General features: G+C 31.7%; 49 protein-coding genes and 2 pseudogenes (2 of these 51 cut by a window edge). 16 read left to right on the top strand and 35 right to left on the bottom strand.

Annotation, left to right across the window (positions count from 1 at the left end; genetic code table 11):
- Positions 1-328, bottom strand: the 5' end (the start) of a protein-coding gene (locus tag LQ688_RS08230) for an ABC transporter permease (RefSeq protein WP_239704014.1). Its footprint begins 836 nt before the window's first position; 328 of the gene's 1,164 nt are visible here — the first part of the coding sequence; the start codon lies at positions 326-328; its stop codon lies beyond the left edge, outside the window.
- Positions 315-1,007 carry an ABC transporter ATP-binding protein gene (locus LQ688_RS08225; protein WP_239704015.1) on the bottom strand — a complete coding sequence of 231 codons (693 nt, stop codon included), beginning with the start codon at positions 1,005-1,007 and terminating at the stop codon, positions 315-317. Before LQ688_RS08225 ends, LQ688_RS08230 begins: the two co-directional genes overlap by 14 nt.
- A 379-nt stretch (positions 1,008-1,386) precedes the next feature.
- On the opposite strand from LQ688_RS08225, the pseudogene LQ688_RS14130 reads away from it, so the two are divergent.
- Positions 1,387-1,662, top strand: a pseudogene (locus LQ688_RS14130) (transposase); the annotation flags it as partial.
- A 420-nt stretch (positions 1,663-2,082) separates the two neighbouring features.
- Here the strand turns inward: LQ688_RS14130 and LQ688_RS08220 are convergent.
- The 9 genes from LQ688_RS08220 to LQ688_RS08180 form a co-directional block, all read right to left on the bottom strand.
- Positions 2,083-2,484, bottom strand: coding sequence for a PTS sugar transporter subunit IIA (locus tag LQ688_RS08220; protein WP_182093701.1), 402 nt, complete (start codon positions 2,482-2,484; stop codon positions 2,083-2,085).
- Positions 2,485-2,510: 26 nt separating this feature from the next.
- Complete coding sequence (locus LQ688_RS08215; protein WP_017001103.1) at positions 2,511-3,368, bottom strand: PTS system mannose/fructose/sorbose family transporter subunit IID; 858 nt, start codon at positions 3,366-3,368, stop codon at positions 2,511-2,513.
- The gene (locus tag LQ688_RS08210) at positions 3,355-4,242 is read right to left on the bottom strand and encodes a PTS mannose/fructose/sorbose/N-acetylgalactosamine transporter subunit IIC (protein ID WP_017001104.1); all 888 of its coding nucleotides are present in this window, start codon (positions 4,240-4,242) and stop codon (positions 3,355-3,357) included. Before LQ688_RS08210 ends, LQ688_RS08215 begins: the two co-directional genes overlap by 14 nt.
- Positions 4,243-4,259: 17 nt before the next feature.
- Positions 4,260-4,739: a PTS sugar transporter subunit IIB gene (locus tag LQ688_RS08205; protein WP_064204948.1), complete on the bottom strand. Its 480-nt coding sequence runs from the start codon at positions 4,737-4,739 to the stop codon at positions 4,260-4,262.
- Positions 4,740-4,767: 28 nt separating this feature from the next.
- Positions 4,768-6,552, bottom strand: coding sequence for a glycoside hydrolase family 35 protein (locus LQ688_RS08200; RefSeq protein WP_239704016.1), 1,785 nt, complete (start codon positions 6,550-6,552; stop codon positions 4,768-4,770).
- Positions 6,553-6,574: 22 nt separating this feature from the next.
- Entirely contained in the window at positions 6,575-7,519 is a 945-nt protein-coding gene (locus LQ688_RS08195; protein WP_216683635.1) for a tagatose 1,6-diphosphate aldolase, read from the bottom strand.
- On the bottom strand, positions 7,520-8,455 hold the full coding sequence (locus LQ688_RS08190; RefSeq protein ID WP_239704017.1) for a 1-phosphofructokinase family hexose kinase: 936 nt from the start codon (positions 8,453-8,455) through the stop codon (positions 7,520-7,522).
- Positions 8,456-8,467: 12 nt separating this feature from the next.
- On the bottom strand, positions 8,468-9,577 hold the full coding sequence (locus tag LQ688_RS08185) for an SIS domain-containing protein (protein WP_239704018.1): 1,110 nt from the start codon (positions 9,575-9,577) through the stop codon (positions 8,468-8,470).
- Between the two features lie 62 nt (positions 9,578-9,639).
- The gene (locus LQ688_RS08180) at positions 9,640-10,356 is read right to left on the bottom strand and encodes a GntR family transcriptional regulator (protein WP_182093697.1); all 717 of its coding nucleotides are present in this window, start codon (positions 10,354-10,356) and stop codon (positions 9,640-9,642) included.
- Positions 10,357-10,760: 404 nt separating this feature from the next.
- On the opposite strand from LQ688_RS08180, the gene LQ688_RS08175 reads away from it, so the two are divergent.
- Positions 10,761-12,380 (top strand): peptide ABC transporter substrate-binding protein, encoded by a 1,620-nt coding sequence (locus LQ688_RS08175; protein ID WP_064211216.1) that lies wholly within the window; start codon positions 10,761-10,763, stop codon positions 12,378-12,380.
- Between the two features lie 93 nt (positions 12,381-12,473).
- A complete protein-coding gene (locus LQ688_RS08170; protein ID WP_017001111.1) occupies positions 12,474-13,736 on the top strand; it encodes a Gfo/Idh/MocA family oxidoreductase in 1,263 nt (420 codons plus the stop codon).
- A gap of 258 nt (positions 13,737-13,994) precedes the next feature.
- Here LQ688_RS08170 and LQ688_RS08165 read toward each other — a convergent pair whose 3' ends face one another.
- The 3 genes from LQ688_RS08165 to LQ688_RS08155 form a co-directional block, all read right to left on the bottom strand.
- Positions 13,995-14,786: a class I SAM-dependent methyltransferase gene (locus LQ688_RS08165; protein ID WP_239723407.1), complete on the bottom strand. Its 792-nt coding sequence runs from the start codon at positions 14,784-14,786 to the stop codon at positions 13,995-13,997.
- A 314-nt stretch (positions 14,787-15,100) separates the two neighbouring features.
- Positions 15,101-15,532, bottom strand: coding sequence for a universal stress protein (locus tag LQ688_RS08160; RefSeq protein WP_016999364.1), 432 nt, complete (start codon positions 15,530-15,532; stop codon positions 15,101-15,103).
- A 176-nt stretch (positions 15,533-15,708) separates the two neighbouring features.
- Positions 15,709-16,851: a polysaccharide deacetylase family protein gene (locus tag LQ688_RS08155; protein ID WP_064204942.1), complete on the bottom strand. Its 1,143-nt coding sequence runs from the start codon at positions 16,849-16,851 to the stop codon at positions 15,709-15,711.
- 308 nt (positions 16,852-17,159) lie between these two features.
- On the opposite strand from LQ688_RS08155, the gene LQ688_RS08150 reads away from it, so the two are divergent.
- From LQ688_RS08150 to LQ688_RS08130, 5 genes are all read left to right on the top strand, one after another.
- On the top strand, positions 17,160-18,530 hold the full coding sequence (locus tag LQ688_RS08150) for an MFS transporter (protein WP_239704020.1): 1,371 nt from the start codon (positions 17,160-17,162) through the stop codon (positions 18,528-18,530).
- Between the two features lie 623 nt (positions 18,531-19,153).
- Positions 19,154-20,137: a LacI family DNA-binding transcriptional regulator gene (locus LQ688_RS08145; RefSeq protein WP_016999362.1), complete on the top strand. Its 984-nt coding sequence runs from the start codon at positions 19,154-19,156 to the stop codon at positions 20,135-20,137.
- 134 nt (positions 20,138-20,271) lie between these two features.
- Positions 20,272-21,867 (top strand): alpha-glucoside-specific PTS transporter subunit IIBC, encoded by a 1,596-nt coding sequence (locus LQ688_RS08140; protein ID WP_182093695.1) that lies wholly within the window; start codon positions 20,272-20,274, stop codon positions 21,865-21,867.
- 436 nt (positions 21,868-22,303) lie between these two features.
- On the top strand, positions 22,304-22,411 hold the full coding sequence (locus LQ688_RS08135; RefSeq protein ID WP_016999361.1) for a putative holin-like toxin: 108 nt from the start codon (positions 22,304-22,306) through the stop codon (positions 22,409-22,411).
- Positions 22,412-22,736: 325 nt separating this feature from the next.
- On the top strand, positions 22,737-22,844 hold the full coding sequence (locus tag LQ688_RS08130) for a putative holin-like toxin (protein WP_016999360.1): 108 nt from the start codon (positions 22,737-22,739) through the stop codon (positions 22,842-22,844).
- Between the two features lie 205 nt (positions 22,845-23,049).
- On the opposite strand, the pseudogene LQ688_RS14125 reads toward LQ688_RS08130, so the two are convergent.
- From LQ688_RS14125 to LQ688_RS08105, 4 genes and pseudogenes are all read right to left on the bottom strand, one after another.
- Positions 23,050-24,019: pseudogene (locus LQ688_RS14125) on the bottom strand (quercetin 2,3-dioxygenase).
- A 231-nt stretch (positions 24,020-24,250) separates the two neighbouring features.
- Complete coding sequence (locus LQ688_RS08115; protein WP_239752706.1) at positions 24,251-24,571, bottom strand: MazG-like family protein; 321 nt, start codon at positions 24,569-24,571, stop codon at positions 24,251-24,253.
- 472 nt (positions 24,572-25,043) lie between these two features.
- Positions 25,044-26,369 carry a 6-phospho-alpha-glucosidase gene (locus tag LQ688_RS08110; RefSeq protein WP_239704023.1) on the bottom strand — a complete coding sequence of 442 codons (1,326 nt, stop codon included), beginning with the start codon at positions 26,367-26,369 and terminating at the stop codon, positions 25,044-25,046.
- A 21-nt stretch (positions 26,370-26,390) separates the two neighbouring features.
- A complete protein-coding gene (locus LQ688_RS08105) occupies positions 26,391-27,965 on the bottom strand; it encodes an alpha-glucoside-specific PTS transporter subunit IIBC (protein WP_016999356.1) in 1,575 nt (524 codons plus the stop codon).
- A gap of 151 nt (positions 27,966-28,116) precedes the next feature.
- On the opposite strand from LQ688_RS08105, the gene LQ688_RS08100 reads away from it, so the two are divergent.
- Entirely contained in the window at positions 28,117-28,878 is a 762-nt protein-coding gene (locus tag LQ688_RS08100; protein ID WP_016999355.1) for a MurR/RpiR family transcriptional regulator, read from the top strand.
- 46 nt (positions 28,879-28,924) lie between these two features.
- The gene (locus tag LQ688_RS08095; protein WP_016999354.1) at positions 28,925-29,878 is read left to right on the top strand and encodes a 2-hydroxyacid dehydrogenase family protein; all 954 of its coding nucleotides are present in this window, start codon (positions 28,925-28,927) and stop codon (positions 29,876-29,878) included.
- A gap of 51 nt (positions 29,879-29,929) precedes the next feature.
- Here LQ688_RS08095 and nagE read toward each other — a convergent pair whose 3' ends face one another.
- The 12 genes from nagE to LQ688_RS08035 form a co-directional block, all read right to left on the bottom strand.
- Entirely contained in the window at positions 29,930-31,417 is a 1,488-nt protein-coding gene (nagE, locus tag LQ688_RS08090; RefSeq protein ID WP_016999353.1) for an N-acetylglucosamine-specific PTS transporter subunit IIBC, read from the bottom strand.
- Between the two features lie 298 nt (positions 31,418-31,715).
- Positions 31,716-33,098 carry an MDR family MFS transporter gene (locus LQ688_RS08085; protein WP_016999352.1) on the bottom strand — a complete coding sequence of 461 codons (1,383 nt, stop codon included), beginning with the start codon at positions 33,096-33,098 and terminating at the stop codon, positions 31,716-31,718.
- A gap of 206 nt (positions 33,099-33,304) precedes the next feature.
- On the bottom strand, positions 33,305-33,658 hold the full coding sequence (locus LQ688_RS08080; protein ID WP_016999351.1) for a zinc ribbon domain-containing protein YjdM: 354 nt from the start codon (positions 33,656-33,658) through the stop codon (positions 33,305-33,307).
- Positions 33,659-33,727: 69 nt separating this feature from the next.
- Entirely contained in the window at positions 33,728-34,315 is a 588-nt protein-coding gene (locus LQ688_RS08075) for a hypothetical protein (RefSeq protein WP_016999350.1), read from the bottom strand.
- A 14-nt stretch (positions 34,316-34,329) separates the two neighbouring features.
- Positions 34,330-35,922, bottom strand: coding sequence for an ABC transporter permease (locus LQ688_RS08070; protein WP_239706280.1), 1,593 nt, complete (start codon positions 35,920-35,922; stop codon positions 34,330-34,332).
- 2 nt (positions 35,923-35,924) lie between these two features.
- Positions 35,925-36,821, bottom strand: a complete 897-nt coding sequence (locus LQ688_RS08065; RefSeq protein ID WP_064204199.1) for an ABC transporter ATP-binding protein — start codon at positions 36,819-36,821, stop codon at positions 35,925-35,927.
- A gap of 6 nt (positions 36,822-36,827) precedes the next feature.
- Positions 36,828-37,463, bottom strand: coding sequence for a TetR/AcrR family transcriptional regulator (locus LQ688_RS08060; RefSeq protein WP_016999347.1), 636 nt, complete (start codon positions 37,461-37,463; stop codon positions 36,828-36,830).
- 172 nt (positions 37,464-37,635) lie between these two features.
- Entirely contained in the window at positions 37,636-39,513 is a 1,878-nt protein-coding gene (locus LQ688_RS08055) for a BglG family transcription antiterminator (protein ID WP_239706281.1), read from the bottom strand.
- 37 nt (positions 39,514-39,550) lie between these two features.
- Entirely contained in the window at positions 39,551-40,933 is a 1,383-nt protein-coding gene (locus LQ688_RS08050) for a glycoside hydrolase family 1 protein (RefSeq protein WP_016999345.1), read from the bottom strand.
- Positions 40,930-41,244, bottom strand: a complete 315-nt coding sequence (locus tag LQ688_RS08045; RefSeq protein ID WP_016999344.1) for a PTS sugar transporter subunit IIA — start codon at positions 41,242-41,244, stop codon at positions 40,930-40,932. The genes LQ688_RS08050 and LQ688_RS08045 overlap by 4 nt, the downstream gene beginning before the upstream one ends.
- A 17-nt stretch (positions 41,245-41,261) precedes the next feature.
- The gene (gene celB / locus LQ688_RS08040; protein ID WP_064211230.1) at positions 41,262-42,542 is read right to left on the bottom strand and encodes a PTS cellobiose transporter subunit IIC; all 1,281 of its coding nucleotides are present in this window, start codon (positions 42,540-42,542) and stop codon (positions 41,262-41,264) included.
- Between the two features lie 9 nt (positions 42,543-42,551).
- A complete protein-coding gene (locus LQ688_RS08035) occupies positions 42,552-42,866 on the bottom strand; it encodes a PTS sugar transporter subunit IIB (protein WP_016999342.1) in 315 nt (104 codons plus the stop codon).
- Positions 42,867-43,054: 188 nt separating this feature from the next.
- On the opposite strand from LQ688_RS08035, the gene LQ688_RS08030 reads away from it, so the two are divergent.
- The 4 genes from LQ688_RS08030 (at position 43,055) to LQ688_RS08015 (ending at position 49,631) form a co-directional block, all read left to right on the top strand.
- Positions 43,055-45,049 carry a catalase gene (locus LQ688_RS08030; RefSeq protein WP_239706282.1) on the top strand — a complete coding sequence of 665 codons (1,995 nt, stop codon included), beginning with the start codon at positions 43,055-43,057 and terminating at the stop codon, positions 45,047-45,049.
- A 460-nt stretch (positions 45,050-45,509) separates the two neighbouring features.
- Positions 45,510-46,871: an amino acid permease gene (locus LQ688_RS08025; protein ID WP_016999340.1), complete on the top strand. Its 1,362-nt coding sequence runs from the start codon at positions 45,510-45,512 to the stop codon at positions 46,869-46,871.
- A gap of 353 nt (positions 46,872-47,224) precedes the next feature.
- Positions 47,225-48,391, top strand: a complete 1,167-nt coding sequence (locus LQ688_RS08020) for a hypothetical protein (protein WP_103268716.1) — start codon at positions 47,225-47,227, stop codon at positions 48,389-48,391.
- A 19-nt stretch (positions 48,392-48,410) separates the two neighbouring features.
- The gene (locus LQ688_RS08015; RefSeq protein WP_016999338.1) at positions 48,411-49,631 is read left to right on the top strand and encodes a metal-dependent hydrolase family protein; all 1,221 of its coding nucleotides are present in this window, start codon (positions 48,411-48,413) and stop codon (positions 49,629-49,631) included.
- A 74-nt stretch (positions 49,632-49,705) separates the two neighbouring features.
- Here the strand turns inward: LQ688_RS08015 and LQ688_RS08010 are convergent, their stop codons facing one another.
- Complete coding sequence (locus LQ688_RS08010) at positions 49,706-50,716, bottom strand: aldose epimerase family protein (RefSeq protein WP_218729811.1); 1,011 nt, start codon at positions 50,714-50,716, stop codon at positions 49,706-49,708.
- A gap of 156 nt (positions 50,717-50,872) precedes the next feature.
- Between LQ688_RS08010 and LQ688_RS08005 the strand changes: the two genes are divergently transcribed.
- Entirely contained in the window at positions 50,873-51,721 is an 849-nt protein-coding gene (locus LQ688_RS08005) for a CPBP family intramembrane glutamic endopeptidase (protein WP_103268714.1), read from the top strand.
- Positions 51,722-51,809: 88 nt separating this feature from the next.
- Here LQ688_RS08005 and aldA read toward each other — a convergent pair whose 3' ends face one another.
- Together aldA and LQ688_RS07995 are read right to left on the bottom strand one after the other, a co-directional pair.
- On the bottom strand, positions 51,810-53,234 hold the full coding sequence (gene aldA, locus LQ688_RS08000) for an aldehyde dehydrogenase (protein WP_103268713.1): 1,425 nt from the start codon (positions 53,232-53,234) through the stop codon (positions 51,810-51,812).
- 162 nt (positions 53,235-53,396) lie between these two features.
- Positions 53,397-54,272: a helix-turn-helix transcriptional regulator gene (locus LQ688_RS07995; protein ID WP_103268712.1), complete on the bottom strand. Its 876-nt coding sequence runs from the start codon at positions 54,270-54,272 to the stop codon at positions 53,397-53,399.
- Positions 54,273-54,404: 132 nt separating this feature from the next.
- On the opposite strand from LQ688_RS07995, the gene LQ688_RS07990 reads away from it, so the two are divergent.
- Entirely contained in the window at positions 54,405-54,638 is a 234-nt protein-coding gene (locus LQ688_RS07990; protein ID WP_064211238.1) for a DUF3923 family protein, read from the top strand.
- A gap of 242 nt (positions 54,639-54,880) precedes the next feature.
- On the opposite strand, the gene LQ688_RS07985 is transcribed toward LQ688_RS07990, so the two are convergent.
- Together LQ688_RS07985 and araA are read right to left on the bottom strand one after the other, a co-directional pair.
- Positions 54,881-56,251, bottom strand: coding sequence for a sugar porter family MFS transporter (locus LQ688_RS07985; RefSeq protein WP_239705309.1), 1,371 nt, complete (start codon positions 56,249-56,251; stop codon positions 54,881-54,883).
- A 48-nt stretch (positions 56,252-56,299) separates the two neighbouring features.
- On the bottom strand, positions 56,300-57,671 hold the 3' portion of the coding sequence (gene araA, locus LQ688_RS07980; RefSeq protein WP_275582779.1) for an L-arabinose isomerase. It continues 50 nt past the right edge of the window; the window shows 1,372 of its 1,422 coding nt (coding positions 51-1,422); its start codon lies off the right edge, out of view — the gene reads right to left on this strand; it ends in the stop codon at positions 56,300-56,302.

The raw sequence follows: 57,671 nt of genomic DNA, 5'->3' as shown, positions 1-57,671 counted from the left end.
TAGAGGTACCTAAGAATACATTCACCTTTGTTCCGTAAGAACTGGATACTAATTGAGCTTTAGTTTTAATTAACTTTTCTATTGAGTTTTTATCTTCTTCTGTAAATCCTGTAGGTTCTATAACATTTTCTCCTACATAATTGAGTGTAGTTTGTTCTTTCTCTAATTGAAGATTATCTGATAAAGACTCATTGGTAAATTCACTACTTGCTTGTACAATTAGAACAACAAAACTAGCAATCGCTAAAGCTATAGCTGTTAAAATACTTTGTCTTTTATTTCTTAATAGTAATTTGAATACATCTTTAAATACGTTAATAATTTTCATCGCACACCCCTAGCTCTGAATAAAGTAACCCATCTTTCATAATGTATTTTTTATTTGATAATTGAGCTACTGTCGGATCATGTGTCACTAATATTATTGTCATACCTTCTTCATGAATACCTCTAAATGTATTTAATATTAAATTACGATTCTTTTCGTCTAGAGATCCCGTAGGCTCATCTGCGATAATGAGGCTAGGTTTATTTGCTAAAGCTCTAATTATCGCAACTCTTTGCTTTTGCCCACCAGATAAGTTACAAGCATACTCGTTTACTTGTTGCTCTAAATTTAATTTCTTTATCAAATATTGAATGTACTCTGTATTAATTTTTGTTTCAGAATATAAAGATGGTAAATAAATGTTTTCTAACACTGTGTACTCATCAATTAAATTAAAATTTTGAAAGATAAAACCAATTTTCTGGTTTCTAAATTTTGACAGTTTTAAATCACTTGTTCTATTGATTTCTTTTTCTTCAAATAAGTATTCTCCAGAAAAATCTACATCTAATAACCCTATAATATTTAATAATGTAGACTTACCTGACCCTGACTTTCCTACTATTGAAACAAAGTCACCTGCATTTATATCTAAAGAAATTCCTTTTAAAACGTTTAAGCTTTGCTTACCATTTCGGTATTCTTTTGTTATATGATTTAATTTTATTAATCTCTTCAAATTATATCCTCACTATAAATTAATAATATCCAAGCTCTAATAAAAATATTTTTTCTCACAACAATATTTTATTTAAAAAATAATATTGCGTGAATCTCTTTTCATAATAAATTAACATATTTAACCAATTATTATTAATTGTAATGTTAGTTTGTGCTACTGTTAATAACTTTGACAGGATAATTCTTAAATGAATGATGGTATCTATATGCTAGCACCTTAATCGTGATTATTTTTAAACTTTGGATTTCAACAAAAAATTGAATAAAAAGAGATTTTTACTGTTCACTCAGGATGATTTCTAGGCAAGTTAGTAGAAATATTATAGGAAGGATTATTTTTTAAATACTAGTGGAATATAGCTTTGTCTATAGATTGTTTCTGTTGCAAAGTCAAAAATTATCCTAAGTATTCAGAAACTTTAAATATATTAGATCAGAGCTTCGAAGACGTCATACAGTTTTATAGATTTCCAGCACAACACCCTAAGAATATACGAACTACTAATTCTATTAAAAATATAAATATGCAACTTAAAAAAGGGAAAGTCATTAAGACTTTCCCTATCCTATACTCAGCTTTTAGATTAATTATTGCATTATTCATGGTTATTCAAGAAAATCTAGATAATACTAAAAGAGCCTTAACGGGCTAGATATTTTACTCTTGCACGTTACATTTTCTAACAGGCTTGTGAGTTTAAACAAGCATGTTAGCACGATATAATTCATGATTTCAATGTAATTTTACCCTAAAACAAATATAAAAAGTGCTCTAACGTGCAAGAAACTATAGACAAGCTCGTTACATTTTCTAACGGGCTAGTGAATCAAAACAAGCACGTTAGCGCAAAATAATTCATGATTTCAATGTAATTTTACCCTAAACAAATATGAAAAAGTACTCTAACGGGCTAGACTTTTTCAACAAACGCGTTAGTGCGATCTTTATATCACTTATATTTAATACATCTTAATACACGTTTCTACTAAATCGAAAAGTTTGCCAGCTTTATCTTTAATTTTGAGCAAAAAAGAGCTTGGGACCTCTATCCCTAGCTCTAAAATTATTACTTTTATTCATCTTCTTCACTTTCAGATTCGTTTATTATATCGTTTACTTTTACGATTCCTTTTCTTCCTTTATAGATATAATCTACTTCTTCATTAATCATTTGGCCATTTAGATAACTTATTATCATAGGTAAGTTCATTCCTGTATATAGCTCTAGTTCTTCACCTTGCATAATAAGTTTACTTATTATATTTGCTGGTGTGCCTCCAAGTATATCTACAAAAACTACAACATCATCATCTTTATCAATATGTTGCGTAAATTTGCTCTCTAAGTCTTGTGGTCCGTCTTCTTCTAATAATGATACTGTGAAAATATGTTCTTGAGGACCTAATATCATTTCAACACTGTCTTTAATACCTTCACAAAATTTTCCGTGACTTACTAAAATTAATTTCTCCATAATTATTTATCTCCTTTAAATATTTATTAACTTGGAGTAATAATACCTAATGCTGATAGAATGATTGATACAATTAGCACAATAAATATAGCTCTTGTAGCATTCATATGTTTGCGTCCAAGTAACCAATAAATACTTAATGCAATAATTAACGGTAATAATTTAGGTAAAATCATATCAACGTTTTCTTGAATATCAATAGTTACATCACCAATGGTTGGTTTCCAAGCAAATTCAACTTTTACTATGGATGCTACTAGTGCGCCAACCATAAAGACCCCAAGTAATGTCGCTGCGTTTGTTAATGTTTCTAATCGATGTTGCATTGTCGTAACAAGTGATACCCCTTCTTTATATGCATATCCTAGCTGTTTCCATCTGAAGATCACAATAGCTACCGTTGCAAATATCCATATTAGTGCTCCGACTGGATTACCTTGTTGTGCCATGTTACCTGCTAAAGCCCCAAAAATAGTAGGTATTAAAGAAGCAAATAGAGAGTCACCTACAGCAGCAAAAGATCCCATCAATCCTACTTTCATCCCTTTTACTGTGTCTTTAGCTTTATATTGTTCTTCTTCTTCCATTGCAAGGTCAATACCTGTAATAATAGTATTGAAGAAATTACTCGTATTGAAAAACTGAGAATGTATTTTCATCATTTCTTTTAATTCAGGCGAATCGTCTCCGTAAATTTTTCTTAATTGAGGTAAAATGATGAATAAATAACCGCTACCTTGCATACGTTCATAGTTCCAACCTAATTGGTAAAACAGTAAACTGCGTCGGTTAATTTGGTTAAAGTCTTTTTGAGTTAATTGATACCCTGTAGAAGATGGCTGTATTTGTTCATTATTTTCTGGTGTATTATCAAAGCTCGTCATCGTCTATCTCCCCTTCCTCGTCATCTGCAGAAGCACTATTTTGAGTAGGCGATGGCTTTTCAGTATTGCGTTTATAATCTATAGCTGCTAATGAAAAACCAATAAGTGCTACAGCTAACATTGGTAAACTAGATTCTGTAAAATCGAATTTTTTAGACATACCTGACACTGCGTTACCAACACTATTAACACTAGTAAATACTGTGGAGAATATTGCGGTAATAATAAAACCTAAAATGAAATAAGGAAAATGTTTTTTGACTGGTAAATATCTTAATAATATTGCAAAACCTACAGCCGGCAACACTGCCCCAGCTGTCGTTAATCCATCCCCTAACCACTTAAGATCTGTGTTTAAATAATTTACTACTGGTCGTACTACATGGGCGCCAAAAGCTAATGCTAGAGCTACTGGAATCATTCTAGATAACGACCACGGAATTATTCCGAATAGAAAATTCCTCTCTATCGCTTTGTAATTCATATTCTCAATGTGTGTATCAATGCGATGTGCAAAAAATGTATTAGTCATACGTGCTAAAACATCCATTTGAATCATTAAACTGGCAACTGGTATTGCTAAAGTTGATAAAGCTTGTTGTGTATTCATATCTAGTGCAACTGAAAATGCTACAGCTATTATAGTACCTGAGTTCGCATCAATTTTAGAAGCGCCCCCGAATGTACCAACTCCTAAAACAACTAATTGCATACCACCACCGATTATTAATCCCGTCTTCATATCTCCCATTATCAAACCGGCAATTAACCCCGCAAATACGGGTTGGTTCAGTGTATTGAACTGTAATTCATCTAATATTTGGTAACCTGCATAAATCGATAAGAAAATCACTTGCCACCATAAGATATCCATGATTCATCTCCCCTTTATTATTTATTGAGTAGAGACATAAAGTTAACTGCCTCATCGTTAGGCACCATCTGTGAAACAATTTTTAACCCTTTATCATTCAACTTTTTGAAAACATCAATATCTGTATCAGTGACATTAATAGATTTTGTTAATGATTGAGTCTCTTCTGTTTGAGACATGTTACCAACATTTAGCTCATCTAATTTCACGCCATGTTCAAGCAATTGTAAGAATCTGTCTGGTTTCCTAGCAATAACCATTAAACGTTGAGAATCGTATTTACCATTATTTATATTATGAGCGGCTTTTTCTATCGGTAAGACACTTAATCTAATTCCCGATGGTGTCGCAAGTTTTAAGCTTTGTTTATCAATATCACTTTGTGCTACTTCATCGTCAATGACTAAAAAGCGCGTAATATTTAATTTTGTAGCCCATAAATTAGCTACTTGTCCGTGGATTAATCTTCCGTCAACTCTATTTGCAATGATTGTCATAATTAATTACCCCTTTGTTTTGAATAAGTTAGTTATCTATTTTATTATCAATTGTTATAGGTGATTTCTTTAAATTAATAGTTGAATTCGCTTTATTTTCTGTCTCAAAAATAACGATTTCATTTTCTCCAACATTTAAGAATGATTTGGAAATATAAAGTGATAAAGTAGGACCAATTTCCCAGTATCTACCTATATTAATTCCATTAACTAGAACTACACCTTTACCAAACTGTTGCATATCTAAATATGTGTCATAAGTTTCTTCAAGATTAAATTTATAACGATGAAATGAAGGTATACCTTTTATATAATTTTTTTGAAAATGTTCTGACCTTAATTTATTGAATTGAATATCGAACTGTTCATAATTCTGAACAAAATGTAAATCTTGCATTAATCCTTGTCCAAGCCCTTTACGTTGAGTGCTAGAAAGTAACTTATGACCATAATTTACACGCCCCATATTTTCAACTAAAACATCAATTTGAGGTTGATCATTTTGTAATTGAACTTCAATTTGTGCTCCTATTTCATCTTGATACGCTACATGTTCTAATTTATTATCGATAAATAAATGTATTCTATCTCGAGCATCGATTATTCTTAAATTCTCTTTGTGACTTTCACGTTTGATATGAGTACGATAAACAAAGTATCCATAACCATCTCCTGCTTCCTCCATAGTTTGAGGGTATTTAGAAGTTGTTTTGATTGATATATCATCTAAAATTTCAAATAGACTTACTTGATCTGTTACTTCTATATTATTGATTTCCATAAATTCTCGATATTTAGGAGGGCGTTGTTGGATATCGTTCTTTTCGTTTTTTACTAAATTTTGTAATGCAAAATATTTATCAGTAGGATTACCTGATTCATCAAGTGGTGCATCATAATCATATGATGTGATTTGTGGTAAATCTGTGTTGCCACGTGCCGAACTGCCATTCCAAAATCCAAAATTGGTTCCACCATGGAACATATATAAGTTAATATGACCATCTCTAATTGCTATTTTTACATCATTGATTAAATCATCCGTATCACGTTTAATGATTTCATCGCCCCAGCGGTTAAACCAGCCATCCCAAAACTCCATACACATTAATGGCCATTTCTTCGAATATTCCTCTTGAAAATTTTTAAGATTATTAAAGTTTTCATGCGTTCGAGAACCAAAATTCCCAGTCACTAAAATATTTTGATCAATCATGCTTCCAGCACTTAAGCACTGGTTCCAAGCTCCATCTGATGTAAATAATGGAACTGTAGTACCTCGCTCTAACATTAAATCTTTTAAGCGCGATAAATATTCTTTATCTTGACCGTAAGAACCATATTCATTTTCAACTTGCATCATAATAATCGGTCCATTTTCGTCAATTTGTAGAGGCGTTAAAATTTTAAATAATTCATCATAATACTTAGCAACTTTTTCGATGAAACTTTCATCTGAAGAACGTATACGCATATATCGATAATTTAATAACCATGCTGGTAATCCACCAAATTCCCACTCTGCACAAATATACGGTGAAGGGCGAATTATAACGTATAACCCCAATTCCTCAGCTATCTTAATAAACCGCTTTATATCTTTGTTTCCTGTAAAATCATATTCATCCTCAATTACTTCATGAAAATTCCAAGGTACATACGTTTCTACTGTATTAAACCCTAAAGATTTTAAATTATATAAACTTTGATACCAATCCCCGCTTGGGATTCTAAAGTAATGTATTGCACCAGATAATATTTGTAAAGGACGTCCATCTAAATAAAATGTTTCTGAAATTTCGAATCTACTCATTAATTGCACTCCCGTTTTAAAGTTATTTGATTGGTGTAGCGTTAATTTGGTTAACTTGATTTAATGCTTTCAAGTTTTGTAAACCTATATCATTTAACCATTTTTCTGAAGCATCCCATCCATCAGTAACTAAAGTTTCAGTAGCACCTTTCCATGTAGCTCGACCACATAAGACACCATTAAATTTCGAACCAGAATCTTTAGCAAATTTTAAACTTTTGTTAAATAAGTCAGCCGAAATACCACCACTTAAGAAAATATAAGGAAGGTTTGTGCTATTGTTTTGTTCTTCAAAGTATTGCGCCGCCTCTTTCTGTGTGTATACAACTTCTTTATCTCCTAATCCTTCTACATAGTTCATGTTTACAGGTGTTTCTACTTTTAATACATCAGCTTTATAACGTGGTTCGCTAAATGAATTCATTGCACGAATAACTTTGTTCGGTCTTAATTTAGCAAATTCAGGTCCTTTTTCATCAGTAATATGACTATCATAAGTCAATATTTCTAGTAAGAACGGCACATCTTCTGTCTCGCATTCGCTACCGATACGCTCCACAAACGCCTTTTTCTTATCGTTAATCTCATCAGACTCATCAGCATCGTAATAAATCAAAATTTTTATAGCATCTGCACCTTTTTCTTTTAATTTTTGCACTGATTGATTTTCAATAAGTCTTGGTAAACGTCCTGGCACACTTTTTTCATATCCTGTTTGTTCATATGCAAGAATTAACCCTGCATCTTTATCTTTTTTTCGCGCCGCTTCCATCCCATATTCTGGATCCAATAATATACTAGAACCATAAGGCGTTAATATTTCTGAAACTAGGCTTTTAAATGATGAAATGTTTTCTTCATTTGCATAATCTTTCAATAACCTTTCCAAAGCGCCTCTTTGGTCAATCGCAATAGCTGAAAATACACCATTTTCATCTAATAATTTACTCAAATCTTTTTTTGTCATTTATAACAACTCCACTTTAATTTTGTTAGCAAACTCTTGAGCTTGTTCTGGATTGATATGACCTGTTTCTTTTTGTGTTGCGTTAGACATACCACATGATAGTGCTAAACGTATTATTTTTTCATTTTCGTTATAAAATTTTTCCATACCAAATGCAATACCAGCAACTGTGGCGTCACCTGAACCTACAGAGTTCTCAGCTGTAATTTCAGGTATTTCTGCTTTGTATATTTTATCTTTTAATTTAACTATTGCTCCCTTATCTCCAAGAGTGACAAACACATCTAAATCATTAAATAATGTATGCGCTTTCAATAAGTTGTAAATTTTTTTGTCACTCAGACTTGATTCTTTTACTAACGTTTTAAATTCTTCTTCATTTGGTTTTATACAGTGTACCGGTGCTTTCGTTTCTAATATATCTATTAATTCTGACGCCCTTATATCTAAAATATTATAACTATCGCTCGAATTTTCTAAAATGCTTTTAACATGATTCTTTGGTGTATTGCCTTGTAATGCAGGTGTACTTCCGCTAATAGCCATAACATCTATATGATTATGATTCTTTTGAAAATTATCTAGATAATCATGTTGTTCATCTTGTGAAATTTCAGGGCCTTGCTCAAGTATTTCTGTTTGTTTCGAGCCATCGTTAATAGCTATACACTGGCGGGTACTGCCTTTGATATGAGTAGCAATTGTCGGTATACCTATTTCATTCAGTTGTCTTTCTATCCATTGGCCATTTTCTCCACCCAAATAAGTATGAGCTTTTAAATCTGCTCCGAGCTGCAATAACACTTTGGAAACATTTAACCCTTTTCCGCCCGCATTTTTAATTGTTTGAACAGGTCTGTGTACGTTCCCTAACTGTAATTGCTCAACATTGTAAGTGATATCTATGGATGGATTAAAAGTATGTGTGATAATCATGAAATACCTCCATTATTCCTCAAAGTCATAAATTGTAACGCCTTTAACAACGCGGTTAATAAAACCTGTAGGACTCGGATTGTCAGGATTCAAACCAAATTTAATAGACTGCTTGCTTGCTAACAATTGACCAAATATGAGATAAGTTAAAGCTAATTCGAAGTCATTGAAATCTTCAGCATTATTTAAAGCAACCGCTTGATTGGAATCATCATTATTAGGCCCTAAAATAAGTATTTGATAATCTGGATTACCACTTTCTATTTCTTTAATTAAGTCCTTTTCGTATTGACGACGGTATGAGTGATTACTACGCAATAGTATAAATATTGATTCTTTACTCAGCCCTGCTTTTGGACCATGCCTAAATCCAAGTGTTGTTTCACGTGATATACCAATCTGACCACTAGTTAATTCATTTAACTTCAAAGCAACTTCACGTGTAAGCTCACCTATAATCCCAGTACCAACATAAAATACTTTTTTGTAATCATATCCAGAAATTTTGTCAGCTAATTCATCGATACTATCAAATGATTTTTCAGCTTTATCATAAAAGTCGTTGGACACTTCGCCGCCAAATAACAAATATGCTGATAAAAGCATAGAAGAAAAACTTGAAGTCATAGCAAGTGATTTATCATTTGTTTCCTCAGGTAATATAATTTTAAAAATATTGTCGTTTTCATATGTACCTAAAAAACCATCTTTATTATTCGTAATAAAGATATGAAACGCTTTATCTGCTAATTGATCAGCTATTTCAATTGTCCCTTTTGTTTCTGGACTATTTCCTGAACGAGCAAATGATACAAATACATAAACAGTTCCCTCTTCAATAAATGAAAGTGGATTAGTTACGAAATGAGTTGTAGAGACATTCTCAAAATCCCAACCTTCACTAAATTTATTTGATTTAGCTAAGCGTAATATATCGCCTACATATGCTGAAGAACCTGCACCAGTAAAATAAACTTTCACAGGTTTACCATCCGCATGTTCATTAACTTTATTTACAAAATCAACGAACTCCTGTTTAGATGAGGCTACAATACCTTCTGTTTCTTTCCATATTTTTGGCTGTTGCCTGATTTCTTTATAAGTATTTGTTTCATTCAACATATAAATCCTCCTAATTGGTCATGTTGTCATAACCAGTATTGTTAAATTATATACCGTTAAATCTAGCCAATTAATTTAACGGTATATTTGTAATCTTTTGCTTTGGCAACCGTTTCAGTATATTCAATAATGCCTTCTTCAATATAACTAAAGCGCTCTATAAACATGCAAGTATCGTTTATATCTGTTTCTAAATATTTAGCTTGTGATTCGGATAATTTTCTTGCAGTTAAATTTTCATACGCGCGAATAATTTGGATATCATAGTATTTATCTAATGTGTTATATAAAGAATGGCTATTAAAATCGAATTTTTCTAAACCCTCGCAAAACTTAACTGGTAAATAACTCGTTTCATAAATCAATGGTTTGTCGTTGGCTAACCTTAAACGACGTAATTCATAAACTTCTTGATGTGGCAGTATCCCCATTTTCTTTTGTAAATGTTCTGTAGAAGCAATTTTTTTAAGGCTTAACATTATCGTGCTTGGTTGGTCTCCATTCTTTTCTATCTCATCTTTAAAACTATAAAGACTATCTAGCATTTGATTGTACTGACTGCCTAGTACGATAGATCCACGTCCATGTTCTCGTCTAATATAGCCTTCTTCTTCTAGAAGTTTTAGAGCTTCTCTTATAGTTATACGGCTAACATCATATTGCGAATATAAATTTCGTTCAGAAGGTAATTTTTCTCCTTCTTTGTATTGACCATTTTGAATCTTATACTTTATGTCTTTATAGACTTGAAAATATAAAGGTGTATTTAAGTTTTTCATTTTTTCTCCTTGCTGGTTATGACCACTTTTAGTTTAATACTTTTAAAATTAAATGTAAAGTCACATTATTTTTCTCATATTTCACCAAGCTTTTGAATTTTAGCTTAAAATAATATTGTTGTTTTTTGATTGATTATGTTTATTTATAATAACAAATTTTTTTGAAATGAGTAACTTTTTCATAAAACACATTATAATAATATTTTTTCACACCAAAACATAAAGAATCAATACTTATAGAAACACCGTTATAAAGCCTCTCAATCGTATAAAATTATATATTAAAAATCGCTCGTCATTGTTTCAATAAAAATATTTATTGCATAAAATTAATTGAAAATTCAAATTTCTATGATAGTATAAACATGATTTAACACTATCAAACAAATAAGGGGATTGATTTGATGAATAATTTTTATAAAATGGGCATTTATGTATTAGGTTTGGTAATATTTTTAGCTGGATGTAGTGGAACAGATGCGGGGAAGAAAGAGCCTAAGGACACACTGAGATTAATAGCACCTTCCGATTTAACGACCTTGGATTCTAGTTTGGCAGTAGAAGCTGGAGCATTTGAAGTCATGAACGCAACCCAAGAAGGTTTATATCGTTTAGATAAAGATGATAAAGCAGAACCTGCAATTGCAAAAGGTGATCCTAAAAAATCAAATAACGGTAGGACATGGACATTCGATTTACGAAAAGATGCTAAATGGTCAAATGGAGAACCAGTCACAGCACATGATTTTGTTTACGCGTGGAGAAGAGCTGTAGATCCTGAAACAGCTGCTGAATATGCATATATCATGTATGACATTAAAAATGCTGAAGCTATTAATAAAAGTGAGAAAAAGGTTGAAGAATTAGGTGTTAAAGCGATTGATGATCATACTTTAGAACTGACTTTAAACGAAGAATTACCGTATTACAAAGAATTGTTAACATTTGGTACATTCATGCCACTAAATGAAAAATTTGTTAAGAAACAAGGCAGTAAATATGGTACATCAGTAGATAAAACATTGTACAGCGGACCGTTTGTTATGAAGAGTTGGAAAGTTGAAGATAACTATAAACTTAAGAAAAACAAAGAGTATTGGGATAAAGATAATGTTGCACTTAAAGGTATTGATTACAGCGTTATTAAAGATGAGCAAACAGCACTCAATTTATATAATAATGACAAAGTTGATACGACAGAGTTAAGTTCACAAAATGTAAATTCAAATAAAGATAAAGAAGGTTTCGACACAAAACTAGAATCTGCAACTTACTATATACAAATAAACACACAGACAAATAAAGACCTTCAAAATAAAGATTTAAGAGCTGCAATTGCACAAGCGATTGATAAAAAAGCATATGTTAACAATAATTTAAACGATGGTTCAGCACCAATTGATACTTTTACACCTAAAGAAGTTTTTACAAATGACGAGAAACAAGATTATAACAAATTAGTTAACCCACCTTATTCTTACGATGTTAAAAAAGCACAAGCATCGTTAGAAAAAGCTAAAAAAGATTTAGGAAAAGATAAAATCAATATTGAATTTTTAACATTTGATCAAGACAATGCTAAAAGAGACGCAGAATATTTTAAAGAACAAGTTGAAAAACATCTACCTGGTGTTACGATGTCAATTAAGCAACAACCTAACAAACAAAAAATCGCTTTAACTAAAAAAGGTGACTATGATGTAGCTCTAACAGGATGGGGCCCAGACTATCCAGACCCTATGACATTTTTAGATTTATTCCTGAGCGAAACTACTAAAGGAGAAACGGGATACAATAATCCTAAGTACGATAAAATAATAAACGACGGTAAAACAACATTGCTTAAAGACCCAGATAAAAGATGGGATGAATTAGCAAATGCAGAAGAAATGTTGCTAGAAGATGCGATGGTCATACCACTTTATCAAAAAGGTAAAGCGAGATTAACAAAGAAAGAAGTAAATGGGCGTATTATTCATTACGTAGGGACAAAAGAATATAAACATGTAAAATTAGACCGATAGGACAATCAACTATGAACAATATTAAAAAATCATATTTAACAAGCAATCTATTATATTAATATAAAACTTTTAAAGCATAAAGGGGACTTTTCAATGACAATTAAAAAAGCAATTTTGTTAGGTGCAGGTGATAGAGGGGGTCGAGTTTATGCGAATTTAATAAAGTCACTGCCTCACAAAATACAACTAGTAGGTGTAGCAGAACCTGTACTTGAACGAAGAGAAAGAATAAAGAGAAATCATGAACTTGATGATAACTTAGTACAGCAATCATGGAAAAGCTTACTCGATTTGAAACCAGATGCAGAAATTGCAATTATTTGCACACAAGATAAAGCACACTTTGAACCAACTATGAAGGCGTTGGAGTTAGGCTATCATGTATTACTTGAGAAGCCGATGTCTCCTAGTCCAGAAGAATGTATTAAAATGGTGGAAAAAGCTGATGAAATGAATAGAACATTAACGATATGTCACGTTTTAAGATATACTCCGTTTTGGGACAGAATTAAAAAAATTGTACAAAATGGTGATATCGGTGAGATTGCTTCCATTCAATTAAATGAAAATGTTGAATATATGCACATGTCTCATAGTTTTGTACGAGGTAATTGGAAGAATAAAGAAACATCAAGTCCAATGATATTGGCAAAATCATGTCATGATATGGATATTATCAGCTATATTATGGATAAAGACTGTAAAAGGATTAATTCTTTCGGATCACTCATGTACTTTAATGAAAATAACAAACCTGAAGGAGCACCGTTACGCTGTTTAGATGGTTGCCCAGTAGAGAATGAATGCCCATTCCATGCAGGACGTTATTATTTAGGTATCGGACGAGGTTGGGCGATGAAATTTACAGAAGAGAATTCTAATGAAGCAATTGTAGAAAGATTAAATCATACTGACTACGGTAAATGTGTGTTTCAATCAGATAATGACGTGGTTGACCACCAAGTCGTTAATATGGAATTCGAAAATGGTGCAACAGCAACGTTTAGCATGAGCGCATTTACAAGAGAGCAAACAAGAATTGTTCAAATAATGGGTACTAAAGGAGAAATTAGAGGGAATATGCAAACAAATGAAATAAGCATTTTCGACTTTTTAACAAGAGAAGAAAAAGTTGTTAAATTCCCTGAAGTGAGCAGTGGTCATGGTGGTGGCGACGAAGGAATTATAAGAGACTTTATTGACGCAATTAATGAGTCTGATGAAAAAGCTTCTAGATCAGTAGCTAGTAAGTCTTTAATTAGCCATTTAATGGCTTTTGCTGCAGAAGAATCAAGATTAAATCAAGGTCAGTCAATCAATATAGACGAATATTATGAAAAACTATCTTCATTCTAAAACAAAAGGAGTGGGACAGAAATCTCATTTTATTAAAAAGATTTCGTAGTCCCACCCCGGCAAGGATGACTAGGTATGAAAAAAGCTTGTTATAAGCGCATTTTCATAACAGTCAGCTACTGCCAATACAAAAAGAGAGTCTGGGACAATTATTTATGTCCCAGACTCTTTAAGATTTAAATTAATTATATCTAGTTCAAACTTTATTGAAAGACTCATTTTAACAACCAATATATTATTTTAATATAGCAAGTAGATTTATTTTACTCCAACAACACGTATTCTTTTATAGTCAGCTATCCACGTTTCTCCATCATGTAAGACAGACTTTAAATTGTTTTCAGTATTTTTAATAATATTTTGTTTCGTATTTTCGTTCAAACCTTCAAATATTTCATTACTGAACATTTGAATCCAATTGTTTAACCCTTCTTCTCCTATTAAAGGTGTTGGTCTATCAAAATATTCGGCAAAAGTAACCGTGAATCCCATTCTTTCCATTAAAGTCGTGTATTCTCCAATACTAGGAAAATACCAAGGAAAGTGTTTACTATCATAATTTATGTTTTCTTCTTGAATTTGATGGATCACTTCATCAGTGATGGTTTGAACGTTATGTTTACCCCCAAACTCTGCAACAAATCGTCCGCCTGGTTTTAAAGATTTATAAATATTTTCCAAAGCTTCTTCAGGTTGTTTAATCCAGTGCATTGTAGCATTAGAGAATATCGCATCGAACGATTCTGAATAACTAAAATCAATTATATCTTGTGTTGAAAAAGAAATATAAGGGTACTTTTCATTAGCTTGATTAACCATCTGATTTGATTTATCAATGCCGACAACGTTAGGACATTGTTGATAGATTTGATGAGCTAAATCCCCTGTCCCACAACCAAGATCTAGTATATTTTCATCATTTTGAGGTTTTAATAATTCAATTAAATTGTTACCATATTCAGAAACGAAAGAATGTTTTTTATCATACAAATCAGGGTTCCAATAGTCTTTATGTCCTTCATAATTATTTAGATTTTCCAAACTATACATCCTTTCTATAAAATTAAATTAGGAGTTTTTATGAGATATTTACTAAAATTTTTATTATATTATTTATTTTTATTCATGACATTTAACTCAATAGAGATTATTTTAGGTAGAGAATTAGAAGTGGCAAAAAGTTTAATAGTTCCTTTAATTATCTTAATTGTAATATTCGCCTTCAACACAAATACTAAAGATAATTCACACTAATATCGTATTACAATGAATGAAAGAGTCTGAGACAATTATTTATGTCTCAAACTCTTATAATAATCATTATATTTCTTGAAATAATTTTAAAAGACTACCTGAAACAACCCTTATTTAACAATTAATACTGGAACTGGGCTTCTTTTAGCAATTTTATGTGTAACGTCTCCTAAAACATGTTTAATATTCAAGCTAACTCTGTGGTTACTCATTATTACTAAATCGAAATCCCCACTTTCTATATCTCCCTTATTAATTTTTTCTAAAATTGTATCTTTAATAGGTCCAAATTCTATTTCTACTTTGTAACGAATACCTCTTTCATCTAACTCTTGTAAAAATGGCGCGAGTTGTTCTTCTTTTTCTTTAGCAATATCATTTGAGTGCTTATTATAATATTTAACGCTAGTTGCAAGATCATTTTCAGTTACAACATGATAAATGATGACTGTGGAGTCTTTATCTACTACTTTTTCTAATTGCGCTGGAATAGAACTAAAATCATTCCCGAAATCATAAGGTAATAAAACATTATTAAACATATTTACCAACCTCCATGTTTTTAGTACTAAAGTACCTCTTACTTATATAGTACCCTAAATATACTTTTGTAAAAGAAAAATAAGCCTGTTTGGGAATTTAGTATAAAGTAATTTTCTATTACTAAACTCTCAAACAGGTTTATGGTTAAAATTGTTATAAGGAAATTATAACTGTATTATTCTATTTCATAATCCTTATTACCTTTATAGTATTGTCTATCTTCTTTATTATAAACTTCTTCAGGTTTGAAAAACGGTTTAAGTTTATATTTGAATTGATGTAAGTTTAGGCCATCTATAGCAACACGATCTTGATATATATCTTTGTTTGAAAGGCTTGTAAAATTATCTGGACCAACACCTGCCATGTATTTGAATCCAGCCTCGTCTATCATATAATTATAGGAAGTAGAATTTCGATCTTGAGCTCCATGTGGGAAGATGAATAAGTCAGTTTTACCTACAATAGGTTCCACTTCTTTTTTCCATCTTTTTGTATCTTCAATAATTTGCTCATCTGAACTATCTTCAAAATTAATATGACCATAAGAATGACTTGCGAATGTCCATCCATCTCTTTTCATTGAGTCAGCTACTTTTTTAGCTTGTTTTTTTCGTTTTTCATAATTAGGATGTTCCAAATCATTTGTTCGATAACCAAGTACTCCCTCATAACCTGTCAGACCAACAACTGCTTTTTGTCCTTTATATGAAAAATCAGGATGTTTTTTTACATAATCATTTAATAGTGGTACTGCATCGTTTGTTTTTGATTGTTCCATTTTCCCTTGGTCATTTTTCTTTTCAGCAACTGTTTCGTTGTCTTTATTTAAAGTTAAACGTTCTGTGTAACCATTTCCTTGCATATATTCATAATAATTCATATCATCCATGGACATTATTAATGGTTTTTTCCCTTTAGGTAATTTAAGTTTTTTTCGTTTAACAGGCGTTGACTCTAAATCATAAGCATCATGTGGATCTATTAATATGTAGTTATTTTCATGAAGTTTTTCAATAGCTTTATTAAATTCATTTACTGTAACCATCCAATCATAATTCCCTTTTGCTTGTTGTTGATTATCTGTATAAGCTTTCTGTGGATCCGAGATGATAGGATGAAAAAAGACATGACTTACTTTACCATCATATTCTACTAAGTTTTTTTCATCCTTATGATGTCTTTTATCATATTTATTTTCTATTTTATTCTGGTGTTTATGCTCTTTTTTTCTTTTCTTTACATGTTGCTTCCCACTTTGGCACCCGCTAAGTATTAAAACGAGTGCGATTAAAAAAACAATACTTTTTCGCTTCATTTCTCTTCCCCCTTCTTTTGTAAAACCAACTTACTCTTTAAGTCAACGACCTTAAAAGTTTACTTTAACACTTTTTGTTTAAATGGTAAAAAGAGCGGAACACCATTTAATATTTCCACTTATTAAAGGTTATTACTTAAATTTTGTTTATTATTTCATTTATTAAAGAAACAAATAACTTTTTGCACTTTTCTGAATATTTTACTAAAAGTGTTTAAACCCACTGTTGAAAGCGTTTTTATTTGCTGATATCGTAGGCATAGTATGCGCTATTATTTCTCAAATTAACTATATAAAGGGGTGGCATTTTGAAAAATGAAACTTATGTTGGCGGAAATAAATTACTTCTAGCCATTGTATTGTCGATTTTAACGTATTGGCTTTTTGCGCAATCATTTCTGAATATCGGCTCACTTGTACAACAAACGTACATGACTAATGATGCCATAATCAGTATTGCGGTTAGTTTGACATCACTGTTTACTGGGGTGTTTATGGTTGCAGCTGGTGGTACAGCAGATAAATATGGTCGCGTAAAAATTATGCGCGTAGGACTGATTTTAAATATTATAGGTTCTATTTTTGTAATTTCATCTGATTTGACGCCGTTATTGCTAATAGGTAGAGGCATTCAAGGATTTTCAGCAGCTTGTTTAATGCCAGCAACAATTTCATTAATTAATACATATTATCATGGTAAAGAACGTCATAAAGCATTAAGTATGTGGTCTATAGGTTCATATGGTGGTACAGGACTTTCATCTGTATTTGCAGGCTTTCTTGCAGCATATATTGGATGGCAGTGGATTTTCATAGTATCCATTATTGTGACTGGTATTGTACTTATACTTATTAAGGATGTACCTGAAATTAAAGCCGACAGAAAGAATACGTCGAAATTTGATTTCTTAGGTTTATTATTATTTGTTATCAGTATGTTAAGCATTAATATAGTAATTACACAAAGTAGTGAAATTGGTTGGACAAGCCCTATCATTATTGTTTTACTACTTATATTCATCATTTCAGTGGTACTCTTTTATTTTTATGAAAAACATAAAAAAAATCCTTTAATTGATTTTTCACTATTTTCAAGCAGATATTTCATTGGAACAGTGACATCTAACTTTTTATTAAATACTTCGATTGGAGCACTATCTTTATATAATCTTTTTACACAACAACATTTTCAAATATCCGGTTCTATTTCAGGATTAATCACCCTTCCATACATGTTTGGTGTACTCGCAACAATTAGAATTGGTGAGAAAATGATGGAACAATATGAAGCTAAGAAACCAATGAAAATGGGTTCACTAATCGTAACAGTAGGTATTTTATTACTGTCGTTATCATTTTTACCACAAACACTATATATCATAGTTAGTTTAATAGGTTTCTTATGTTTCGGTATGGGACTCGGATTCTTCGCCACGCCTGCACTAAATACTGCTGTAGTTCACACACCTAAAGAAAAACTAGGCATTGCATCAGGTATTTATAAAATGGTCGCAACGATAGGAGCTGCTTTCGGTATTACTATATTTACTACTGTTTATCTCGCTATTGATGAACAAGTATCTCGTACTATGGGTAGCTTTATTGCATTTCTTGTATGTACTTTATTTATGTTCTTATCATTTATTTCAACAAAATATATTATTCCAGATAAGGAATAAACGATAACTATACTTATAATAACAAGGTATAAAAAAGACACGAGAATGATTACTTTCTCGTGTCTTACTTATATTCTTCGCTAATAAAGTTATTTGTTGTATTAATATTTACATTTAGCCTATTCCAGTATTTTTTCTAAGTATATTTCTGTTGTCTTCTGCAATATTTTATAAAATTACATACGTAAAGTATTGTCATTAAAAGAAATGGAATTGTAATGATAAAAGTATTTAAACTACTAATGTTAGAAACCCATAAAAATAAAGATAACATCAATACATAACTAAGAATTACTACAAAAAATATAGGCCAACTAAACAACTTTCTATTATCCACACTTAACACCTCTGAATGAACTTTTTCTAATACTCATCTTTCAAATTATATTTATTTTTATAATAACAAATCGTAAGACATGGCGAAATTTATTTTTAATAAACAAAATCAAAATATAACATTTGTAATTTTTCATTATAAATTTAATTTGACAATTGTAAGCGCTCCCTTTATTATTTTGATAACCTTATGAATACGTATGCATTAATTCTAAGGATACGATAATTATTGTTAAAAATAATGATTGTTACTATACTTCATCTCGTTATAGAAAGAAGGATTGGTAATGCGTAAAAAAATATCTTCTGACCAAATTGCTGAATTAGCGCAAGTTTCTCAATCAACAGTGTCTAGAGCGTTCGACCCTGATTCCAATGTTTCTGCTAAAACAAGAAAAAAAGTTTTAGATATTGCTAATGAATTTAATTATAAGCCTAATGCATTAGCTCGTGGATTAATCACTAATAAATCAAAATTGATTGGAATAGCTATGAAAGAAAAACAAAACCCTTTTTACTATGAAGTATTATCTTTATTCACACAAAAATTAAAAGATCATGGATTCTCTGTGTTATTTGTCCACACTGAAAATGAAGAAATACAGCAAGAAGAAATCGCTAAATTTTGGGAGTATAATGTAGAAGCAATTATTGTCACAGATGCTTTTCTCTCATCAGATTTGGTTAAGAAATTAAAAAATGCAAACATCCCAGTCATTCTGTTTAATAGAGAGAATGAAGATTTACAATGTAATACCGTTTCTAGTGATAATATCTATGCTTCTCAATCAATAGCAAAGTATTTTTATAATAAAAAGCATAAAAAAATTTTATATGTTTCGGGTAACCATAACACTTCTACTAACAGAGATAGATTTTATGGTTTTAATAGCTTTTTTAAACAAAAAAATGAAGAAATTGAAGTTATTAAAGGAGATTATACTTTCGAAACTGCTTATCAACTAACGTTAGATTATTTGAAAGCTGGCAATATTCCAGACGCAATATTTGGAGCTAATGATATCACGGCTCTTGGTGTACTAGAAGCAGTAAAAGAGATAGGCCTTAATATTCCAGATGAGGTTGAAATAATTGGTTTTGATGATATTAAAATGGCTTCTTGGCCAAATTATCAATTAACAACTTGGTCCCAACCATTAGAAACGATGGTTAATGAAACTATAAAAATTTTATTAAAAGGAGACTTAAACACAAACAGACGTATCAAGATTAAAGGTAACTTCAAGTTTAGAAGTACAACTTCAAATTAAATTAAAGAAATTTTTTCATAAGTGTAATTTAAGAAATGTTTGAATGTAACCAATTTAAAGTAGAAAAATTAGAATATATATTATTTCACAAATTTCATACATAAGTATGTGAAGCTATCTAAGGAGGAACCGTTATGAATGTTATCAAACGTTTTGGAAGTGCCATGATTGTCCCTGTACTCACATTTGCTTTTTTCGGTATAGTATTAGGTGTTTCCACTGTATTTTTAAACCCAACAATTATGGGAAGTCTTGCTGAAGAAGGAACAGCTTGGTTTAAAGCATGGTCTGTTATTGAAGCAGGTGGATGGACTGTGTTTGATCATATGGAATTAATTTTTGCTGTTGGATTACCTATTTCCTTAGCTAAAAAAGCCCCTGCTCATGCAACTTTAGCAGCTTTAATAGGCTATTTTATGTTTAACACATTTATAAACATTATCTTAACAGAATGGCCTCACACATTTGGTGCAAACTTAGAAAAAGGTGTTGAGAATGTTACTGGTATGAAAGCCATTGGAGGCATTGAAACACTAGATACGAATATATTAGGTGCTATTATTATTTCTAGTATTATTACGTGGATACATAATAGATATTATGGCAAAAAACTACCTGAAATGTTAGAAGTATTCCAAGGATTAACATTTGTTGTTTCAATTTCTTTTTTCGTTACTTTAGTAGCAGCAATTATAACTTGTATTATTTGGCCTACCATACAAGATGGAATCTCTTCAGTACAAGGTTATATTATAGGTTCAGGATACATTGGTGTTTGGCTATACCATTTCTTAGAACGTGTTCTAATACCTACAGGATTGCATCACTTCATTTGGACACCAATAGATATGGGTCCTGTAGTAATAAATCAGGGTTTAAAAGCGTATTGGTTTGAGCATGTAAGTGAATTTGCGAACAGCTCAAAGTCATTAAAAGAACAATTTCCATATGGTTTCATGTTACAAGGAAATGCGAAAATATTTAGCTCTATTGGTATTGCATTAGCAATGTACTTTACAACACCACAAGAAAATAGAAAAAAAGTAGCAGCATTATTAATCCCCGCAACATTAACAGCAGTAGTTGCAGGAATTACAGAACCATTAGAGTTTACTTTCCTATTTATCGCACCATACTTGTTTGTATTACATGCTGTTCTAACAGCAACTATGGCATTAATAATGTACAGTGTAGGTATCGTCGGACACTTTGGCGGGGGCCTAATTGATTTTGTCGCTACAAATTGGATTCCATTAGGCGCTAATTATTGGTCACTTTATGTTCTCCAAGTAATCATAGGCCTTAGCTTTACAGGTATTTATTTTGTTTTATTTAGATATTTAATATTAAAATTTGATATCCCCCTTCCAGGGCGTGAAAAGAAAGCAGAAAATATTAAACTATATAGCAAAAAAGACTATAAAGAGAGTAAACAATCCTCAAACAGTAAAAAAGAGGAAAATATTCCAACAGGGAATGAATTTAAAGATAAAGCATACTATTACTTAGACGGACTAGGTGGTAAAGAAAATATAAAAGACGTTACAAATTGCGCTACCCGACTACGTTTAACAGTTAACGATGAAAATAAAGTATCAGATAACGATTATTTCTTACAAGATAGAATGGCACATGGTTTAGTTAAAAGTGGTAAAAGCATACAGGTGATTGTCGGATTATCAGTACCACAAGTAAGAGAAGAATTCGAAAGCATCATTCAGGATAATTAAGAGTGGTGAGTAATAAATAGCATATCTGGTTATGAAATGCTGATGATTGTACTTACAGTTATTGGTTTAGTATTAATTAGTAATTATAACCATAAAAAATAACCATCTAGCGTAAACTTTGACGAAGTAACTAGAGGTTATTTTTATAATAAATTAGAGTTATAAGTCACCGTCTTTTTAACGGGCTCTTTGGGCAACATGTTCGCGCATGTTGTCCTTCTTTATTTTTACATTTAAATAATATCATGATTTTACATAATTTGTCTATTTCTGAAAGATAATTTCAGTATATATTATAGGAAATTAATCAAGGTTCATCTCCTAATTTTTGGTATAATATCATTGAGCAAGTTGGATAGATGGTGGCTATCTTAGTATAAAGTGAGGTGATGCGTATGTACGTATCTACAAAATCTTTAGAAAGGAGAAGCCTTTTGTGGTAACGTTTGTTGATGCATTACATCTCATGTTTAGTTTTGGTATGTTTATACTGGCTTTCATAAGTGTAGTCATCGTAATTATTAAATTAAGCCATAAAAAATAACCATCCCAACTTTTGACCGAGTAGGTAGAATGGTTATTTCTTAATTTACTGAAAGTCACCGTCTTTTTAACGGGCTCTTTGGACAACATGTTCACGTATGTTGTCCTTCTTTATTTTTACACTTAAATAATATCATGATTTTACACAATTTGTCTATTTCTGAAAGCAGATTTCAATATATATTATAGGAAATTAATCAAGAGTCACTTTCTAATTTTTGGTATAATATCATTGAGCAAATTGGATAGATGGTGGCTATCTCAGTATAAAGTGAGGTGATGCGTATGTACGTATCTACAAAATCTTTAGAAAGGAGAAGCCTTTTGTGGTAACGTTTGTTGATGTCTTACATCTCATGTTTAGTTTTGGTATGTTTATACTGGCTCTCATAAGTGTAGTCATCGCAATTATTAAATTAGACCATAAAAAATAACCATCCAACTTTGACCGGTTAATGGTTATTTTTAATCAATTTTAACTAAGTCACCGTCTTTTTAACGGGCTCTTCGGGCAGCATGTTCGTGCATGTTGTCCTTTATATACATTTATATTATACCATGATTTTACATATTTCGTCTATTTCTGAAGTTGCTATATTTTATAAATTCTTGTAGCTTATTTATGAAATTGCTGACTTATTACTCAATAAATTTAAGATCTAAAGAATCTATGTTTTCTATAACTTTTTTAAAGTCTAATGAACTAGGAAGATTTGGGAAAGTATTATGTTCATATGGCTCTCCTAGGGTTCTGAAAAACGGTTCAAATAAACCTGGAACTAATAAACCTATCATTTTTGTATAGTGTGCATCTAGTCGATATGAATGAACAGTTTCGGCTGGTGCATGTAAAAAATCTCCAGGATATAATGTAACTTTTTCATTTTGATTGCCTACCCACATTGTTACTTTACCCTCAAAACAATAAAATGTTTCAGTATGTTTTTCATGGTAATGTGGAACAATAGGATCGCCAATTGGTCCTTCTGAAGAAACGACTATGTATCTATCGTTAGTGTCTTTTTGTGTAGTTATTATTGAATGCAATTGATCTCCTGTTAAAAGATTTTCCCCTTCACCTGACCGCCAATAAGTGATTTCTTCATTACTGATATTGTTAAAAGTAAATTCTATATCATAATTATATTCTATATTCTTGTTTATTAAGTGAATAAGTTTCTTCTATATATGATGGGTGTTTAGAATGATTATATGGTACTCCTAAAGCTTTATATATGTCTACTGCACTTCCATTAACGACGTATGATAAAATTTTTGTTCTATGAGCTTTCATAACATATTTATGTACTATACCAGGTGGAATAAGAATATAATCTCCTCGAGTTAAAGTGATTATATCTTTTTCTAATTGTATATCAACAACGCCTTCAGTCACCAATAATGATTCATACATATTTTTATGAAGATGCATAGGAAAGCTTTCATTCATAGCACCAGTTATTGTAATAACTTCGAACAAGTTTCCTGTACTTTGATTTGTAGCAATGATTGTATAAACCTGTTTATTCCAAATATAATGATCACCTTCCCCATTTTCAATCACATAAGGTGTTTTGTCTTTAGGTAATTCATTTTTTAGTATATTCACTCTTGTTCCTCCTATTTTATGATATTATCTTCTCATTCTGTAGCAATCATATATTTAATTGTAGCTAAAATAAATTCACCAAATAAGTGACAATTTATTGAATATTTTTTTTAAGATTCTGCCTAAATGAATATATACTTTTACTAATATAGATTTATTACGCTCTAAAAATCAAAAAAAGCCAATCGTTATAAACGAATGACTTTTGTGATTTTGTTTCAATTATATTTATTATTCATCAGTGTACCGCTTCGAAAGTTTTTCTTTATGAGCGTTAAACACTTCTTCTAAAGAAATATCATATTTGTTAGCAATCACTATAACGTTACCTAATACGTCTCCCAATTCTTCTATCAAATCATTTTTGTTGCTCATAAATGAATCTGTTATTTCATCTGGTCTATCTCTCCCTATTTCAAGAGCTCTTATAGATCTCGCCACTTCCCCAGTTTCTTCAGCTAAAAAACCTATACGTATAAAAATATCTAAACCTGACCATCCTCTATCTTCATAATAATCATTTACCCAATTTTGAAATTCAGTTATATTCATTCCTCACCACTCCTTAAATTTGCTACTATAAATTTTAGCAAACTAGTAAGAGTTTTGTTTATTTTTCTAAATAAATAACGAAATTTAAATTATATTTTTAAGTATCTTACCTTTGTTTTATTTATGATGGATAAATGACTAATGAGTAGTGTCTCTATCGGGCAAGACATTTTAAACAAGCTCGTTACATTTTCTAACGAGCAAGAGTTTGATAACAAGCACGTTAGACCTTCATTCCTTATCCTCTAAATAGAATTTTATCCTAATTACGTGCGATATAGCCTTCTAACGGGCAAGAAAAATTAAACAAGCTCGTTACATTTTCTAACGGGCAAGAGTTTGATAACAAGCTCGTTAGACCTGTATTCATCTTGATTTATATTGTAATAACCAAAAACCCTCCAACCCGCTTCTATTTCCAGCGGTTGGAGGGTTTATTTTAAATCAAATTTGTACCTACTCTATTCTATTTCTATTTCAAATCTGGCCAATATCCTTTGTTTGCTTCTATCAGATCATCTAATATATCTTTAGCAACTTTAGCGCTTGGTATTGTTCGCGATAAAGTAAGTGCTTGCCATAATTTTTGATAAGATTGTTCTTCGTATGCTTCTACTGTAAGTTTTTCTACGCCTACTTGTTGTTCCATTAAACTTTTCTGGAATCTAGGAATCTCACCTACTGATAATGGTTCTGGTCCTTCGCTACCCACTAAACATGGTATTTCAACCATTGCTGTAGGTTCAAAGTTTGATATTGCGCCTTTATTCTCAACAATCATTAACATTCTTTCTTTCGTATTGAATGCGATTGCTCTAGCTAAATCAACGATGTAAGACGCATGTTCATCTATCGTTAATTCTGTTCCTTCTGCTGTACCTTTATTGATGATATTTTCACATTCTGTAAATACAAATTTTTCTCTTCCTGCCATCACTTCATTTGCTCTTGTATATTCTTTATTTGAATGTGCTACTTCGTAATCTGGGTATAAATAATATTTTAAGTAAGTATTTGGCAATGTATCTTTATCTATTGCTTGTACGTCTCGTGCTTTTTTAAATGTATCACTCCAACTTGCTTCTTTTTCCATATCGCTACCTGTATCAGTTGCATAACCGTGTTGTTCTACATGTTTAATAATTTTAGGCTTCAAGTCTTTACCTGATTTATCTCTTATATCTGTCCACCAACCAAAATGATTTAAACCATAATATTTTACGACCATTTCTTTTCTTGAAGATAATCCTATATTACTAGCCATTAACTCTTCAATTCCGATAGGCATATCACATATATTTAATATTTTAGAGTTAGGTCGTAATTTACGTGTTGCTTCAGCAACAATTGCAGCGGGATTTGAATAGTTAAGCATCCATGCATCTGGTGAATATTTTTCCATATAGTCGATAATTTCTAAGACGCCTGTTATTGAGCGCATACCATAAGCTATTCCCCCCGGCCCACAAGTTTCTTGTCCTACTACGCCATGTCTTAATGGAATCTTTTCATCTTGCTCTCTCATCGCATACTTACCTACACGTATATGTGCCATTACAAAATCAACGTTTTCAAAAGCTACTTTTGGATCTGTGCTCGCTAATAATTTTACTTCTGGAGCGCGTTCTTTAAGTAGTATTTCACAGGCATTTGCTATCGTTTGTTGTCTTTCCCCATCATTATCATATAATTTGATTGTATCAATTGGAAAATCCTCTAAATGATCTAACAACATAAGTATGATTCCAGGCGTAAATGTACTACCGCCACCTGCTATTGATATATTAAACTTTTTCATCATAACAACCTCCATTTATTTTTATATCATTGTTTCAAATGAATCTCTGATTTGAGGAACGCTTAAACCGACAATTACTTGTACGTTAGTACCGCTCTTAGCTACGCCGTGAGCCATTTGGTTATGTGTGAAATAATCATTATCTTTCACAAGACTTGGATCATTAACAGTCACCCTTAACCTTGTGGCACAATTCGTAACATCTTTAATGTTATCTTTTCCACCTAAACCTTCTAAATAATAAATTGCTTTTGTATCATATTCTGATGCGTCACTAGGAACATTATCACCATTTCCTTGTTTCGCTTTATAATCTTCTTTCGTATATAATTTAGCATCTCCATCTTCCGGAACACGTCCAGGTAATGGTACGTTGAATTTTTCAATAATAAACTTAAATACGAAGAAGTAAATGACTACAAAAATAATACCAATTATAAATTGGGCAATATACGTATTGCCGTGACTTGAGAATAACGGTATCCAGTTTATGGCCGCGATTTCAATAGCCCCTCCGCCTTGAATACCAACTACACCAAATAAATACATGATTGTTACCATTGTTGCACCTAACAATGCATGAATTAAGAATAAGTACGGTGCAATAAATAAGAATGTGAACTCTAGTGGTTCAGTTATACCTGCAAATACAGCTGTTAATCCTGCTGGTAATACTAATGCTAAAACTTTTTTCTTGTTTTCTTTTGGTGTCGAAGCATACATCGCTAATGCAATACCTAAACAACCGAACATTTTAATGTTTCCTTGTAATAAGAAGCCGTACGGATAAGCTTCTTTTAACGATTTTGCTGAGCTAGAGAAGTCAGATAAATGCTTTATCCAATAAGGTTTTAATCCCCCATCTACTACAGCTGGGCCGTATTCAAATGGTGTATAAATAAAATGATGCAGGCCTGTAGGTATTAAAATTCTTTCTAAGAAATGGAACAACCATACACCTACAAATCCTGATTTCACCATGACGCCTTGTAATGAAGCAATACCGTCTTGAACAGTTGGCCAAACAGTACAAACAATAAATGCTAGTGGAATCATAACGAAGAATCCTATCATTACAACAAAAGGTAACCCTTGGAATATACCGACCATTTCCGGTAATTTTTTATCGTAAAAACGGTTATGTATCCAAATAACAATTGCTGAAATAAAAATTGCTCCGATAATACTTGTATCTAAAGTTGGTATTCCAGCTATTTCTTTAACACCTGTTAAATTCTCAACGCCTTTAGATAAATCGACACCGAATGTCTTTGGCCATAACGTTAAAATCGCATTAATGTAATTATTGAATACTAAGTAAATCATTAAAGCTGCTAGCGTCGCTCTACCTTGCGCCTTTTTCGCTAGTGAAATCGGTAGCCCAATTACAAATGCAAGTTCCATATGATCAAATATAGTCCAACCGCCTGCTTCAATTAAACTCCATATTTTAAACCACATCGTACTTTCGTCTGCTATAGAGCCCATTATATCTGGATTTTTAAATAAAGTTGCTAACCCTACAACTATCCCGAAAAACGCAAATAGTAATACAGGTACTATCATCGCACTACCAAATCGTTTGATTGCGTTCATACCAACACCCCTTTTGTATCATTGATTACCTTTAGACTATAGGAAGCGCTTACAATTTCCAATAGGTTTGACGTAAATAGAAATCACATAGTAAACTTAGATTATATTTTCATGTATTGAAAATTTTTTCACACTAACTGGAGGTTGCATTATGATTTTGGATAAACTCGTCAATAAATACTATCAACAATTAAATGATAATGACATACACATCATACAAACGATGAATCAAAACATTAATCTTATACATCGTTTGAAAATCCAGGAATTAGCTGATATTTCACATACTTCTATTTCCTCTATTCATAGACTGTCACGTAAACTCGGTTTTGATGGTTACAGTGATTTCAAGGCATATATTAAACTGAACAGAGAATTCACAACAGTTTCAACTGATATAATAGATAGTTTAGAACAAGATTTACAACAAACATTTAAACACTTGAAGATGATTGATTATGATTTTATAAGTGAGCAAATTGATAAGGCGCCTTTCATCTATATATATGGTACTGGTATTGCACAATTAAATGCTGCAAGAGAAGCTCAACGTCATTTTCTATCTATTAATAAACGAGTAATGGTCATCAATGATGAAAATGAATTAAAAATAGCGATGGATCAAATGGATGAGAACGACCTACTGTTTATCATTTCTTTATCTGGTGATACAGCGCACCTTAAACAAAACATTGAGATTATGCATACACGAAACATACAGTATATTTCTATTACAACATTAAAAGATAACTTCTTAGCGCAAAATGCTAAATACAATATTTATGTTAATAGTTCTCCAATACAATTGTTTAACCAAATATCATATTCAAGCTTTCTTCCTTACCATATAGCTTTTGAAATAATTGTTCGAAAGTATAGTGAATGGAAACAGCTACATCAGGGTATAGACTAATATATGATATATTAGATATGGATAGATTTTTAGGAGGTAAAATATTATGGCAAAAGTTTTTATAACAGGGGAAATACCTACTGAAGGTTTAAATTTATTAAAAGAACATTTCGAAGTGTCTGTTTTCAAAGGTGAAAAATTAATTACTAAAGAAGAATTACTTGAAAATGTAAAAGATGCTGATGCAATTATCAGTCCACTTTCTACTAATATAGATAAAGAAGTAATTGATCAAGCTGAAAACTTAAAATTCATTGCTAATTACGGAGCTGGCTTTAACAATATCGATGTGAAATATGCAAGAGAAAAAGGTATTGATGTTACAAATACTCCAAAAGCTTCAACAAATGCAACTGCTGATTTAACGATTGGTATTTTACTTGCAGCTTCGAGAAGAATTGTAGAAGGAGATAAACTTTGTCGCACAACAGGCTTTAATGGTTGGGCGCCTTTATTCTTTAGAGGTCGAGAAGTCTCCGGTAAGACTATCGGTATAGTTGGCCTAGGAGAAATAGGTTCAGCTGTAGCTAGACGTGCCAAGGGTTTTGACATGAACATTATATATACTGGACCAAACAGAAAACCAGAACAAGAGGAAGCTCTAGGGGCGTCTTATGTTAGTCTAGATGAACTATTAGAACAATCCGATTTCATCACATTGAACGCAGCATATTCTGATGATTTACATCATTTATTTAATAAAGAAACGTTCAAAAAAATGAAAGAAAAAGCGTATCTTATTAACGCATCACGTGGCCCAATAGTAGATGAAAAAGCTTTAGTAGATGCATTAAATAATAAAGAAATTGAAGGTGCTGCATTAGACGTATATGAATTCGAGCCTGAAATCACAGACGAACTTAAATCTATGGACAATGTTGTGTTAACACCACACATTGGTAATGCAACTTTCGAAGCCAGAGATATGATGGCAGAAATCGTCGCAAACAATACAATCAAAAAATTAAATGGCGAAGAGCCTGATTATATTGTGAACTAAAAACCAATAAAAAACAGCCATTCGTTGATTAAACGAATGGCTGTTTTTTATTTATCTATCCTCTTGTTCCATTTGCATCAGTTCATCTGCTGTAAATTGTACATCTGTACCTATAATGATTTGTATATTCTTATCACTGATTATTTTATTGCCTAAAGCACCAGATTTTTTAATTTTTTCTTGATCTACGATTCCTGTATCATTTAACGTCAATCTTAATCTTGTTGCACAGTGGTCAATAGCTTCAATGTTATCTTTACCACCAATTGCTTCATAAATTAATTTCGTTTTATTAGATACATTCAAGTCGCCATCTTTGCCTAGTGAACCTTCCCCGTTTTCTGCTAAGCTTGGATCTTGTTTAACCGCTTCTTCCATCAGACCGTCTCTACCTGGCGTTTTTAAGTTGAATATTCTTATCGCAAAATCAAATACTAAGAAGTATATAACTCCCATAACAAGTCCTAATACTAACAACATAATTGGTTTATTTGCTATTGGAATACTTAAACTTAACAAGTAATCAATCAATCCTGCACTAAATGTAAATCCTGCTGTCCATTGGAATGTTGCTGCGATAAATAGTGAAATACCTGTTAGTACTGCATGAATACCGAATAATAACGGCGCTGCAACTAAGAATGAAAATTCAAGTGGTTCTGTAATACCCGTTATAAATGAAGCAAGCCCTGCTGCTAACATTAATGAGCCTACTACTTTTTTATTTCTTTTTTCAGCATTTTTCCAAATTGCTAATGCTGCTGCCGGTAAACCGAACATCATAATTGGGAATAGGCCTGCTTGATAACGCCCAGTAATACCTTGTTCTCCATTACTTGACCAGAAGTTGGCAATATCATTAATACCTGCTATATCAAACCAGAACACTTGGTTTAAAGCATGGTGTAAACCAAACGGTAATAATAAGCGGTTAAAGAACCCATATAACCCTGCTCCTGTTGGTCCTAATTTAGAAATAAATTCACCGAACATAATAAGTGAATTATATACTGGTGGCCATATAAACATTAACGCTACTGAGATAACCAACATCGTTGCTGCAGATAAAATTGGTACTAAACGTTTACCACTAAAGAACGCGAATGCTGTTGGTAATTTAGTATCTTTAAATCTATTGTATATAGCTGCTGTAACTAAACCACAAATAATACCGACAAACACATTACTTATATCTCCGAAAGCTAAATCTACTTTTCCTTCGGCTATATGTAACGTCTTAGCCATCGATTCCGTACTTAAAACATTTGTCACGACTAAAAATGATACAAGCCCACTTAATGCAGCTGCCCCGTTTTTATCTTTTGACATCCCGAAAGCTAAACCGACTGCAAATAGAATCGGTAAACTATCAATAACTGCTAATCCTCCACTTGCTAAGAAGTTAGCAACGCTGTTTCCTTCCCCATTAATTGCACCAGAATCAATAAATGATGCTATACCTAGTAACAGACCTGCTACAGGTAATATTGAAATTGGTAACATGAGGGACTGTGCAAATTTTTGCATATAAGCCTTCATATTTTTCTCCCCTTAATAAAGCTATTTTTTTCTCGTACTACTATACCATATGTACCACAATTTTAATTATATGTACATAAAAAAATTGTTGTATAAATACTTTTAAAAAATAATTTTTTATTATTAATTCGAAACATTAAAGGTTATTATTATTTTAAATTTATAGTTCATTTGAATAATCTGTATTTAGCACATCTAACAATTTTATAAATAAAAAACCAGTCTGGAACATATATAAATGTCCTCGGACTGGTTCTTCATATAGATAGTAGATTTTTAAATTTTAATTAGCTAACATTTACTTTTCATCTTTCAATTTGAGAGATAGTACAAATGCTAAGCCTGTAATAATAACAGCAACTACAAAGGATATATTAACGCCGTGTATCAACCCTGATATGCCTTCGCTAGGTATTGCAAATAATGTCATTATTGTTATAAATAAAGCCGTTCCTATTGAGCCTGCCATTTGTCTGAATGTATTGTTCATTGCAGTTCCATGAGGTATAAGGCGCTTAGGTAACTGGTTGATTGATAAAGTTGTCATAGGCATCATAACCATTGCGATTGTTAACATACGGAACATGTTAACAACTGACAAGAATGTAAAGCTAGTGTCTGAAGTTAATTGTGTAAATGGCAATGTCGTTAAAATTAATAAGAATAGTCCAATACGAGCAAGCCATTTCCCTCCAAACTTATCAAATAAATATCCAGTAACTGGGTTCATCGCCCCCATTAATATAGCGCCAGGTAATAAAACGAGTCCTGATTGTAACGCTGAAAAGTGCAACATATTCTGCATATATAACGGTAATATGATATTTGTAGCTATCATTGCCGCAAAAACAAACATACTTAAAACTGTTCCAAGTGTAAAAACAGGATAAGAAAAGACTCTAAATTCTAATAAAGGTCTTTCCAGTTTTAATTGTCTTCTTACAAAAATAAACATCGTTATTGCACTTAAGATAAGTATAATAATGAAAGTAGCATTCGCCCATCCTATTTCACTTACAATACTAAACGCATATAATAAACCACCGAATCCTAATGTAGATAAAATGACTGATAGTTTATCTAACTTAGGTTTAGTTAATTCGGTTACGTTAACTAATAAAAAGTAAGCAAAAATAATATTAAATACTGCGATTGGTAAGATCACATAAAACACGCTTCTCCAAGGGAAGTGTTCTATTAATACACCTGATAAAGTAGGTCCTATAGCAGGTGCAAATGCAATTACTAAGCCAAACAGCCCCATTGCTGTACCTCTTTTTTCAGTTGGGAATAATAGGAATAAAATTGTCTGCATCAATGGCATCATAATCCCCGCACCAGATGCCTGTAATACACGTCCTATTAATAACACAGCAAAGTTAGGTCCTACCGCACATATAAGCGTCCCTAATGTGAACAAACTCATTGCTGTTAGAAATAGTTGTCTAGAAGTATAACGTTCAATTAAAAAAGCAGTGATAGGAATCATTATGCCGTTAACTAACATAAAAATTGATTGCAACCACTGCACAGTACTTTCATTGATTTGTAAATCCTTCATAATGGAAGGCAACGCGGTTCCCAACAAAGTTTGATTTAAAATCGTAATAAAAGCTCCCGATAAAAGCACAATAAATAAAGGGAGATTCTTAATAAATATTGAATTTTCGCCTTTAGCCATATAATTTTCTCCTTCTTTTAAAATCATTTCTTTATTTCATCTAAAAGATTTTGATCATATAAGTAACGATTTATCGAATAATATAATCTTAACATTTATAAGCAAATTTAATAAGACGGATGCCTATTATACTTTTCTATAAAAAATACTCCCTTTAAAGCTTTCACATTTTAGTGTCTGCTTTAAGGGAGTACATGTTTTATAATTTATTTATTTACTTTTTTAACAACTGAAGACTTCAGTCCAATTTGGCCAAAGCCTGGTATTTTACAATCAATATCATGGCCATCTTCAGGATCAACTAACTTAATACCTTTGACTTTTGTACCTTGTTTAATTGCAGTTGAAGAACCTTTGACTTTTAAATCTTTTACTACTGTAACAGTGTCTCCATCATTCAGTACAACACCATTAACATCTTTAATTACATTTTCTTCTTCATTTGTGTTCTCATCATTAGCTGTCCACTCAAAGTTACACATCGGGCAAATGTAAAGCCCTCTATCTTCATAAGTATATTCTGATTCACACTCAGGACAATTAGGTAAAATTGCTTCCATCTATAAACCTCCGAAAATTTGATAATTCATCTATAATTTACCACATTCCTAATAATAAAGCTTTTAATTTTACGGTTTCATCACAATATATGAAGTAATAGTGTTTATCCGTGCATCTTTTTTATGATTTTCGAAAGTGTACATATCCGCAAAGTATACTTTCTCTCCAGTTGTGTTAATTATCGTCCCATGCGTAGAACCTTCTTTTCCATGTGAAAGCATCGTCTTAACTTCTAAACTCGAAACTTTTTGTAAATGCTTTTTTATTTCTTGTATAAAATTGTCTTTTCCGTATAAATCGAATTCACCAGGAACATGCCAGATAAAATCATCAGTTAGTAACTCATTAATTGTACTTTCATCCCCTACAGTAGTAGCAATCAATAAATCTCTCATAATTTTCCTTTTAGGAGCATTATCACATTTCAAATCACCAATTACGGTAAATTTTAATTTTCTTAAATCTTCATCTATATTGCTAAAAGACATGCCTTTATCTTTCAATGCATCTTTTAAAATATTAATTGCCTTAGGTCCAACACCATGAAGTTTTGATAAATTTAGTTCATCTAATTTTGAAACTTGTTCCAACGTTGAAATATTAATCTCATTCAATGCTCTTGAGGCAGGCTTACCTATTTGAGGTAAAGTTGTCATAGTTAACATCCCCTTTAAGAAATATCTTTTCTTCTAAAGCCAATCAAACCGACAATAATCATAATGATAGAAATAACTATTAATATACTTATACCCGTATAATCCATTTTATCTACAGGAATTTCTGGTATATGTTGAAATGGTGTTAAATTTTTCAACCATTCTTTAACATCTAATAATTGTCCAAGATATACTACAAAGAATGTATAACCTAAATATAAATAAACAATGAAATGTCCTTTATTTAACCATCCTATTAGAAGTACACCTATACCTACAAATGTGATAATTGCAGGTATATAAACAATGCCTGACTTAATCATTGTCCAAAAAGTAAATGGATTATCTAAGACAGATGCTTGAGCAATATACATACCTAATGATGCCAAGAAAATCATCATAACAGCATTTATTAAGCTTATAACTATAAAACCCGAAAAATAATACGTTCTTGAAACAGGTTTTGCAAATATATTTTCAATTCTTTGCATATTGATCTCGTTTTTAATTTTATAAAGGCTCATAATAGCCGGTATTGTAGCGACAATTGCCATAATAACCATTAATGTAGGTAAAAATGACTCAATATAGTTATCTCCACTACCCGCTAGCATTTTCTTAAGCATTTCATTATCACTAATAAAGTCGTCCATTTCACCAAAGACTGAGCCGTATGAGGCACCAAATATAAACATACCAATTGCCCAGGAAATAATTCCGACTTTATATAATTTGATTTGCATGCCAATTGGCGATAACCAATATTTTTTAGCATATTTATTACCTGGTTTAGATGGCAACAATCCAGATTCTAAATCTCTATTAAGGTATAGATACATTGTAATCATAATTAATATTATACCGACAATAAACATGAGCACTAACGGCCACCAATTGTTTTCTGAAAAGGCAAATGTACGCGTTAGCCATCCTAAAGGCGAGATCATCGAAATACTATCGTTTAATACATCTCCTATTGCACGTATTAAATAACTTAATAGTAATACTGAGATGCTTAGTCCTGTTACATTGCTAGTTGTTTCAACAAGTTGAGCAAATAATGTTGCTATCAAACCAAAAAGTATACCAATCATACTTAGCGATAAACCGTACAACAATGAACTTTTCACATCGATACTTTCAATATTTAATAGCGGTAGTGTTATCGTTATTAAAATGCCTATCGCTAAGTTCACAATAATCATGTTCATCATTGAGCTAATTAAAGGTGACATCTTACCTATTGGAAGTGCTCTAATCATTTCAATCCTACCAGTAGATTCATCTCCTCTTGTATCTTTTGCGACAAGTAATATACTCATAATCGCTACAAGTATGCCTGTAAATAAAAGCATTTCATGCGTAAACAACACACCTACTGATACATGTTCAAACTTACCTGAACCTAACATAGCTTCCATCGCAGGGTTTTGAGAAGTTTCTACAATTGGTTGCATATCAGATTTATTAGGATACATACTTTCAAAAGTCGGAGGTATAATAAGCGTTAATGCAACTATACCAATCACCCAAAATAACATTTTCCATTTATTTGTCTTTAAATAAAATGCTGTTAATTTCCCTAAACCATTAAAGAGATTATGCATGATTACTCACCTCTTTCAATATCTTCGCCATAATGTCTCATAAATAAATCTTCTAATGTTGGAGGCATGCTTTCTAATTTCAACAATTCAAATTGGCTTAAATATTTAATTACTTCAGAAACACATTCTGAGTCAACTTGAAAATGGTATACACCATCTTCAATCACTACATCGTGAATACCTCTTTGTTCTTTCAATCCATCCAATCGCTCTTTAGATTGAACAACAAAGTGCATTCTTGTTAAATGTCTTAAATCGTCTAATGTGCCCATTTCTACAATTTCGCCTTTTCTAATGATACCTACGCGATCACATAATTGTTCTACTTCACTCAATATATGACTGGAAAGTAACACACTTTTACCTTCTTTTTTCTTTTCTAATACACATTCTTGAAAGACTTGTTCCATAAGTGGATCTAGCCCTGAAGTTGGTTCATCTAAAATAAGTAATTTAGCATCTGTAGTAAAAGCTGAAATAAGCGCGACTTTTTGACGATTACCTTTAGAATAAGAACCGCATTTTTTCGTAGGGTCTAAATCAAATTTTTTAATCAATTCATCCCTTTTCTTCACACCATATGTGCCACTCAATTTTAAAAATAAATCTATGACTTCACCACCTGTTAAATTAGGCCATAAGTTCACGTCACCAGGTACGTAAGCGATATCACTATGAATCATTACGGCATCTTTCCAAGCGTCCTTACCAAATACCTCTATAGAACCGGAGTTTGTCTTTAGCATACCTAAAATGGCTTTAATCGTCGTAGATTTACCTGAACCATTTGGACCGATAAAACCAAATATTTCTCCTTCTTCAACTGTAAAATCAACGCCTTTTAATGCTTGAAACTTACCAAATGATTTTGTAATATTATTTATCTTTAACAAAGTCATAACTATTCACGATCCTTTATAGAATATTTTTCTCATTTCATTTATATACGCATCAAATTCTTCGTAAAAAATACTGTAGTCATTCGAATTAATCATTTCATCCGTTACCCTAGCCATAATAGATTCAGATAAACCTGCAATTGAAAATTGAATTATTTTAACAGATTGATTAACATCCAAGTCATCTCTAAATAATGATGTATCTATATCATCAAATAATTGAGACTGAACCTTGTTCTGTAAATTTACGATATACTCTTTTTGTCCTTCCGTGATGTGTTGAAAATTATCTTTATCAATAACTACTTTTGATAAAAATTGAGACATGCTAGGATGCATTGTAAATAAATCCGACTTTATCCTCGTTTGGTGTACTAAGCGTTTAAATATATCCTTCTCATCCATATCTATTTGTTCAAAATAATAACGCTCAATAAACTCTAAACAATAATCGACTAAAAACTTAAATAATCCAGCCTTATTCTCAAAATAATAAAAGAGCATACCTTTACCAATGCCCGCTTCTTGAACAATACGATTTGTTGAACTACGACTAAAACCATGACTAGCAAACTCTAAAAGGCTAGCATTTATGATTTTCTGCCTTTTTGCTTTATCTAAATTATAAAAAGTATCACTCATATAAACACCTTCTCAATTTCATTAGACCACTTCGGTCGACTACATCATACAACTTTCGACCAGAGTGGTCAAATTTTAAGTAAAAAAAGAGAGCGAGACTATGAAACCTTTTAACAAAACAAGATTTCTGTCCCACTCCAAAAATAATTATTATAATCCTTTAATTAATACATTAAAAAGAAAAGTACTTCCAAAATTCTTTGTCATTATTGGATTCAAGCAATTTAAGCACACTACTATAATCATTGATAATATCTGTTAAGTTTTGGTAGACCTTCTCCAAATTAATAGTCGTATTCTTTTTTAATCCTAGGCAAAATATAATTTGTACTTCTTTATCATCCCATGCTATTGGCTTTTTCATTGTCATCATAAATACAAAAGATTGTTTAGCTAATGGCATTACTGGATGAGGAATTGCTACTAAATTTCCATAAGCAGTAGAAGCATATTTTTCTCTTTCAATAATACTTTGTAAAAACCCTTCTTCTATTAAATTTTTATCTGTTAAATATTCATTCAAATAATTCAAAACGTCTTCTTTGTTATTGAAATCTTTATTTAATTCTAGCATTTTAATTAATTGTTCTTTATTATCTAAAGGTTTTAAATCAATGTAACGTTGAATCATATTGATATTATTTTGTGAAAGAATGGGGCTAACATACAAAATCGGTATATTAATATCATGGTTGATAGGCACAGTTGAAATAATGATATCAGCTTTATTAATGTTAGCCTTTTCGATATTATATAATTCAATGATTTCAGTGATTTGAATCTGATTACCAAAATTCTGTATCAATTTATATTTAATGAGTTGTGAACTCGTTAACCCAGAATTACATACAAGTATGATATTTAATTTCTTCTCGTCTATGTTATTTCTATTTAAAGCCATTTCAAAATGTAATGCTAAGTAACCTATCTCACTTTCAGAAACTTGGACTTTCAAATCTTTTTCAATCATTTTACTTGCTACAACTCCAATATCAAATGCAAAAGGATAATTTTGTTTAATTTCTTCTAACATAGGATTTCTTATATTCATCTTATATTTATATCTGTTTATAGATGTTAATAGGTGGAGGTATATATTTTCTTTTAAAGCTTCATCTGATTGCAAATCTAAATAGAAAACACGTTGTACATTATCAAGCATGTGTTGAATCATTTTATCTACTTCTTCATTTCTTGGAATATTCGAAACTTCATTCATTATTCCAGTAGAAACAAAATGAATATATAAATACTCTATTTCTTTTATGGGTAGTATTAAATTAAAACGTTCTTCAATAAAATGAACCATATCATCAAAGAAATGTTTTAATTCAGTAGATAAAGGTTGTTCTTCTATTTGAAATTTCTGTTCGATCATTGAATTATTTCTCATTCTCACGACTGCAATATTAATATGTGTCACTAAATTATCTAATTTCACTTCAGGAATTTCTATGTTATAAATTTTTAATAGTTTAACAAGCTGGTTTTTGACACTAGATGTATCTTGTTCTGAAAAACCAATATCACTTTGCTGATTATTTAATAGAAATTCTGCTATTGCATACCTTATTTGAAATTCTTTGCCTATAATTTTCATACCATAGTTTGGACGGCTGACAATTTCAATTTCATATTTGTTTAATATTTGCCTAATTTCATTCATATCATTTTTAAGTGTTCCCGTACTTACAAACATATTTTCACTTAAAGATTCTATTTTTGTATAATCATTAGAGAGCAATAGTTTTCTCATAATAAATCGTATTCTACTATCTTGATTGTTAAAATTTAAGTTTTCATCTTTTAAATATCTTTCATTTAAGAAATAATTAAATAAACCCTCATCTATAATAAAAAGATTATAGCCTTTGGACTTCTTAGTTTGAATAAGAAATCCAAAAGCTTCACTTTCTTCATTTATTTCTTTTATTTGGGTTCTAATTGTTTTTGAAGACAAACCTAGTAATTTAGCGATTGCATTGCTCGTAATATATTCCTTTTGATGTTGATACAATATTTTCACGATGTTGAGATGTCTGATTTGCATCATATTCTCTCCTAATATACTCTATTTTTACCTCATATTAGTCAATTATTTCATTACTTGAAGCTAATTCCTTAAACCATTTACCACTTTGTTTGATTGTTCTTTCACCATTTTCTATATTTACTGATACAAAGCCATATCTATTTTTATAGGCATTCATCCAAGACCAATTGTCCATGAATGTCCACATGTGATATCCCGTACAATTTGCACCTTCTTGTATTGCTTTATTTAACCATATCAAATGTGATTTTACAAAGTCGATTCTATATACATCATTGATTTCACCATTTTCGATGAAGCGTTTTTCATTCTCAACACCCATACCATTTTCAGATATAAAGCTTTCAATATTGTTATAGTTTTCTTTAAGGTTAACCATAATATCGTATATACCTTTAGGGTAAATCTCCCATCCTCTGTAAGGGTTCATTTTTCGGCCAGGCATTTCATAATTATCGAAATAATATTCTGGTAGAAATGGTGCTTCAGGATTAGGCATTGTATCTCTAGCTTTTACTCTTCTAGGTTGATAATAGTTAACACCTAACAAGTCGATTGTATACTGCTCTATTAATGCTAAGTCTTCTTGTTGATAATGAGGAACTAAATCATGTTCCTTTAATATATCGACTAATTCTGCTGGGTATTTCCCTTTTGTTACAGGATCTAAGAAACTCTTATTAAAGAATAAATCAGCAATTTTAGCTGCTTTTAAATCCGCTTCATTTTGACTTCTTGGATAAGAAGGCGTTAAGTTTAAAATAATACCGATTTTACCTTGAAAATCATTTTCTTTGAAAGCTTTTATTACTTTAGCATTAGCTAGAACCGTATTAAATGCTACTTGGAAACCTCGTTTGGCATCTACAATATTAGGATAATGGAAATCGTATAAATATCCCCCTTCTACTGGAACGATTGGTTCATTGAATGTGAACCAATATTTAACGCGATCACCGAACAATTCAAAACATTTCACAGCGTAATTCACGTAATCATTAACGACACTTAATGATTCAAATCCACCTTGTTCTTGCTTTTTATAAGGCATATCAAAATGATATAAGTTAACAAATGGTTCGATATTATTAGCTTTCAATTCATTAATCACATCATTATAGAATTGAACAGCATCATCATTTACTTCGTTCGTATCTTGGTTGATTAATCTAGTCCATGAAATTGAAAGTCTAAATGAATTATGTCCCGTTTCTTTCATTAACTTAATATCTTCTTTATATCTGTTATAAAAGTCTGAAGTTGTATTAGGACCTACATTGTTAAAAAAGCGATTTGGTTCTTCTTCATACCACTTATCCCAAATTGTTTTATCCTTAATTGAATCTGTTCCTTCTGTTTGCGTTGCGCTTGCTGCACTACCCCACCAAAAATCATTTGGAAATATATATTTTGTCATGATTTCATCTCCTTATATAAATCTACCATTTCATTTGCTAAATCTTTTACTGTTATAGCGTTCATTAAGTGATCTTGAGAATGGATAAGCAATAAATTCAACTCACTACTTTCACCATTAGCTTCATCTTGTAATAATTCTGTTTGAAATTTATGAGCTTTATTTATTTCTTTTTCAGCCTCTGAAATAAGCATTTCTGCTTCTTTAAAGTTTCTTTCTTTAGCACATTGGATAGCTTCCATTGCACTTGAGCGACCATTCCCACCATATAATATTATTTGAAATGCCTTTTCGTTAATTGAAACTGTCATAAATTTTCCTCCATATTTTAATTTTCTTTTTCTTGTCTTAAATAGTTTTTATCTAATAATTTTAAGAATGGCCACCAGATAACAAATGTTATGACTAAATTCACTAGCTGTAACATCGCACCTTGCCACGAGTTACCTGTAGCTAAATAACCACTAATAAATATTGGTGTAGTCCATGGTACGATTACACCGGATGGTTTCGGTACTAGTCCTAAGTACATTGATGTATAACTTACAATCGTTATGATAACTGGTGATAAAATCCAAGGTAAAATAACTAAAGGGTTCATAATGATAGGTAAACCAAATAAAATCGGTTCATTTACGTTAAATATAGAAGCTGGCGTACCTAATTTAGCAATTTCTTTATTTTGTTTACTTCTACAAAGTAGATAAATACCAAGTACGACTGCTAAAGTTCCACCAGTACCTCCCATGCCTACTAAAAATGTATCAATAAACTGTTTAGTAATGATGTTCGGTAGTTCTACACCTTGTTTAAATGCTGCAAGGTTCTCATTATTTAATGAATACCAAATTGGATCGAAAACTGTATTTACAATAATTTGTCCATGTAAACCGAAGAACCAGAATACTTGAATGAATAGTACTGCTACAATTGTTGCTGGTAAGCCTCTTCCTAAAGCAGTTAATGGTTCTTGCACTATTGTATAAATTAAATTTTGTAACGTTTCGAACGGTGTTAAAGCTACTACAATTTTAAGTACTACGAATATCGTTAAAGTAAAGGCAACAGGTAATAATGCACTAAACGATTTCGCTACTTGATCCGGCACACCGTTCGGCATTTTTATTGTTATATCTTTTTTAGTGAAGTAACTATACAGTTCGGCACTAATAATCGAAACAATTATACCTAGGAACATACCTTTAGCTCCTAGTATTTCTGTAGGTATAACTCCTTCTGTTTTACCTACAACTTGTGGTGTTAGTATTAAAACAGCACTTAAAGCTGTTACTGCTCCATAAATACCTTCTAACTCATTCCGCTGGGTTAATTTATAACCTATTCCTATAATCACGAATAATCCCATAATCGAGAGCGTCGCGTCCGAAGCTGGACTTATAGCATTTTGCCAAGCTGTAAACTGGCTTTCTGAAAGTATTTTATCTAAAAATGGAAAGTTTGCTATTACAATAAATATAGACCCGAATATAATCAATGGCAGTGCTACCATAAAGCCATCTCTTAATGATGCTAAGTATTTATTGTTGTTTAATTTGTCTGCTATTGGCAATAAGACATCTTCCAATTTCTCCATAAATGTATTTTGCATATTTATCACCTACTCTTCCAGTAATGATAAAGCTTGTTTTAATACACCTTCACCATCTATTCTTCCATAACTAACGGAATCAATTGCTTCAATTGGTAAATTAAGACCTTTGTCTTCAGCTGCTTTTAAAAATTTCTTTCTCATAAATCTCATTTGTGGACCTATTAATAACACATCATAATCTTCAAGTGAGTGGAAAGCATTGTCACTAGACATCGCTTTTATATTTACATTTATATCTTGCTTTTCAGCCGCTTCTTCCATCTTAGTTACTAAAAGACTTGTAGACATTCCTGCTGAACATGCTAATAAAATATTTTTCATTTTTTCTTCCCCCTTTGATTTGTAATTCAATTGTATATTGTATACGCTTTCATATCGATACAACTATTTTCCACTAATAGAGGAAGCGTCGTTATATTTTGAAAATTCCTTATTCTTTCCTATATAAATGTTTCTTAAAATTTTTAACGGGAATAACATTAATATCATATATTTAGGGGGGCTTAGAGTTGAGTAACAAAAAGAAAGAACAAATTGATGAAGTAACTAAAAGCAATGACGGTAAGGCAATGACGACAAATAATGGCGTTAAAGTGAGTGAAGATGAAAACACGTTAACAGTTGGTGAACGTGGTCCTAGTTTACTAGAGGACTTTCATTTTAGAGAAAAAATCATGCACTTTGACCATGAACGTATTCCAGAACGTATTGTACATGCTAGGGGTTTCGGTGCCCACGGTGAATTCCAAGTTTATAAAGACTTGTCACAATATACTTCAGCCGACTTTCTAACTCATCCTGAGAAAACGACACCCGTATTTGTAAGATTTTCAACAGTTCAAGGTTCTAAAGGTTCACCAGACACTGTAAGAGACGTGCGCGGATTTGCGACAAAATTCTATACTGATGAAGGTATTTTCGATTTAGTAGGTAACGATATTCCTGTATTCTTTATTCAAGATGCTATAAAATTCCCTGACTTAATTCATGCAGTTAAACCTGAACCTCATAATGAGATGCCACAAGGTGGTACTGCACATGACACATTTTGGGACTTCTTTGCGCAAAATCCAGAAAGTACGCATACTACAGTTTGGGCTATGAGTGACCGTGGTATTCCTAAAAACTTTAGACAAATCGAAGGTTTTGGTATACACACGTTCCGCCTTGTTAACAGTGAAGGACAATCTTACTTCGTGAAATTCCATTGGAAACCATTACACGGATTAGAATCATTAGTTTGGGACGAAGCACAAATCCTTCACGGTAAAGACGTAGACTTCCACCGTAAAGATCTTTATGAATCTATTGAAAAAGGTGACTATCCTGAATGGGAATTAGCGCTACAAGTTATTAAACCAGAGCAAGAATTCGACTTTGACTTTGATATTTTAGACCCTACAAAAATTTGGCCAGAAGATCAAGTACCAATTGAAGTTGTAGGTAAAATGACGCTTAATAGTAACGTTTCAAACGTATTCGATGAAACAGAACAAGCAGCATTCCATCCAGGTCATATTGTTCCAGGTATCGACTTTTCAAATGACCCATTATTACAAGGTCGTTTATTCTCATACACAGATACTCAAATTTCAAGATTAGGTGGACCAAACTTTAATCAAATACCAATTAATAGACCTGTAAATGAAGTTCATAACAACCAAAGAGATGCGATGCATCAAATGAATATCAACTCTGGACAAGTTGCTTATCATAAAAATGCATTAAACAATAACGACCCACATCCTACACCGAAAGAAGAAGGCGGTTATGAACACTATCAAGAAAAAGTTGAAGGTCATAAAATACGAAAACGAAGCGAAAGCTTTAAAGATTATTATAGCCAAGCAAAACTTTATTTAAACAGTTTAAGCCAAGCAGAATATGACCATACTGTTGATGGTTTCTCATTCGAAATTGGTATGTGTAATTCTATAATGGTTAAACAAAACGCTGTAAACCAATTAAATAAAGTCGATCGCACATTAGCAGAACGAGTTGCGAAAAACGTTGGCGTTGAAGTTCCTGAAGAAAATGAAGAAGTTCAATCTGATGCGAAAGATAGCCAATTAACAATGGAAAAATATGATATTCCAATTGCAGCACATTCAGTTGCAGTATTAGTAAATGGAAATATCGATGTAGACACATTAAAATCTTACGCGAAAACATTTGCTGAAAACGACTTAAACTATGCATTTGTAGGTCAATATCCTGAGAACTTAAGCGAAGACTTTGGTATTACTGAGACATTTGACACTGCACATTCAACATTATTCGATAGTACAATCGTATTATCAGACGGCAGTGACATTAAGCCTCAAGTAGAAGAATTCGTTGAGCTCACTTACAAACACAATAAACCATTGATTGTAAACAAAGCAGCATCCCAAGGATTAGGAAATGCAAAATTAAAAATTGATGCTCCTGGCGTATTTATATCTGACGAACCAGAAACAATCGTAAAAGCATTTGATCGCGCAAGATATTGGGACAGAAAATAATATACTGGTTAAGCTGAGGCATACATTTTATGCCTCAGCTTTTTTATTTGCGGTTCGATATTTTTATTTATCGGACTGTATTTTGCGTTTGCGGTTCGATATTTTTATTTTATCGACCTGTATTTCATTTTTGTATAGTATCGATGTAGAAGCAAGATTTTTTAAATATTGGTTTTATGTCACTGATTTTCCTATATTAATATAAGTGTTTTCATGATTATCCTAGTAATATTTATGTACCTTTAATGTTATTTATACGTTACCTATCACAAATTATTAAAAAATAATATGTTAAACGCTTACATTGACATATTCCTTATCCTTAAAAATATTGTAAACAATGTATAAATATAATTTCTTCTGTTTTTTTCTAAATTTCGTAGTATAATGCTTTTTATATTGAAATTTGTTATACAAATTTTCACATGTGTTTTTTTAAGATTAAGGAGAGCTGAAATAAATGGATAATCATGAGTTACAACGGAGTATGTCCAGTCGACATATTCAGTTGATTGCAATTGGTGGCGCAATTGGTACTGGCCTGTTTCTTGGAGCTGGTAAAAGTATTTCATTAGCCGGTCCATCAATTTTATTAGTATATATTATTATAGGATTTTTCCTATTTGTAATGATGAGAGCATTAGGAGAGTTACTATTATCTAACAGTGAATATAATTCGTTCACAGATATAGCCGAACATTATTTAGGACATTTATTTGGATTTTTAACTGGTTGGACTTATTGGTTCTGTTGGGTAGCAACAGGTATTGCAGATATTACCGCAGTAGCAAAATACATACAATTTTGGTATCCAAGTATACCCTCTTACGTTTCTGCTATCGCAACTGTAGTCATCTTATTAGGTTTAAACTTATTAACAGTTAAATTATTTGGCGAAATCGAATTTTGGTTCGCATTAATTAAAGTAATCGCTATTGTGTTATTAATAGTGATTGGATTCTGGTTAATATTTACTGGTTTCAAATCAACTACTGGTATTCAATCTGGGTTCCATAACTTATACACACACGGTGGTTTCTTCCCGAATGGTCCGATGGGATTCTTACTCGCCTTTCAAATGGCGGTGTTCAGCTTTGTAGGTATTGAACTTGTAGGTGTAACAGCTAGAGAAACGAAAGACCCTGAAAAGAATTTACCTAAAGCTGTGAATTCAATAGGTATCCGTATATTAATTTTCTACGTATTAAGTTTGCTCATTATTATGAGTATTACACCTTGGAATAAAGTTTCTGCAACAGAAAGCCCGTTCGTTAATTTATTCGTATTAGCAGGTATACCAGCAGCTGCAGGTATTGTAAACTTTGTTGTATTAACATCAGCAGCAAGTGCAGCAAACAGCGGATTATTTAGTAATAGCCGTATGGTCTATGGACTTGGTCAAACAGGACATGCACCAGAAGGATTAAGTAAAACAAACAAACGCGGTGTGCCATATCCTGCTCTAATTTTCTCAGGCGTAGTATTATTCTTCGCTGCAATATTAAATTACTTTATTCCAGACGATGTATTTACACTCGTCACAACACTTGCAACAATATTCTTCATCTTTATTTGGTCAGTAATTTTAATTTGTTATATAAAATATAGAAGAGAAGATGCAGCATTACACAAAAAATCAAAATTCAAGAACCCATTCGGTGTTATCGGATCATACTTGTCATTAATCTTCTTCGCATTTGTACTCGTCGTTTTATTCTTAGCAGAAGATACAAGAACAGCTTTGATGTATTCACCATTATGGATTATCTTATTAGTAAGCGTATATTACATTAATAAAAACAGAAAAACTGCTAAACATTAATAGTTTATAGAATAAACAGGTGAGCCCTTCATGTTATAGGGTTCGCCTGTTTTTGTATGTATAAAAGGTTTTGTTGACACGTTTATGAAGAATTGACAATAAGAGTACCCTTGTTGACACGTTTACGAAGAATTGACAATAAGGGCATCTTCATCTACAAATTTTTCTAACTAAGCATCCTCACTCGCTCTATTCTCATTCATAATATTACTATTTCTATTCTTTATAAATATGAAATCAAATTATAAGTATAATATTTATCTATATATTCTAAAAATTTAGAATATACTATTAACTAATGTATTCTTATGTGCTAAAATCGATTTCATTATAAAGAAAAGGAAGTGAAGGTTATGGTGAGCGAACCACTAATTTCAGCAACTATTTTATTTGCACTAATTGTTTTAGGAGAAATCATCTCTTATTTAACTAAAGCGCGTGTTCCAATGTTATTAACAGCAATGGTCAGTTATTTGTTATTAACATGGGCCGGAGTATTACCTGAGAAAATTTTAGATAACGCCATATTACCTTCGCTTGGTGCGCTTGTTATTGGACCAGTTATTATGCATATGGGGACAATGATGCCGTTACACATTCTAAAATCACAATGGAAAGCTGTTGTTATTTCTGTATTCGGTATTATCGGTTCTACAACATTAATTCTTGTTTTTGTAACGTTAATGTTCGATTTTCGTACTGCAGCTTCTGGTGTAGGACCTATTGCAGGCGGTATTGTAGCTCTACTTATTACAGTTGAAAAGTTACAAGACTTAGGTTTAGCTAATTTAATTGTATTACCTGCAATTGTTCAGGCATTACAAGGCGTAATTGGTATGCCTCTAAGTGCTATATTAATGAAACGATATTCACGTTATTATCTTAAGAATCGTGAACATGATAAAAATGTCGCAACAATTTCTGATAAAGATAAAACTAAAAAAGAAAATATTTTTAACAAAAATCCTTTGTTACAAAATAACGTCATTAGATTATTTATTATGTTCTTCTTGGCAAGTCTTGCTTTCATTATTGGTGGTGTTACAGGTATCCACTATACACTTCTTAGCCTACTATTCGGGGTTATAGGTTTAAAAGTTGGCTTGTTCGAAGAAAAAGAAATGCAACATAACCAATCGTTCACTATTATGATGGTTACAATTATTTTAATTGTTATCGGTTCAATGGGTGGTATCAAACCTCAAGATCTTTGGGCGTACCTACCTGCTATCCTTTCTATTCTTATCATCGGTACAATCGGTATTTTAATCGGGGGTTATGTAGGAGCGAAATTAATCGGTTGGAGACCGACTAAAGCGTTACCTGTTGCTTTAACAGCACTTTATGGTTTCCCGGGAGATTTTATTTTATGTGAAGAAGTAAGTCGCTCAGTTACAGACGATAAGGATGAACGTGAAGATGTATTTAACGAGTTACTGAGTCCAATGATTATCGGCGGATTCACGACGGTAACAGTAGCTTCTGTTATTCTGACATCTATTCTTATGAACTTTATTTAACAACATAGGAGGAAAAAACATGATTGTAAAAAATATAAATTTAATTGATGGTACAGGGAATGAAGTTCAACAAAATGTTGATATCAAAGTCGAAAATGGTGTAATCACTAAAATTGGTCAAAATTTAAGTGGTGAAGATACGTTAGATGGTAAAGGACAATATTTATTGCCTGGTATGATAGATAGCCACGTACATGTGATGCTAGAAATGGAACCACTTGAAAACCGTTTATCTACTCCATTTTCATATAATTTCTATAAAGCAATGGATCATTTAAAACGCACAGTTGATGCTGGTGTAACAACAGTTCGAGATGCATTAGGTGCGGATTTAGGCGTAAAAGAAGCTGTCAATGACGGGTTAGTGTTAGGACCTCGCTTACAAATTAGTGTGAACGCATTAACTATTACAGGAGGTCATGGTGATAGCTATACTAAATCTGGCATCCAACTACCAATTTTACAAGATGGATATCCAGGTATGCCAAATGGAATTTGTGACGGTGTACAGGAAGTACGTAAAAAAGCTCGTGAAATGTTAAGAGCTGGAGCAGATGTGCTTAAAGTACATGCAACAGGTGGCGTAACAAGTGCTACCGATCATCCAGACTACACACAATTTTCATTAGAAGAATTAAAAGTTATTGTAGAAGAAGCACAATTTAGAAATAATCGTAAAGTAATGGCGCACGCTCAAGGTTTAGAAGGCGTTAAACAATGTATTGAAGCGGGTATCCATTCAATTGAACATGGTATTTATTTAGACGATGAAGCTGTTAAACTCATGAAAGAAAAAGATATGTATCTTGTTCCAACACTACTCGCTCCACTTTCAGTTATTGAATTCGCAACTGAATTAGGTATGAGTGAAAACTCAATCAATAAATCAAAACAAGTTATGCAAGATCATATCGACAGTTTCAAAAAAGCACATCAAGCAGGTGTTAAAATCGCGATGGGCACAGATGCAGGTGTATTCAAACACGGTACAAACCTTAGAGAGTTAGAGCTTATGGTTGAGCACGGTATGACTGAAATGGAAGCAATCGTATCATCCACTAAAGTTGCTGCAGAATGTTTAGGATACGATGATGAACTCGGTACAATCGAAGAAGGTAAAAAAGCCGACTTTATTTTACTAGAACAAAACCCATTAGAGGATATCGCAGTATTGAGAGATCCAAACAAGATTAAAGTCGTAGCTATAGACGGTAAAATTGTAAAAGATGTTAGAGCATAATTAGAACATAAAAAAACTGACCTCAAATTGAGTATGAGGTCAGTTTTTTTATGTTGGTATGTTATTTAAATTTACTAGATTACATTCACCTTATAACTTGTCTCGCTTTTATACGTTTTTCCTTTTCTTAATATAGATGGTGCTTTTTCACCATATAAATGGATGTCATCAGGAATGGATTGGGCTTCTAATGTAAAGCCTCCGTGTTCGACTATACTATTTTTACTGTCATTCCAGTCTACGTCGTTTAATGTAAATAGAACAACGACGTCATTATCTGTCGTCATACTAACTTCCATTTCTCCATTTGTTACTGTGAATGTATCCTCATTTATTTTGATTGGATGGTCTATTCCATTATATTTCTCTATTTGATTCAAACCACTTTCGAATATATCTTTAAAAGATAAATATTTTTTATCAATCGTTTCATTAAGATTTACTGTTTCTTCATTTTTAACAATTTGTTTGTCATTCAATGTGTACATTTGAAGATTTTTATTTTTAATTTCGTGATTATCAATTCTTTGTTCAATTTTATTTAAATTAAAGTATACATGATTCATTGGATTAAATAATGTATCCTCTGTACTAGTAGCTTCGTAATTAATCGTCCACTCCATTTTTGATAAATCGTAACGATGGAAGACTTTAATTTGAATATCACCTGGGAAATGATCATTTTTTGATAACAGTTCAGCATTATATATGATAGTGACCGCTTCATCATCATTTATAATTTCATAATCACAAATTTGAGTATGTAATCCGTTAGAACCACCGTGTAAATTATGCTCAGAGTCATTTTGTTCTAATTCATACATTTGATCGTTTAACTCAAACTTTCCACCATCAATTCTGCCACCGTATCTACCTATAGTAGCACCAAAAAAATATGGATTTTCTTCATAATATTGAATTAAGTCATCTTGTGCATCCGGCCCTAAAACAATAGATCTACCATTAACTTTCCAATCGACTATTCTCATACCAAAGTTCGTGAATTTTATTTCTGAATAATCATCATAAATTGTTATTAAATCAATATTTTTATCTTTATCTAAAGTTTCAATATTAAAAGCCATTACCTTACCCCTATTCTTTATATGATAACGTTTACTTACTATAAATTTTAACACAACATATAAAACAAATCTGGTTTAAGTTATACTTCTTAATAAAGAAAAAATAATTTAATTACTCAATGCAAAATCAATATATTCATAAGGGAGAAAATTTTCATGTCTAAAAACTTTAGTCTTCTTAGCCTTATATGGTATGCGTTATTAGCTTCATTATTACTTTCTCTTTCAAGTATTATCGGTAATTTCTTTCATGAACAAAATTTATTATCTTGGAATATGACTGTAATAGTACAAGGTGTTGTCTTTTCATTAGCAACATTAATAACATTATTCATTATTTCAAGAAAAAATAAAGATATATTAAAATCTTTATCATTAACTCAATTTAAAGTTACTAAATATACATTAGTAGCTATTTTAACGCCTTTTATATTAGTTGTTTTAGGGTTATTATCTGCTTATCAGCTTGGATTAATTAGAGACATTCAGTTCAATTTATCTTCTGGAGTTATCTCAGCTATATTATTAAATATTGTTACTGCTTTTTTATATGAAGCATTTCCTGAAGAGGTTTTTATACGTGGTTTAGTATTAAACGAGTTAAGTAAAAAATTCCGTTTTATCGTTACAATATTTCTTCAACCAATATTATTTGTTTGTATAGCAACGTTCTCAACAACAGTGACGAGCTTCGTCCTAAATAAATCTCTAGATATAAATATATCTTACGTTATTCTTATATTTACATTTGGTATTGCATTACAGTTATACAAATACTGTAGTGGCTCACTTTGGGTTAACATACTATTTCACCTTGTTTACTTAGGCGTTACAAGGTATATAGCTTCAAATGGAACGAACCCAAAATACCCTAACCTCATCTCTTTTAAAGAAGATATTCCTGGAATTATGGTTATCTATTTATCCTTTGGCTGGGTTATTATTGGTAGTATATTAATATTATCAATCCTCGCTTTAGTTAAGAGAAAGAGTTCCAAAATCTAATTATTTAGCGTTACAAATAAATTAGGCTGAGACATTAATAAATGTCTCAGCCTGAATTTTTTAAAAAAGTTCTCATACCTAACTCATTTTATTCATAACGTATATAAGTTACTGTCGTATTTAAATATTCTTCAAATCCGTTAATACCATCTGCGCCACCTAATCCTGATTGACGCCATCCTGCATGATAACCTACAATTGCTTCTTCTGCTTCACAATTAACATATACTTCTCCGAATTTTAATCTTTCACTTGCTAACATTGCTTCTTTTAGGTTTTCAGTAAATATATAAGAAGAAAGACCATATTCAGTATTGTTCGCTTCATCTATGGCTTCGTCGAAAGCGTCATAACTAACAATCGGTAATACTGGTCCAAAGATTTCTTCTTTCATCGCTACAGAATCTTTAGATAAATTCGTTAACACTGTTGGTTCATAGAAGAATCCTTTACGATCTATTATATTACCACCTAATTCTACTTTCGCACCTTCCTTAATGGCAGTTTGTACCTTGTCATCTACTGCTGATAATTGTTTTTGGTTAATCATCGATCCCATCGTTGTTTCTTTATCATTAGGATCTCCAGGGCGAACGTCTTTCATTTTACGCTTAACGATTTCTAAAAAGTCATTGAATACGTCTTTTTCAACATATATACGCTCAGGACATGTACATACTTGACCACTATTATTAATTCTTGCTTGTACAATGTATTCAGCAGCTTTTTCTAAATCTGCATTTTTCGTTACAATCGCTGGTGCTTTACCACCAAGTTCTAAGTTTACACCTTTAACATTACTAGCTGCATTCTCCATAACAGATTTTCCAGCACCGATACTGCCCGTAATAGAAATAAAATCTACATTTTTACTTTGAGATAGATAATTGCCGACATCTGAGCCAGTACCCGTTAAAATTTGAACAAGGCCATCTGGTATATCTGTTTCTTGGATATATTCAGCTATTTTGAAAGTTCCGAAAGGTGTTTCTTCACTTGGTTTTACAACAATAGAACAACCTGTAACAAGAGCCGGAATAAGCTTTCTCATTAATACAAATATTGGTGCGTTCCATGGAATAATACCGACAGTTGTCCCTACAGGTTTTTTAGTAAGAATAACAGTTTCATTTTCAACCTCACTTTGAAGAACCTCACCGTTATTCTTTCTAGCTAAGCTACACATATATTTAATATATTCAATAGACTTATCAATTTCTCCAATAGCAGAACTATATATTTTACCTTGCTCTTCTACATAAATTTTAGCAAGTTCATCTTTGTTTTTCTCAAGTTTTTCAGCCAATGCCTCAACTATTTTTGCACGTTTAATAATATTAACCTTTTCCCATTCCAACTGAGCAGCATTAGAACCTTTAATAGCCTTCTCAGCATCATCTTCATTCGCTAAAGTCACTGTATCGATAACCTCTTCAGTCGCAGGGTTAATAACATCTAAATCTTCAGTAGATTTACTTTCAACAAACTGACCATTAATAAATAACTTATTCACAAAATGACCTCCCTTTTTATTAAATAATTCCCTTGAAAAGAATTAAGTAAACAAATATAGAGGATAGAATGTGAATGTACATTCTAATCAAAGAATATGTTAAATGATTGAATAATAATTCCTAAAACTACAAATAAAACAGCACCGTAAATTAAAGTATTTTCAATCTTCAAATGTTAAATTAATTGGTTTATCTAAAAGTACACGGTCCAAATTCATGTTAGTTGAAGGAGTATTTTTATCTACACTCGTAAAACGTATACCATCAATCCAAGCCTTACCTGATCCTTGTAATAATAATCCAAAAGATATTATTTCACTACTATCTGGTACATCAAGAACAATCGAATATATATTCCAATTATTTGTACCAACAATTGGGCGATCACTCATATTGTCAAATTGTAATATGTCTTCTGACTTATTATCTATTCTCATCCACAACCCAACAGTTTCTTGAACATTATCAGTTTTAATAAAAGCTGATAATTTCATTCGGTTATTTTTATATGATTTGGCACTAAACTGTTGCATCATTGTGGCAAAACCATTTGGCTTTCTACCATTTTTTGATTTTAAAAAACCTGATGCTTTACCTTGATATACATTTGTATGATCTATTCCCATTTCATAATCAAAAGGATCACTGCCACTAATAAACCAACCTTTAATTTCATTATTCATTATAAAATCCTCCTTTTTTCTATTTACATTAGTCATCAACTTTCTGTATCGTCCAGGTGGTAAACCATAATATTTTCTAAAAGCTCTCGTAAAAGATTCTTGTGATTCAAATTGATAATAAAATGCTATGTCTATTATCTTCTCTTCAGTATTAATTAATAAATTAGCAGCATTTGTGAGTCTTCGTATTCTGATATAATTAGCAAAAGACATACCGGTAAATGACAAAAACACTCTATGAAAATGATATTTTGAAAATCCTGCAACGCTTGATATATCAGTAGAAGAAATATCTTCGTGTAAGTTATTTTCAATCCAATTAATTGTTTTTTGAATGATAGTATCATATTTCAAAGTAATCACCTCCTCTAGATATTATATTAGCTATTTAAATTCATTAAATCTTGACTTTATTTGCTATTTTTAAAATAGTATCATTCGATATGTATCCTTATTTTATAAATAGAGTATATTGAGGTGACAGTTATGAAACTATCTTGGGTTTTATGGTGGATTGTTAGTATTTTTGAACTGGCTTCTTTCACTGCTATTTCATTATTTTTATGGTTTAGAGATCAAGATGCTGGAGGTGTCACTCAAACCATAGAATTAAAATGGGTTAATATTGGTATATTATTTCTAGCATTCATTTTCCCATTTTTACTACAATTAATATGGTTAATTTTTAATATTGTTGTTTCTAAAAGACAAAGCACATAATAAAAGGGCTTTGAAATGATTTACGATATCACAATGTTGCACGTGGAGCCCGTCTTGCAACATTCTAACACTCTATATTGCACGTGGTACTTGTCTTGCAACATCCTAACCCTTTATATTGCAACTGGCACTCGTCTTGCAACATCCGCTCCCAAATCTTCCACCATCAAAAAACTCTCTTCATTGTTTCCACTTTTCAGTGTCTACGTTGAAGAGAGCTCTCATTTTATTCATTATCTATTTTATGCATTTGATTCCGCTGGTTCATTCATACGGTCATCTAAGTATAATTCGATTTCTTCTAGTGTTTTTCCTTTTGTTTCATATAATACATATTTAGAGAATAAGAAACCTATCACACATATACCCGCAAACATAAAGAATATATTACTTAATCCAATGCTTTGCATAAGTACAGGGAAGAATAATGCGACTACGATATTTCCTAACCAGTTAACCATTGATGCTATTCCTGTCGCCATCCCTCTTGCTTCACTTGGGAACAGTTCTCCTACTACAATCCAAGTAACTGCTGCCCAAGAATATGCATAAAATATGACATATACGCATATAAAAATAAATACGAGTGATATTGCCCACATATGTCCGTCATTTGTATATGGATAAATAATACCTACTAATAATAAGCATAGTCCCATTCCTATTGATCCGGACATAAATAATGTTTTTCTATTAAACTTATCTACAAATATCAATGTCACAATTGTTGCTAGCACGAAGACAACACCGACACCCACTGTTGAAATTACACCACTGATTGTTGATCCAAACACATCCCCAAGTATTTGTGATGAGTAGTAGAAAATTGTATTTGCACCTTGTATTTGTTGTAAAAATGTTACACAACAACCGACAAATACTGAAAATGTAACAGCTTTTGTAAGTTTGAATTTCTTCTGTTCTTTACTGATTGCTTCATTAATTTGTAATATTTCTCTATATTCTCTTTCTGCTTCACGTTCTGTTCTAATTTTCTTCAAATTACTTAATGCTAAATCTGTTAGCCCTTTTTTAATTAGGTATCTAGGTGATTCTGGTAAAATAAATGCGCCTATGAAGAGTACAATTGCTGGTACAACTGCGCCTCCTAGCATCCATCTCCAACCTTCAAAGACACCTATAAATGCATAGTTCACACCATAAGATATAAGCATACCGATTGTTATCATCAATTGGTTCAAACCAGATATTTTACCTCTGATGACTGGTGGAGATATTTCTCCCATGTACATTGGTACGAGAGCCGAAGCCGAACCAACTGAAATACCTAGTATAAATCTAGAAACAATTAATATTTCTGGATTCCCTGAAAAACCACAAGCTAATGATCCAACAGCGAAGATAATTGCTGTAATTAGAATCATCATTTTTCTGCCCCATTTATCAGCTAATGGCGCCATTGAAACTGCACCAATCATTGCACCTAAAAATAGTATTGAAGTAATTGTTCCTTCTAGTAATGGACTGATTTCCCATGTTTCTTTAATTCCTGGTAAAGCTCCGTTTATAATACCGATATCATATCCAAATAAAAATCCTCCGAAAGCACCAAATGCATATATTAAACCTGTCTTTGGCTTTTTATCTCCCATTTTCATTCCCCTTTGTTATTGAGATTTGAATTAAATTATCGAATTTGCCTAGTTAATTAACTTATATTCCAGGTTAAACAATGTTGCTAAAGTTACGATTTGTTCTTTTGTTAAGCTTAAAGATATGACTGTATGGTGACCGCCACCTTGAGTGATCCATTCTTTTATACCTTCATGAAAACCTGGTTTTACTTTCCAAATCACACGTGCAACTGGTAAATGAGGTGCCGCTTCTTCTGGAACAAATGCTTCTACTTCATTGATTAACATTCTAAAATGAGTTCCCATATCTGAAATAGATACAATTACGCCCTCTCCAGCTTCTCCATCAAATACTAATCTTGCTGGGTCATTTTTACCTCCAATACCAAGTGGGTTTACGACAATTTTTGGTTTTGTTTTTGCTAAAGTAGGATCTACTTCTAACATATGTGAACCAAGTATTGCTTCACGTCCTGATCTCATTTCATATGTGTAATCTTCCATGAAACCTGTTTGCGTATTGTGAGACATCACTTTTAATAACCTATCTAAAGCTGCAGTTTTCCAATCTCCTTCTCCAGCAAAGCCATATCCCTGTTCATTCAATCTTTGAACTGCTAAGCCTGGTAATTGTTCCATGCCATATAAATCTTCAAAGTTAGTAGTAAATGCTGTATAACCACCTGTATCTAAAAATCGTTTAATGGCAATTTCATATTTGATTTGTTCTTTAACTGAACTTTCCCATTCGCTCACTTCATAGTCACCATAATCAAAGTCGTATAACGTTTTATATTCATCGAATAAGTTATTTACTTCTTGTTCAGAAACTTCATTAACAATTGATGTTAAGTCACCAATTCCGAAATAATCTACTGTCCAACCTAATTGAATTTGAGCTTCTATCTTATCGCCTTCTGTCACAGCAACATTTCTCATATTGTCTCCGAATCTCGCAACTTTGATATTGAAGCTTTCGTTGTATGCATATGCTACATTCATCCAACGACTAATTTGTTCTTGTACTTCGGCTTCTTGCCAATGACCAACGATTACTTCATTATTTTTCTTTAATCTTTCATTTATGTAACCATATTCTCTATCACCATGTGCTGATTGGTGCAAGTTCATGTAATCCATATCAATTGTGTCCCATGGAATATGATTATTAAATTGAGTAACAAAGTGTAGAAGCGGTTTTTGTAAAATTCGTGTACCTCTAATCCACATTTTTGCTGGAGAGAATGTATGCATCCATGTGATAACACCTTGTACTTCATCTTTGTAGTTAGCTTCTTTCATAACTGATGTAATTACATTTTGTGATATTGCTAACTCTTCTTTTAATTTAATTGGATAAGGTAAGTTTCCTTCTTTATTTAAAGTGTCTACAATTGTTTGAGCATTGGCTTTCACTTGATTTAATGCTTTGTCCCCA

Source organism: Mammaliicoccus sp. J-M40, assembly GCF_022386395.1.
Classification (GTDB): Bacteria; Bacillota; Bacilli; order Staphylococcales; family Staphylococcaceae; genus Mammaliicoccus; species Mammaliicoccus lentus.
The sequence above is the reverse complement of the archived record's forward strand: the minus strand, read 5'-3'. Positions and strand labels throughout refer to the sequence as shown.

What these genes read in the sequence shown, in the direction of transcription:
- LQ688_RS08095 (WP_016999354.1), top strand. Translation starts at nt 28,925, where the DNA reads ATGGCAAAAGTTTTTATAACAGGGGAAATACCTACTGAAGGTTTAAAT.
- LQ688_RS08195 (WP_216683635.1), bottom strand. Translation starts at nt 7,519, where the DNA reads ATGACAAAAAAAGATTTGAGTAAATTATTAGATGAAAATGGTGTATTT.
- LQ688_RS08055 (WP_239706281.1), bottom strand. Translation starts at nt 39,513, where the DNA reads ATGCAAATCAGACATCTCAACATCGTGAAAATATTGTATCAACATCAA.
- LQ688_RS07985 (WP_239705309.1), bottom strand. Translation starts at nt 56,251, where the DNA reads ATGGGAGATAAAAAGCCAAAGACAGGTTTAATATATGCATTTGGTGCT.
- LQ688_RS08005 (WP_103268714.1), top strand. Translation starts at nt 50,873, where the DNA reads ATGTCTAAAAACTTTAGTCTTCTTAGCCTTATATGGTATGCGTTATTA.
- LQ688_RS08045 (WP_016999344.1), bottom strand. Translation starts at nt 41,244, where the DNA reads ATGACAGTTTCAATTAACGAAAAGGCATTTCAAATAATATTATATGGT.
- LQ688_RS08010 (WP_218729811.1), bottom strand. Translation starts at nt 50,716, where the DNA reads ATGGCTTTTAATATTGAAACTTTAGATAAAGATAAAAATATTGATTTA.
- LQ688_RS08170 (WP_017001111.1), top strand. Translation starts at nt 12,474, where the DNA reads ATGACAATTAAAAAAGCAATTTTGTTAGGTGCAGGTGATAGAGGGGGT.
- LQ688_RS08200 (WP_239704016.1), bottom strand. Translation starts at nt 6,552, where the DNA reads ATGAGTAGATTCGAAATTTCAGAAACATTTTATTTAGATGGACGTCCT.
- LQ688_RS08105 (WP_016999356.1), bottom strand. Translation starts at nt 27,965, where the DNA reads ATGAACGCAATCAAACGATTTGGTAGTGCGATGATAGTACCTGTATTA.
- LQ688_RS08215 (WP_017001103.1), bottom strand. Translation starts at nt 3,368, where the DNA reads ATGACGAGCTTTGATAATACACCAGAAAATAATGAACAAATACAGCCA.
- LQ688_RS08220 (WP_182093701.1), bottom strand. Translation starts at nt 2,484, where the DNA reads ATGGAGAAATTAATTTTAGTAAGTCACGGAAAATTTTGTGAAGGTATT.
- celB (WP_064211230.1), bottom strand. Translation starts at nt 42,542, where the DNA reads ATGCAAAATACATTTATGGAGAAATTGGAAGATGTCTTATTGCCAATA.
- LQ688_RS08190 (WP_239704017.1), bottom strand. Translation starts at nt 8,455, where the DNA reads ATGATTATCACACATACTTTTAATCCATCCATAGATATCACTTACAAT.
- LQ688_RS08210 (WP_017001104.1), bottom strand. Translation starts at nt 4,242, where the DNA reads ATGGATATCTTATGGTGGCAAGTGATTTTCTTATCGATTTATGCAGGT.
- LQ688_RS08115 (WP_239752706.1), bottom strand. Translation starts at nt 24,571, where the DNA reads ATGAATATAACTGAATTTCAAAATTGGGTAAATGATTATTATGAAGAT.
- LQ688_RS08075 (WP_016999350.1), bottom strand. Translation starts at nt 34,315, where the DNA reads ATGACAACTTTACCTCAAATAGGTAAGCCTGCCTCAAGAGCATTGAAT.
- LQ688_RS08035 (WP_016999342.1), bottom strand. Translation starts at nt 42,866, where the DNA reads ATGAAAAATATTTTATTAGCATGTTCAGCAGGAATGTCTACAAGTCTT.
- LQ688_RS08140 (WP_182093695.1), top strand. Translation starts at nt 20,272, where the DNA reads ATGAATGTTATCAAACGTTTTGGAAGTGCCATGATTGTCCCTGTACTC.
- LQ688_RS08185 (WP_239704018.1), bottom strand. Translation starts at nt 9,577, where the DNA reads ATGTTGAATGAAACAAATACTTATAAAGAAATCAGGCAACAGCCAAAA.
- LQ688_RS07990 (WP_064211238.1), top strand. Translation starts at nt 54,405, where the DNA reads ATGAAACTATCTTGGGTTTTATGGTGGATTGTTAGTATTTTTGAACTG.
- LQ688_RS08065 (WP_064204199.1), bottom strand. Translation starts at nt 36,821, where the DNA reads ATGACTTTGTTAAAGATAAATAATATTACAAAATCATTTGGTAAGTTT.
- LQ688_RS08100 (WP_016999355.1), top strand. Translation starts at nt 28,117, where the DNA reads ATGATTTTGGATAAACTCGTCAATAAATACTATCAACAATTAAATGAT.
- LQ688_RS08180 (WP_182093697.1), bottom strand. Translation starts at nt 10,356, where the DNA reads ATGAAAAACTTAAATACACCTTTATATTTTCAAGTCTATAAAGACATA.
- LQ688_RS08070 (WP_239706280.1), bottom strand. Translation starts at nt 35,922, where the DNA reads ATGCATAATCTCTTTAATGGTTTAGGGAAATTAACAGCATTTTATTTA.
- LQ688_RS08025 (WP_016999340.1), top strand. Translation starts at nt 45,510, where the DNA reads ATGGATAATCATGAGTTACAACGGAGTATGTCCAGTCGACATATTCAG.
- LQ688_RS08080 (WP_016999351.1), bottom strand. Translation starts at nt 33,658, where the DNA reads ATGGAAGCAATTTTACCTAATTGTCCTGAGTGTGAATCAGAATATACT.
- LQ688_RS08205 (WP_064204948.1), bottom strand. Translation starts at nt 4,739, where the DNA reads ATGACAATCATTGCAAATAGAGTTGACGGAAGATTAATCCACGGACAA.
- LQ688_RS08060 (WP_016999347.1), bottom strand. Translation starts at nt 37,463, where the DNA reads ATGAGTGATACTTTTTATAATTTAGATAAAGCAAAAAGGCAGAAAATC.
- LQ688_RS08145 (WP_016999362.1), top strand. Translation starts at nt 19,154, where the DNA reads ATGCGTAAAAAAATATCTTCTGACCAAATTGCTGAATTAGCGCAAGTT.
- LQ688_RS08160 (WP_016999364.1), bottom strand. Translation starts at nt 15,532, where the DNA reads ATGTTTAATAATGTTTTATTACCTTATGATTTCGGGAATGATTTTAGT.
- LQ688_RS08050 (WP_016999345.1), bottom strand. Translation starts at nt 40,933, where the DNA reads ATGACAAAATATATATTTCCAAATGATTTTTGGTGGGGTAGTGCAGCA.
- LQ688_RS08175 (WP_064211216.1), top strand. Translation starts at nt 10,761, where the DNA reads ATGAATAATTTTTATAAAATGGGCATTTATGTATTAGGTTTGGTAATA.
- LQ688_RS08155 (WP_064204942.1), bottom strand. Translation starts at nt 16,851, where the DNA reads ATGAAGCGAAAAAGTATTGTTTTTTTAATCGCACTCGTTTTAATACTT.
- LQ688_RS08110 (WP_239704023.1), bottom strand. Translation starts at nt 26,369, where the DNA reads ATGAAAAAGTTTAATATATCAATAGCAGGTGGCGGTAGTACATTTACG.
- LQ688_RS08020 (WP_103268716.1), top strand. Translation starts at nt 47,225, where the DNA reads ATGGTGAGCGAACCACTAATTTCAGCAACTATTTTATTTGCACTAATT.
- LQ688_RS08165 (WP_239723407.1), bottom strand. Translation starts at nt 14,786, where the DNA reads ATGTATAGTTTGGAAAATCTAAATAATTATGAAGGACATAAAGACTAT.
- nagE (WP_016999353.1), bottom strand. Translation starts at nt 31,417, where the DNA reads ATGAAGGCTTATATGCAAAAATTTGCACAGTCCCTCATGTTACCAATT.
- LQ688_RS08085 (WP_016999352.1), bottom strand. Translation starts at nt 33,098, where the DNA reads ATGGCTAAAGGCGAAAATTCAATATTTATTAAGAATCTCCCTTTATTT.
- LQ688_RS08015 (WP_016999338.1), top strand. Translation starts at nt 48,411, where the DNA reads ATGATTGTAAAAAATATAAATTTAATTGATGGTACAGGGAATGAAGTT.